The organism is Mycobacterium sp. ENV421, assembly GCF_002887815.1.
In the GTDB taxonomy this organism is placed as follows: domain Bacteria; phylum Actinomycetota; class Actinomycetes; order Mycobacteriales; family Mycobacteriaceae; genus Mycobacterium.
Genome location: NZ_PDHO01000008.1, coordinates 1 through 56243 on the forward strand (window position 1 = coordinate 1; position 56243 = coordinate 56243).

Annotated in this window: 57 protein-coding genes and 1 tRNA gene (1 of these 58 running past the window's edge); 33 read left to right on the forward strand and 25 right to left on the reverse strand. The window is 66.8% G+C overall.

What is annotated here, in order from left to right; translation table 11 throughout:
• Nucleotides 1–91: 91 nt before the first annotated feature.
• Nucleotides 92–685, reverse strand: a complete 594-nt coding sequence (locus CRM90_RS12065; RefSeq protein ID WP_102807204.1) for a CGNR zinc finger domain-containing protein — start codon at nt 683–685, stop codon at nt 92–94.
• 99 nt (nt 686–784) lie between these two features.
• On the opposite strand from CRM90_RS12065, the gene CRM90_RS12070 reads away from it, so the two are divergent.
• The gene (locus tag CRM90_RS12070; RefSeq protein ID WP_102807205.1) at nt 785–1354 is read left to right on the forward strand and encodes a TIGR03086 family metal-binding protein; all 570 of its coding nucleotides are present in this window, start codon (nt 785–787) and stop codon (nt 1352–1354) included.
• 18 nt (nt 1355–1372) lie between these two features.
• The gene (locus CRM90_RS12075; protein WP_233209293.1) at nt 1373–2239 is read left to right on the forward strand and encodes a pyridoxamine 5'-phosphate oxidase family protein; all 867 of its coding nucleotides are present in this window, start codon (nt 1373–1375) and stop codon (nt 2237–2239) included.
• Here the strand turns inward: CRM90_RS12075 and CRM90_RS12080 are convergent.
• From CRM90_RS12080 to CRM90_RS12095, 4 genes are read right to left on the reverse strand one after another with little or no spacing between them, the layout of a single operon-like run.
• Complete coding sequence (locus tag CRM90_RS12080) at nt 2236–2673, reverse strand: carboxymuconolactone decarboxylase family protein (protein ID WP_102807206.1); 438 nt, start codon at nt 2671–2673, stop codon at nt 2236–2238. The two genes, CRM90_RS12075 and CRM90_RS12080, sit on opposite strands and share 4 nt — an antisense overlap.
• Before the next feature lie 2 nt (nt 2674–2675).
• The gene (locus CRM90_RS12085; RefSeq protein WP_102807207.1) at nt 2676–3533 is read right to left on the reverse strand and encodes an NAD(P)-dependent oxidoreductase; all 858 of its coding nucleotides are present in this window, start codon (nt 3531–3533) and stop codon (nt 2676–2678) included.
• Entirely contained in the window at nt 3530–4282 is a 753-nt protein-coding gene (locus CRM90_RS12090) for an SDR family oxidoreductase (RefSeq protein ID WP_102807208.1), read from the reverse strand. Before CRM90_RS12090 ends, CRM90_RS12085 begins: the two co-directional genes overlap by 4 nt.
• A gap of 28 nt (nt 4283–4310) precedes the next feature.
• Nucleotides 4311–5777 (reverse strand): aldehyde dehydrogenase, encoded by a 1467-nt coding sequence (locus tag CRM90_RS12095; protein WP_102807209.1) that lies wholly within the window; start codon nt 5775–5777, stop codon nt 4311–4313.
• Nucleotides 5778–5951: 174 nt separating this feature from the next.
• Here CRM90_RS12095 and CRM90_RS12100 point away from each other — a divergent pair, with 174 nt between their 5' ends.
• The 10 genes from CRM90_RS12100 (at nt 5952) to CRM90_RS12145 (ending at nt 15387) form a co-directional block, all read left to right on the forward strand.
• Complete coding sequence (locus CRM90_RS12100; protein ID WP_102807210.1) at nt 5952–6545, forward strand: TetR family transcriptional regulator; 594 nt, start codon at nt 5952–5954, stop codon at nt 6543–6545.
• Nucleotides 6542–7756, forward strand: coding sequence for a cytochrome P450 (locus tag CRM90_RS12105; RefSeq protein WP_102807211.1), 1215 nt, complete (start codon nt 6542–6544; stop codon nt 7754–7756). The genes CRM90_RS12100 and CRM90_RS12105 overlap by 4 nt, the downstream gene beginning before the upstream one ends.
• 23 nt (nt 7757–7779) lie before the next feature.
• Complete coding sequence (locus tag CRM90_RS12110; RefSeq protein WP_102807212.1) at nt 7780–8604, forward strand: SDR family oxidoreductase; 825 nt, start codon at nt 7780–7782, stop codon at nt 8602–8604.
• Between the two features lie 2 nt (nt 8605–8606).
• On the forward strand, nt 8607–9959 hold the full coding sequence (gene cyp51, locus CRM90_RS12115; protein ID WP_199189883.1) for a lanosterol 14-alpha demethylase: 1353 nt from the start codon (nt 8607–8609) through the stop codon (nt 9957–9959).
• A 4-nt stretch (nt 9960–9963) separates the two neighbouring features.
• A complete protein-coding gene (gene fdx, locus CRM90_RS12120) occupies nt 9964–10167 on the forward strand; it encodes a ferredoxin Fdx (RefSeq protein ID WP_102807214.1) in 204 nt (67 codons plus the stop codon).
• An 11-nt stretch (nt 10168–10178) separates the two neighbouring features.
• Nucleotides 10179–10727 (forward strand): nuclear transport factor 2 family protein, encoded by a 549-nt coding sequence (locus CRM90_RS12125; protein WP_036341669.1) that lies wholly within the window; start codon nt 10179–10181, stop codon nt 10725–10727.
• A 171-nt stretch (nt 10728–10898) separates the two neighbouring features.
• A complete protein-coding gene (locus CRM90_RS12130) occupies nt 10899–12032 on the forward strand; it encodes an NDMA-dependent alcohol dehydrogenase (RefSeq protein ID WP_102807215.1) in 1134 nt (377 codons plus the stop codon).
• Between the two features lie 87 nt (nt 12033–12119).
• On the forward strand, nt 12120–14072 hold the full coding sequence (locus CRM90_RS12135; protein ID WP_102807216.1) for an oxidoreductase: 1953 nt from the start codon (nt 12120–12122) through the stop codon (nt 14070–14072).
• An 18-nt stretch (nt 14073–14090) separates the two neighbouring features.
• On the forward strand, nt 14091–14525 hold the full coding sequence (locus tag CRM90_RS12140; RefSeq protein ID WP_102807217.1) for a nuclear transport factor 2 family protein: 435 nt from the start codon (nt 14091–14093) through the stop codon (nt 14523–14525).
• Nucleotides 14518–15387 (forward strand): SDR family NAD(P)-dependent oxidoreductase, encoded by an 870-nt coding sequence (locus CRM90_RS12145; RefSeq protein WP_102807218.1) that lies wholly within the window; start codon nt 14518–14520, stop codon nt 15385–15387. Before CRM90_RS12140 ends, CRM90_RS12145 begins: the two co-directional genes overlap by 8 nt.
• 1 nt (nt 15388) lies before the next feature.
• Here CRM90_RS12145 and CRM90_RS12150 read toward each other — a convergent pair whose 3' ends face one another.
• A complete protein-coding gene (locus CRM90_RS12150) occupies nt 15389–17356 on the reverse strand; it encodes a glycosyltransferase family 39 protein (protein WP_102807219.1) in 1968 nt (655 codons plus the stop codon).
• 1 nt (nt 17357) lies between these two features.
• Nucleotides 17358–18578, reverse strand: a complete 1221-nt coding sequence (locus CRM90_RS12155; protein ID WP_102807220.1) for a bifunctional glycosyltransferase family 2/GtrA family protein — start codon at nt 18576–18578, stop codon at nt 17358–17360.
• Between the two features lie 109 nt (nt 18579–18687).
• On the opposite strand from CRM90_RS12155, the gene CRM90_RS12160 reads away from it, so the two are divergent.
• Nucleotides 18688–19092: an HIT family protein gene (locus CRM90_RS12160; protein WP_199189872.1), complete on the forward strand. Its 405-nt coding sequence runs from the start codon at nt 18688–18690 to the stop codon at nt 19090–19092.
• On the opposite strand, the gene CRM90_RS12165 is transcribed toward CRM90_RS12160, so the two are convergent.
• The gene (locus CRM90_RS12165; RefSeq protein WP_102807222.1) at nt 19089–20528 is read right to left on the reverse strand and encodes a sensor histidine kinase; all 1440 of its coding nucleotides are present in this window, start codon (nt 20526–20528) and stop codon (nt 19089–19091) included. The two genes, CRM90_RS12160 and CRM90_RS12165, sit on opposite strands and share 4 nt — an antisense overlap.
• Nucleotides 20529–20566: 38 nt before the next feature.
• Entirely contained in the window at nt 20567–21286 is a 720-nt protein-coding gene (locus tag CRM90_RS12170; protein WP_102807223.1) for a response regulator transcription factor, read from the reverse strand.
• 128 nt (nt 21287–21414) lie between these two features.
• On the opposite strand from CRM90_RS12170, the gene CRM90_RS12175 reads away from it, so the two are divergent.
• Nucleotides 21415–22161 (forward strand): hypothetical protein, encoded by a 747-nt coding sequence (locus tag CRM90_RS12175; RefSeq protein WP_102807224.1) that lies wholly within the window; start codon nt 21415–21417, stop codon nt 22159–22161.
• Between the two features lie 44 nt (nt 22162–22205).
• Nucleotides 22206–22277, forward strand: a tRNA-Thr gene (locus CRM90_RS12180).
• A gap of 106 nt (nt 22278–22383) precedes the next feature.
• Here CRM90_RS12180 and CRM90_RS12185 read toward each other — a convergent pair.
• The gene (locus CRM90_RS12185) at nt 22384–22788 is read right to left on the reverse strand and encodes an HNH endonuclease (protein ID WP_102807225.1); all 405 of its coding nucleotides are present in this window, start codon (nt 22786–22788) and stop codon (nt 22384–22386) included.
• 97 nt (nt 22789–22885) lie between these two features.
• On the opposite strand from CRM90_RS12185, the gene CRM90_RS12190 reads away from it, so the two are divergent.
• A complete protein-coding gene (locus tag CRM90_RS12190) occupies nt 22886–23290 on the forward strand; it encodes an HNH endonuclease (protein WP_102807226.1) in 405 nt (134 codons plus the stop codon).
• On the opposite strand, the gene CRM90_RS12195 is transcribed toward CRM90_RS12190, so the two are convergent.
• Nucleotides 23287–24378 (reverse strand): GGDEF domain-containing protein, encoded by a 1092-nt coding sequence (locus CRM90_RS12195; protein WP_036346322.1) that lies wholly within the window; start codon nt 24376–24378, stop codon nt 23287–23289. The genes CRM90_RS12190 and CRM90_RS12195 overlap by 4 nt on opposite strands.
• A gap of 129 nt (nt 24379–24507) precedes the next feature.
• Here CRM90_RS12195 and CRM90_RS12200 point away from each other — a divergent pair, with 129 nt between their 5' ends.
• Both CRM90_RS12200 and CRM90_RS12205 read left to right on the forward strand, forming a co-directional pair.
• Nucleotides 24508–25527, forward strand: a complete 1020-nt coding sequence (locus CRM90_RS12200) for a phosphotransferase family protein (protein WP_142391364.1) — start codon at nt 24508–24510, stop codon at nt 25525–25527.
• On the forward strand, nt 25524–26285 hold the full coding sequence (locus CRM90_RS12205; protein WP_102807228.1) for an SDR family NAD(P)-dependent oxidoreductase: 762 nt from the start codon (nt 25524–25526) through the stop codon (nt 26283–26285). Before CRM90_RS12200 ends, CRM90_RS12205 begins: the two co-directional genes overlap by 4 nt.
• On the opposite strand, the gene CRM90_RS12210 is transcribed toward CRM90_RS12205, so the two are convergent.
• Genes CRM90_RS12210 through CRM90_RS12220 form a run of 3 tightly spaced genes read right to left on the reverse strand, consistent with a single transcriptional unit; the run spans nt 26286 to nt 29163 of the window.
• On the reverse strand, nt 26286–26864 hold the full coding sequence (locus CRM90_RS12210) for a TetR/AcrR family transcriptional regulator (protein WP_102807229.1): 579 nt from the start codon (nt 26862–26864) through the stop codon (nt 26286–26288). It lies immediately after the preceding gene.
• Complete coding sequence (locus CRM90_RS12215; protein ID WP_102807230.1) at nt 26861–27871, reverse strand: zinc-dependent alcohol dehydrogenase family protein; 1011 nt, start codon at nt 27869–27871, stop codon at nt 26861–26863. The genes CRM90_RS12210 and CRM90_RS12215 overlap by 4 nt, the downstream gene beginning before the upstream one ends.
• Entirely contained in the window at nt 27868–29163 is a 1296-nt protein-coding gene (locus tag CRM90_RS12220; protein WP_102807231.1) for an acyl-CoA dehydrogenase family protein, read from the reverse strand. The genes CRM90_RS12215 and CRM90_RS12220 overlap by 4 nt, the downstream gene beginning before the upstream one ends.
• Before the next feature lie 78 nt (nt 29164–29241).
• On the opposite strand from CRM90_RS12220, the gene CRM90_RS12225 reads away from it, so the two are divergent.
• Entirely contained in the window at nt 29242–30237 is a 996-nt protein-coding gene (locus tag CRM90_RS12225; RefSeq protein ID WP_102807232.1) for an NADPH:quinone oxidoreductase family protein, read from the forward strand.
• A gap of 8 nt (nt 30238–30245) precedes the next feature.
• On the opposite strand, the gene CRM90_RS12230 is transcribed toward CRM90_RS12225, so the two are convergent.
• Nucleotides 30246–31040, reverse strand: coding sequence for a DUF2127 domain-containing protein (locus CRM90_RS12230; protein WP_102807233.1), 795 nt, complete (start codon nt 31038–31040; stop codon nt 30246–30248).
• A 221-nt stretch (nt 31041–31261) separates the two neighbouring features.
• Between CRM90_RS12230 and CRM90_RS12245 the strand changes: the two genes are divergently transcribed.
• A complete protein-coding gene (locus CRM90_RS12245; RefSeq protein ID WP_142391365.1) occupies nt 31262–33025 on the forward strand; it encodes a cadherin-like domain-containing protein in 1764 nt (587 codons plus the stop codon).
• A 12-nt stretch (nt 33026–33037) separates the two neighbouring features.
• Here the strand turns inward: CRM90_RS12245 and CRM90_RS12250 are convergent, their stop codons facing one another.
• On the reverse strand, nt 33038–33457 hold the full coding sequence (locus CRM90_RS12250) for a hypothetical protein (protein ID WP_102807237.1): 420 nt from the start codon (nt 33455–33457) through the stop codon (nt 33038–33040).
• Nucleotides 33458–33613: 156 nt separating this feature from the next.
• On the opposite strand from CRM90_RS12250, the gene CRM90_RS12255 reads away from it, so the two are divergent.
• Nucleotides 33614–35245 carry a S53 family peptidase gene (locus CRM90_RS12255; RefSeq protein ID WP_102807238.1) on the forward strand — a complete coding sequence of 544 codons (1632 nt, stop codon included), beginning with the start codon at nt 33614–33616 and terminating at the stop codon, nt 35243–35245.
• Complete coding sequence (locus tag CRM90_RS12260) at nt 35236–37131, forward strand: zinc ribbon domain-containing protein (RefSeq protein ID WP_102807239.1); 1896 nt, start codon at nt 35236–35238, stop codon at nt 37129–37131. The genes CRM90_RS12255 and CRM90_RS12260 overlap by 10 nt, the downstream gene beginning before the upstream one ends.
• A gap of 18 nt (nt 37132–37149) precedes the next feature.
• Here the strand turns inward: CRM90_RS12260 and CRM90_RS12265 are convergent, their stop codons facing one another.
• The 3 genes from CRM90_RS12265 to CRM90_RS12275 form a co-directional block, all read right to left on the reverse strand.
• Nucleotides 37150–37824: a GAP family protein gene (locus CRM90_RS12265; protein ID WP_102807240.1), complete on the reverse strand. Its 675-nt coding sequence runs from the start codon at nt 37822–37824 to the stop codon at nt 37150–37152.
• Nucleotides 37825–37906: 82 nt separating this feature from the next.
• Nucleotides 37907–39208, reverse strand: a complete 1302-nt coding sequence (locus tag CRM90_RS12270) for an ammonium transporter (protein WP_102807241.1) — start codon at nt 39206–39208, stop codon at nt 37907–37909.
• 123 nt (nt 39209–39331) lie between these two features.
• On the reverse strand, nt 39332–39832 hold the full coding sequence (locus CRM90_RS12275; RefSeq protein ID WP_102807242.1) for a DUF427 domain-containing protein: 501 nt from the start codon (nt 39830–39832) through the stop codon (nt 39332–39334).
• Nucleotides 39833–39849: 17 nt separating this feature from the next.
• Between CRM90_RS12275 and CRM90_RS12280 the strand changes: the two genes are divergently transcribed.
• Both CRM90_RS12280 and CRM90_RS12285 read left to right on the forward strand, forming a co-directional pair.
• On the forward strand, nt 39850–40275 hold the full coding sequence (locus CRM90_RS12280) for a YkvA family protein (RefSeq protein ID WP_142391366.1): 426 nt from the start codon (nt 39850–39852) through the stop codon (nt 40273–40275).
• Nucleotides 40276–40378: 103 nt separating this feature from the next.
• The gene (locus CRM90_RS12285; protein WP_102807243.1) at nt 40379–42697 is read left to right on the forward strand and encodes a xanthine dehydrogenase family protein molybdopterin-binding subunit; all 2319 of its coding nucleotides are present in this window, start codon (nt 40379–40381) and stop codon (nt 42695–42697) included.
• Here the strand turns inward: CRM90_RS12285 and CRM90_RS12290 are convergent.
• Nucleotides 42694–43188, reverse strand: coding sequence for a (2Fe-2S)-binding protein (locus tag CRM90_RS12290; RefSeq protein ID WP_102807244.1), 495 nt, complete (start codon nt 43186–43188; stop codon nt 42694–42696). The two genes, CRM90_RS12285 and CRM90_RS12290, sit on opposite strands and share 4 nt — an antisense overlap.
• Nucleotides 43181–44056, reverse strand: coding sequence for an FAD binding domain-containing protein (locus CRM90_RS12295; protein ID WP_102807245.1), 876 nt, complete (start codon nt 44054–44056; stop codon nt 43181–43183). The genes CRM90_RS12290 and CRM90_RS12295 overlap by 8 nt, the downstream gene beginning before the upstream one ends.
• A 140-nt stretch (nt 44057–44196) precedes the next feature.
• On the opposite strand from CRM90_RS12295, the gene CRM90_RS12300 reads away from it, so the two are divergent.
• Both CRM90_RS12300 and CRM90_RS12305 read left to right on the forward strand, forming a co-directional pair.
• Nucleotides 44197–45768, forward strand: a complete 1572-nt coding sequence (locus tag CRM90_RS12300) for an LCP family protein (RefSeq protein WP_102807246.1) — start codon at nt 44197–44199, stop codon at nt 45766–45768.
• Between the two features lie 22 nt (nt 45769–45790).
• On the forward strand, nt 45791–46690 hold the full coding sequence (locus CRM90_RS12305) for an NAD(P)-dependent oxidoreductase (RefSeq protein ID WP_102807247.1): 900 nt from the start codon (nt 45791–45793) through the stop codon (nt 46688–46690).
• On the opposite strand, the gene CRM90_RS12310 is transcribed toward CRM90_RS12305, so the two are convergent.
• A complete protein-coding gene (locus CRM90_RS12310; RefSeq protein WP_102807248.1) occupies nt 46673–47503 on the reverse strand; it encodes an SDR family oxidoreductase in 831 nt (276 codons plus the stop codon). The genes CRM90_RS12305 and CRM90_RS12310 overlap by 18 nt on opposite strands.
• A gap of 771 nt (nt 47504–48274) precedes the next feature.
• Between CRM90_RS12310 and CRM90_RS12320 the strand changes: the two genes are divergently transcribed.
• From CRM90_RS12320 to CRM90_RS12330, 4 genes are read left to right on the forward strand one after another with little or no spacing between them, the layout of a single operon-like run.
• Nucleotides 48275–48661, forward strand: coding sequence for an intersectin-EH binding protein Ibp1 (locus CRM90_RS12320; protein WP_102807250.1), 387 nt, complete (start codon nt 48275–48277; stop codon nt 48659–48661).
• A 27-nt stretch (nt 48662–48688) separates the two neighbouring features.
• Nucleotides 48689–49132 (forward strand): hypothetical protein, encoded by a 444-nt coding sequence (locus CRM90_RS12325; RefSeq protein WP_102807251.1) that lies wholly within the window; start codon nt 48689–48691, stop codon nt 49130–49132.
• A gap of 31 nt (nt 49133–49163) precedes the next feature.
• Nucleotides 49164–49328, forward strand: coding sequence for a hypothetical protein (locus CRM90_RS30700; protein WP_199189873.1), 165 nt, complete (start codon nt 49164–49166; stop codon nt 49326–49328).
• Between the two features lie 3 nt (nt 49329–49331).
• Nucleotides 49332–50792, forward strand: coding sequence for an alpha,alpha-trehalose-phosphate synthase (UDP-forming) (locus tag CRM90_RS12330; RefSeq protein WP_083118708.1), 1461 nt, complete (start codon nt 49332–49334; stop codon nt 50790–50792).
• 13 nt (nt 50793–50805) lie between these two features.
• On the opposite strand, the gene CRM90_RS12335 is transcribed toward CRM90_RS12330, so the two are convergent.
• Together CRM90_RS12335 and CRM90_RS12340 are read right to left on the reverse strand one after the other, a co-directional pair.
• Nucleotides 50806–51726, reverse strand: coding sequence for a 3-oxoacyl-ACP reductase (locus tag CRM90_RS12335; RefSeq protein ID WP_233209295.1), 921 nt, complete (start codon nt 51724–51726; stop codon nt 50806–50808).
• Between the two features lie 13 nt (nt 51727–51739).
• Nucleotides 51740–51931 (reverse strand): ferredoxin, encoded by a 192-nt coding sequence (locus CRM90_RS12340; RefSeq protein WP_102807380.1) that lies wholly within the window; start codon nt 51929–51931, stop codon nt 51740–51742.
• Nucleotides 51932–52106: 175 nt separating this feature from the next.
• Between CRM90_RS12340 and CRM90_RS12345 the strand changes: the two genes are divergently transcribed.
• The 3 genes from CRM90_RS12345 to fadD17 are packed head-to-tail and all read left to right on the forward strand — an operon-like array spanning nt 52107 to nt 55945.
• The gene (locus tag CRM90_RS12345; RefSeq protein ID WP_102807253.1) at nt 52107–53291 is read left to right on the forward strand and encodes an acyl-CoA dehydrogenase; all 1185 of its coding nucleotides are present in this window, start codon (nt 52107–52109) and stop codon (nt 53289–53291) included.
• 27 nt (nt 53292–53318) lie between these two features.
• Nucleotides 53319–54416, forward strand: a complete 1098-nt coding sequence (locus tag CRM90_RS12350) for an acyl-CoA dehydrogenase family protein (RefSeq protein ID WP_102807254.1) — start codon at nt 53319–53321, stop codon at nt 54414–54416.
• A gap of 8 nt (nt 54417–54424) precedes the next feature.
• Nucleotides 54425–55945: a long-chain-fatty-acid--CoA ligase FadD17 gene (fadD17, locus tag CRM90_RS12355; protein WP_102807381.1), complete on the forward strand. Its 1521-nt coding sequence runs from the start codon at nt 54425–54427 to the stop codon at nt 55943–55945.
• Here fadD17 and CRM90_RS12360 read toward each other — a convergent pair.
• On the reverse strand, nt 55942–56243 hold the 3' portion of the coding sequence (locus CRM90_RS12360; protein ID WP_102807255.1) for an acetolactate synthase large subunit. Its footprint extends 1255 nt past the window's final position; only the last 302 of its 1557 coding nucleotides appear in the window; the start codon falls outside the window, past its right edge; it ends in the stop codon at nt 55942–55944. The two genes, fadD17 and CRM90_RS12360, sit on opposite strands and share 4 nt — an antisense overlap.

Here is a 56243-nt window from a genome sequence, read left to right on the forward strand (position 1 = left end):
CTCTGCCTCGGCGGACTGCAGGTCAAGCTACCCACAACAACCTGAGGAGCCGCACACTAGTTCGACCCACCGACAAAAAACGAAGCAGCAGCTAGTCCGGGCGGTGGCGCTGATAGTGGCGAGCCACCCGCGTCCTGTTGGCGCAGATGTTCTGGGTGCAGAACTTGCGACGGGCGTCCGACGCAACGAAAAGCATGCTGCACGCCGGGTTTTGACATCTCCGCAGCCGGTCCTGGGCGGGGCCGGTGAGCACATCGATCAGGCTTTCCGCGGCTGCCGCGAGCGCGAGCAGGTAGGGACGATCGGCGGGGGCGTGGCGGGTGGCGATCGCCGCCCAGCCGGACGGGGTGTGCACCAGCGAGCGTGTCGAGGGCGCGCCGGCGGCAGCGGCATTGACACGGGCGACGGCCGCTTCGTCGGGGGCCACCTCCGCCAGTCGCGCATCCAGGATGTGCCGGATCGCCTGGCGCAGTTCAACCGTGGACTCGAGCGGCGGCGGCGGGCCGCCAGGCAACCGTTCCTGTTGCAGCTCCCACCACCGCCGATTGGCCTCCTCATCCGGGAGAAGGTCCACGGCAGGCTCGCCGACGGTGATGAGGGTGTCCGCCAGGTCAAGAGCCAGCGGCTCTCCGGCCACGATGAACCCCGCCGCCTGCGCCTTGTGCAGCAGAGACCCCGATTCCATCGCACTAATGCTAGCAGCGGCTTGACAGCGTTAGTGTCGGCGACATAGAAATACTAACGTCAATTGCTGTACATAACCGTTAGAAATGAGGAAGTGCCGATGGACCCGCTGGACGTACTGCGTAGCGCTGATCGCCGCCTGGTCGACCTGGTGACGACGCTCGACGCCACTGATCTGGGCCTACCCAGCCCCTGCACCGGCTGGGATGTCCGATCCCTGGTGAGCCACACCATCGCCTCGATCGATGCGTTTGCCGCCGCTGCGGACGGCGGCGACGGCCCCGGCGAAGAGGAGTTGTTCAGCGGCGCCGACATCCTCGGCTCCGACCCCCTGGCCGTGGCGCGACGTTCCATCGAGCGCTCTCAGCGAGCCTGGGCGGCGATCACCGACTGGCAGCAACCGGTCACATCGGTGCTCGGTGAGATGCCTGCCGCACAGGCGGTCGGAATCGTCACCTATTCGACGCTCATCCACAGCTGGGATCTGGCGGTCGCGCTCAACCGGGCGGTCGAGTTCGACGACGCTGAGGCAGCGCTCGCCGAAAACGTGGGATCGGCGCTCGTGCCTGCTCTGCGACCCCAGGAACTCTTCGGCCCCGCCGTACACACAGACGGCACGGCCACCCCGATCCAACGGGTCGTCGCCTTCGCCGGCCGTCACCCCCTCTGACGGGCATGAGGCGTACCTATGACGCATGAAGAACGGCCCGCCGCTGTGGGATTCCACAGCGGCGAGCTGGCCGTCCAGAAACGAGCCGGCGTTGGTGAACGGGCGGCGCACCTCGCGCCCATGGCGAGTCGGGGCCGCCTCGGCGCCGGCATAGCCGCGTTCCTGGCGTCGTCACGACTGGCCGTCCTCACGGCACGCGACACCGAAGGCCGGCTGTGGATTTCACCGGTATCGGGCGAACCCGGGTTCCTCAGCGCCGCCACACCGACAAGACTTCACATCGACAGCGAACTTCCTGACGCGGATCCACTGGCTACAGCACCGACCGATCAGCCGGTCGGTGTGCTCGTCATCGATTTTGTCGCACGGCGCCGATTTCGCATCAATGGCCAACTGACGCAACGGGATCCGGGCGGCATCGACATCGACGTTGATCAGGCCTACGGCAACTGCCCGAAGTACATCGACCCGTCCGCCCAGCCCACGGCAGACCCGCGCCAGCCCCATCGCACGAGGGTCTTCACGGGCACCGCGCTACGTTCCGAGGACCGCGAGCTCATCGAAAGGTCGGCGGCGTTCTTCCTCGGCACCACCCATCCCACATCGGGCAACGATGCATCACACCGCGGCGGACCCGCCGGCTTTGTGCGCGCGAAGGCCCACAGTTTGTGGTGGCCGGATTACCCCGGCAACAACATGTTCAACAGCTTCGGCAATCTGGCGGTGGACCCGAGCGCGGCGCTGTTGTTCGTCGACGCGGGCACCACCCTGCACTTGTCCGGTACCGCAGAGGTGGTGTGGGATGCCGAGCAATCCGACAACCACCTTCGGACCGGACGTCGGGTGATCTTCACCGCCCGACGCGTCATCGCCACGCTCGGCTAGTCGTCGAGCGTCGTCCCGCTGTGCATCTTGAGCGCGTCGTTGACGTTCGCCTTCTTGTCTTCGCCCTGACCGGCTTCGGCGGCTTTCTTGCGCTTGGACACAACTTTGGTGACAACGCCGTCCAACTTCGAGCCCAAGGGGAACCCCAGGTAGTGCGTCAGGAAGATCGCCATCTCCTTGAGCTCCTCAGGGGTGAGCTCCTCATTGTGCAAGGCGGCGTTGGCCTGAATCTCGGCCAGGTCGGAGATGCCGAGCGCGGTGACGACGGTCAGCGTCATGATCCGCTTGTCCCGCATGGACAATCCCGGCCGCGACCAGATGGTGCCGAAGAGATGATCGGCGGTGAGCGCGAAGTAGTCGCCCGGCGAGTCCGGCATCTCCCAGCCGTAGACCTCGTTCATCTTGTCCAGGCCCTTGCGGCGCAATTCGTCCATCGTCACTCCTTCGTGTTGGGCACACCGAGACCGGCGGCCAGGTCCCGTAACGCGATCTCGGCCAACGGCAATTCGACGCCGTTGGCCTCACCGAGGCCCAGCGCCAGCTTCAGATCCTTCTCGGCCAGCCCGCGGGTGTGGACGAACATGTTGTAGACGAAGTGGTCGGGCTGCAGCGGCTTGGTGTCGTCGCGGACCATGATCGCGCCGGGCCCGCCGCTCTGGGCGTCGCTGTGCCGTACCACCCGGCCCAACTTCTGCAAGTCGATTCCGGCCGCCTCGGCCAGCCGCGACGCCTCGCAGGCGGCGGCAAAACCGATGAAGGTCAACATGTTACGAGCCAACTTCATCCGGGTTCCGGCCCCCGGCTCGCCGGCGCGAACCACCATCGATGCCCACTTCTTGAACACCGGCTTGACCAGTTCGTACGCCTCGTCGTCGGCGCCGACCATCACGGCCAGCTCACCCTTGTCGGCGGCACCCGCTCCGCCGCTGACCGGGGCGTCGACGACGTGAATACCCTTGGGGCGCAGATGCTCGGCCAGCTCTGCGGCGGTGTCCGGCTCGATCGTGGAATGGATCGCGATCACGGTGCCCGGCTTGGCGTGCGCGGCGAGTTCACCGACGACGTCGCGGACCTGCTCGTCGTTGAGCACGGTCACTTCGATGACGTCGGCCGTGGCGACGTCGGCGACGCTGTCCGCCAGGGTGGCGCCGAGTTCGGCCAACGGGGTCATGGCCTCGGTCCGCACATCGAAGACGATGAGGCCGCCGGGCCACTCGACGAGCCGCTTGGCCATCGGCGCACCCTGATTGCCCAGCCCGATGTAGCCGACCTTCAGCTCGCTAGACGTCGTCATGAGCGGAAAATCTGTCCACCGTCGACGTTGAAGATCTGGCCGGTGATCCACTTCGCCTGATCGGACAGCAGGAACAGACACATCCCCACCAGGTCGTCGACTTCGCCCATGCGCGACAACGGAATTCCCTTGACGATGTCGGCGACCATCTCCTGCGGCGTGGTGGTGCGGTTGGCCTCGGTGTTGATCGGGCCCGGCGCGATCGCGTTGATCCGGATGTTCTGGCCACCGAGTTCGGTGGCCAGCTGCTGGGTGAGGCTGTTGACCCCGGCCTTGGCCAGCCCGTAGAAGTTCGAGTACAACCATGCCGCGGTGGACGATTGGTTGATGATCGCACCGCCGCCGCGCTTGGCCATCTTCTTGTACACCGCCCGGGTGCAGACCAGCGCGCCGTCGAGGTTCACGCTCATGAACTTCTTGTAGTAGTCCCAGTCGACGGTGATCAGGAAGTCCAGCTTCATCCCGCCGAAGATCGCGGCGTTGTTGACCAGGTAGTCGATGCCGCCGAATTCGGCGAGCGTCTGATCGGCCATCGCCTTGGCCGACACCGGATCGCTGACGTCCACCGGCAGCGCAAGCGCGGTGCCGCCCTCACCCAAGATCGCGTCGGCGACCTTCTGCGCGCCATCGGTGTTGATATCGGCGACCACCACGGCGGCGCCTTCCCGGGCGAGCGCCTCGGCGTACGCCTGGCCGATACCGCCGCCTGCGCCGGTGACGATGGCCACCTTGTCGTCGAACTGTCCCATCTGAGTTCCTCTCTAGTCTGTGGTGCGGTCAGACCGCTGTGGCAATGACTTTCAGCTCGAGGTATTCCTCGAAGCCGGCCAGACCCATTTCCCTGCCGACCCCGGATTGCTTGTAGCCGCCGAAGGGTACGTCCGCGGAATACCACACGCCGCCGTTGACGTTCACGGTGCCGACCCGCAGCCGGTCTGCGACGCCTTGCGCGCGCTCGGGATCACTGCTGAACACGCTGCCCGACAGGCCGTACGGCGAATCGTTGGCGATGTTGACCGCGTCGTCGTCACCGTCGTGGGCGATCACCGTCAGCACCGGGCCGAAGATTTCCTCCCGCGCCACTCGCGCCGAATTGTCGAGCCCCGCAATGACAGTCGGCGAGATGAAGTAGCCGGTATCGCGGTCGGCCGGGCGGCCTCCGCCGCAGGCGAACCGGCCGCCTTCGGTGATCGCGAGGTCGAGGTAGGACTGCACCCGGTCGCGTTGCCGCTCGGAAATGACCGGCCCGCAAATGGTTCCGGGGTTGGTCGGGTCGCCCGCCTTGATGCCGCCCATCGTCGCCGCGGCCGCCTCGACCGCTTCGTCGTAGCGGGCGCGTGGCACCACCAGACGAGTGGTGATCGCGCAGCCCTGTCCGGCGTGCATCGACGCGGTGAACGCCGCCATCGAGCACGCGCCGGCCAGGTCGGCGTCATCGAGCACCAGGAATGCGGACTTGCCGCCGAGCTCCAGGAAGACCTTCTTGATGGTCGCGGCGCCCGCGGCCATCACCGCCCGGCCGGTGTTCGTCGAACCGGTGAACGACACCATGTCGACGCGTGGGTCACTGGACAGCATGGCTCCAACCGCGTGGTCGTTGGAGGTGACGATGTTGACCACGCCCGGCGGGATATCGGTGTGCTCGGCGATCAGCTCACCGAGAACCGCTGCACACCAGGGGGTATCGGGCGCGGGCTTGAGCACGATGGTGTTGCCCGCCGCCAGCGCCGGGCCGAGCTTGGCGAGGTTGATCTGGTGCGGGAAGTTCCACGGCGTGATCGCACCGACCACGCCGACCGCCTCGCGGACGATGGTCCGCGCAGTCTTGATGCCCATCGGCGCCGCGATACCCAGATCCTGCCGCCACGAGTAGCTCTCGGCAGTGTCGGCCGAGAACGACAGGTCTTCGACCGGCCCCTCGAGTTGGGCGGCAGCGGTCAGCATGCGCGGGGCACCCACCTCCGCCATCGTCATCTCACGCAGTTCCTCGACGTGCTCCTTCATCGCGTCGCGCAGCTGGCGAATGCCACGTACCCGGAGTTCGGTGTTGGTGGACCACTCGGTGGTGTCGAAGGCACGGCGCGCGGCGTCGATGGCCCGGCTCATGTCCTCAGCACTGCCGTCGGCCGCGGTACCCAGGACCTCTTCGGTTGCCGGATTGATCGTCGGGTATCGGCCATTGCCGCCCGGCACCAGCTCCCCGTCAAGGAAGAGATCGCTGTTCCTGTCCGCCGCAATCGCCATCCCGATTCCCGTCTGCTTCGTTGGACACGTGTCCGAGATTTCGTCTTTCGCACCATAGCGGCAGACGCGGGCGCGGTGCAAGGGTCCGTCCTGCGGCCATGCAAAGATGCCTATGAACAGGTAATTAGTCACCCCCTCTTGCCTTGTCAGACTCCGTTCCGATAACTTGGACATGTGTCCAGCGATGCCGCCATGGCTGTCAGCCCCAACGGGGATGACGTGCCGCGCAATCGCCGCCAGGAAGAGACCTTCCGCAAGGTCCTGCGGGCCGGCCTGGAGATGCTGCGGGAGTCGTCCTACGCCGACCTCACCGTCCGCGCCGTCGCCGCACGCGCGAAGGTCGCGCCGGCCACCGCTTACACGTACTTCTCGTCGAAGAACCATCTGATCGCCGAGGTGTACCTCGACCGCGTTCTCGAGGTGCCCTACTTCACCGACGTCAACGACCCGCGCCTGCACCGCGTTCAGCAGTCGCTGCGCAGTCTTGCGCTGGTGATCGCCGACGAGCCGGAGTTCGCCGCAGCCTGCACCACCGCGGTGCTGAGCAACGATGCCGGGGTGGTGCGGGTCCGCGACCGGATCGGCGCCGAGATCCACAAGCGCATCAAGTCGGCGTTGGGACCGGACGCCGATCCGAAGATCGTGTCCGCACTGGAGATGACGTACTTCGGCGCGCTCGTGCACGCCGGCAGCGGCACCCTGAGCTACCGCGAGGTCGCCGACCGAATGGAATACGTCGTGAGTCTTATCTTGGGAGAGAACCAATGAGCGTGCAGAGTCCGGATATTCTGCTCGACCCGTACAACTACGACTTCCACGAAGATCCCTATCCGTACTACAAGCGGCTGCGCGACGAGGCTCCGCTGTACTACAACGAGGAACTGAAGTTCTGGGCGCTGTCCCGCCACTCCGACGTCCTCCAGGGATTCCGCAACAGTACGACACTGTCCAACAAGTACGGTGTCTCGCTGGACCCGGCCTCGCGCGGACCGCATGCCTCCAAGACCATGTCCTTCCTGGCGATGGACGACCCGGCTCACCTGCGGCTGCGGACCCTGGTCTCGAAAGGGTTCACGCCCAGGCGGATTCGCGAACTTGAGCCCCGCGTCACCGAGATCGCCACCAAGCATCTCGACGTCCTGATGGAGAAGGCCGCCGCCGGCGGGACGGTGGACTACGTCGACGAGTTCGCAGGCAAGCTGCCGATGGACGTCATCTCCGAACTGATGGGGGTGCCGGAGGCCGACCGCGTTCAGGTGCGGGCCTGGGCCGACGGCGTGATGCACCGCGACGAAGGTGTCACCGACGTGCCGCCGGAGGCGGTCGAGGCGTCACTGAACCTGATCGTCTACTACCAGGCGATGGTCGAAGAGCGCAGGAAGAACCCGAGCGAGGACCTCACGACGGCCCTGCTGGACGCCGAGATCGACGGTGATCGCCTCACTGACGACGAAGTGCTGGGCTTCATGTTCCTGATGGTGATCGCCGGCAACGAGACCACCACCAAACTTCTTGCCAATGCCGCATTTTGGGGTCACAAGAATCCCGACCAGCTGGCGGAAGTTTACACCGACCTGTCCCGGGTGCCGCTCTGGGTCGAGGAGACGCTGCGCTATGACACGTCCAGCCAGATCCTGGCCCGCACCGTCGCCGGTGAGCTGACGCTCTACGACACCGTCATCCCCGACGGGGACGTGGTCCTGCTGTTGCCGGGATCGGCCCACCGCGACGAGCGCGCCTTCGACAATCCCGACGACTACCTCATCGGCCGCGACATCGGCGCCAAGCTGCAGAGTTTCGGCAGCGGCGCGCACTTCTGCCTCGGTGCGCACCTGGCCCGGATGGAAGCGCGGGTTGCGTTGGAAGAGTTGTTCAAACGCATCCGCGGCTATGAGGTCGACGAAGCGAATTCGGTGCGGGTCCACTCCAGCAACGTCCGCGGTTTCGCCCATCTGCCCATCACAGTGCAGGCTCGCTAGAAGCACGCCCGAAAGGTTCCCGAATGCCCCGTTTCGACCCCCTCCCCGACCGCAGGCCCGCGCTGGTCGCCGGCGCGTCGTCCGGTATCGGTGAAGCCACCGCGATCAAGCTCGCCGCCAACGGCTTTCCCGTCGCTCTGGGTGCCCGTCGGGTGGACAAGTTGCAGGAGATCGTGGACAAGATCCGTGCCGACGGTGGCGAGGCCATCGCAGTGCACTTGGACGTCACCGACCCCGACTCGGTAAAGGCCGCGGTGGAGCAGACCACCGCCGAACTCGGCGAGATCGAGGTACTGGTGGCCGGTGCGGGTGACACATACTTCGGCAAGCTCGACTCGATCAGCATCGACGAGTTCGAGTCCCAGGTCCAGATCCATCTGGTCGGCGCCTACCGAGTCGCCTCCGCAGTCCTGCCGGGCATGCTCGAACGGCAGCGTGGCGACCTGATCTTCGTGGGATCTGATGTGTCGCTGCGGCCACGGCCCCACATGGGCGCCTACGGTGCGGCCAAGGCCGCCCTGGTTTCGATGGTGACCAACTACCAGATGGAACTGGAAGGCACCGGGGTGCGCGCCTCGATCGTCCATCCCGGCCCGACCAAGACCTCGATGGGCTGGAGCCTGCCGGCCGAACTCATCGGACCTGCACTGGAGGACTGGGCCAAGTGGGGACAGGCTCGACACGACTACTTCATGCGCGCCGCCGACCTCGCCCGCGCCATCACGTTCGTCGCCGAGACCCCCCGCGGCAGCTTTATCGCCAATATGGAGCTCCAGCCCGAAGCGCCGTTGGCCGACAACAAAGACCGCCAGAAGCTCACCCTCGGTGAAGAAGGGATGCCATCGTGACCATAACCAAAGAGGTACAACGTGTTTCGGGTGGCGAAGAAGAGCACGGCCACCTCGAGGAGTTCCGTACCGACCCGATCGGGCTGATGCAGCGCATCCGCGAGGAGTGTGGTGACCTCGGCTGGTTCCAGCTCGCCGACAAGCAGGTCATCCTGCTGACCGGCTCCGAGGCCAACGAGTTCTTCTTCCGCTCCCCCGACGCCGACCTCAACCAGGCCGAGGCCTACCCGTTCATGACGCCGATCTTTGGCGAGGGCGTGGTGTTCGACGCGGACCCGGAGCGTCGGGCCGAGATGCTGCACAACACCGCGCTGCGCGGTGAGCAGATGAAGGGCCATGCGGCGACCATCGAGAACGAAGTGCGCCGGATGATCGAAAACTGGGGCGACGAAGGCGAAATCGATCTGCTGGAGTTCTTCGCCGAGCTCACCATCTACACCTCGACCGCATGCCTGATCGGACTGAAGTTCCGCAACCAGCTCGACTCGCGATTCGCGAACTACTACCACCTGCTCGAGCGCGGCACCGACCCGCTCTGCTACGTCGACCCCTACCTTCCGATCGAGAGCTTCCGGATCCGCGACGAAGCCAGGGCCAGCCTGGTGGAGCTGGTGCAGGAGGTCATGACCGGCCGAATCGCCAACCCGCCCATCGACAAGAGCGATCGCGACCTGCTCGACGTCCTGGTGTCCATCAAGGACGAAGAGGGCAATCCGCGCTTCTCGGCCAACGAGGTCACCGGCATGTTCATCTCGCTGATGTTCGCCGGTCACCACACCAGCTCGGGCACCTCGTCGTGGACGCTGATCGAGCTGCTGCGCAACCCCGACTATTACGCCAAGGTGCAGCAGGAGCTCGACGACCTCTACGCAGACGGCCAGGAGGTGAGTTTCCATGCGCTGCGCCAGATCCCGAACATCGACAACGCGCTGAAGGAGACGCTGCGACTGCACCCGCCGCTGATCATCCTGATGCGGGTGGCCCAGGACGAGTTCGAGGTGCAGGGATATCCGATCCACAAGGGACAGATGGTGGCCGCCTCACCGGCGATCTCCAACCGCATTCCCGAGGACTTCCCCAACCCGGATGCCTTCGACCCGGATCGCTACGAGAAGCCCCGGCAGGAAGACATCGTCAACCGCTGGACCTGGATTCCCTTCGGCGCCGGGCGACACCGGTGCGTCGGTGCCGCATTCGCCCAGATGCAGATCAAGGCGATTTTCTCGGTTCTGTTGCGGGAGTATGAGTTCGAGATGGCACAGCCGCCGGAGAGCTATCAGAACGACCACTCCAAGATGGTGGTGCAGCTGGCCCGGCCGGCGAAGGTCCGCTACCGCAAGCGCGTGAAGGCGTAGTCCGATGGGCTGCTACCGCATCGAACTCGACGAGGACCTATGCCAGGGGCACGCCATGTGCGAACTGGAGGCGCCCGACGTCTTTCGGGTTCCCAAACGCGGTGCCGTCGAGATTCTCGACAGCGAACCCCCCGACGAGATGCGCGACGACGTTGAGCGCGCCGTAGAGATGTGTCCCACCCGAGCCCTATCCATCATCGAAAAATAGAAGGCGGAACAATGACTTCATCTTCCAAACGAGAAGCACTCGACGACTGGGTCCAGCGCTGGCTGCAGGCCAACAAGGACTCCGAGGCGGCCGGTGACTGGAAGAATCTGGCGGAGTTCTACACCGACGACGCGACCTACGGCTGGAACATCGGGCCCAAGGAAGACGTGATGTGTGTGGGCAAGGACGAAATCCGCGACGTCGCCCTGGGCATGGAGATGGAAGGCCTGGAGAACTGGGTCTACGAGTATCAGAAGGTCCTCGTCGACGAGAAGCAGAACGAGATCGTCGGGTTCTGGAAGCAGATCGCCAACAAGTCCGACGGCACCCGCGACGAGATCTACGGCATCGGCGGCAGCTGGTTCCGGCTGAACGACGACCTGTTGATCGAATGGCAGCGCGACTTCTTCGACTTCGGCCACGTGCAGAAGGCCTTCGTCAAGCTGATCTCGTCGGGCGACCTGACCCCCACCATGCAGAAGCGCATCGAGCGCAGCGTCGCCGGTGAGAAGCTGCCCGGTTACTACCCCCTCGGTGAGGCGCCGGTGCCGATCTGGTGAATACTCGACAGGCGTCAAGTAATCGGCCCCCGGCAGTGACGTGGAAAGTGACGGAGGTCATAATGGTCAGTAGGACAGGAACACGTTCTAATTCTTGCCTAGATTGACCATCCGGCACGGCCGGCCGCCCTGGAAAACCCCGGGGTCGGGTTTTGCGAGTGGAGGTTCGCTGTGAAGACAAAAGGTGCTCTCATCTGGGAGTTCAACCAACCGTGGTCGATCGAGGAAATCGAGATCGGCGATCCGGTCAAAGACGAAGTCAAAATCCAGATGGAAGCTTCTGGCATGTGCCACAGCGACCACCATCTGGTCACCGGCGACATCCCGATGGCCGGTTTCCCGGTTCTGGGCGGTCATGAGGGCGCCGGCATCGTCACCGAGGTAGGCCCGGGCGTCGAGCACCTGGCCCCCGGCGATCACGTGGTGCTCTCGTTCATCCCGTCGTGTGGTGAGTGTCCGGCCTGCCAGGAAGGGCTGCGCAACCTGTGCGACCTGGGCGCGGGCCTGCTGGCCGGCACCGCGGTGTCCGACGGCACCCACCGCATCCACGCCGTGAAGAACGGCCAGCCGGTCATCCCGATGACGCTGCTGGGCACGTTCAGCCCGTACATGGTCGTGCACAAGAGCTCGGTGGTGAAGATCGACCCGACCATCCCGTTCGAGGTGGCCTGCCTGGTCGGCTGCGGCGTGACCACCGGTTACGGCTCGGCCGTCCGCAGCGGTGACGTCCGTCCCGGCGACGACGTCGTGATCGTCGGCGTCGGCGGCGTCGGCACCGGCGCACTGCAGGGCGCGCTGAACGCCGGTGCGCGCAACATCTTCGCTGTCGACCCGGTCGAGTTCAAGCGTGACAACGCACTCAAGTTCGGTGCCACCCACGCCTACCCCGACATCTTCAGCGCGATGGCCGGCGTTGCCGAGGTCACCCAGGGACGGATGGCGCACAAGACCATCGTCACCGTGGGCGAGCTCAAGGGCGAGGACATCGACCACTACATGAACATCACCGCCAAGGGCGGCACCGTGGTGGCGACCGCCGTGGCAAACATGGCCGACAGCAATGTGACGCTGAACCTGGCGATGCTGACCCTGATGCAGAAGCGCTTGCAGGGCACCATCTTCGGCGGCGGCAACCCGCATTACGACATCCCGCAGCTGCTGTCGATGTACAAGGCCGGCCGGCTGAACCTCGACGACATGGTGACCAGGCAGTACCGCCTCGAGCAGGTCAACGAGGGCTACGCGGACATGCTCGGAGGCCGCAACATCCGCGGCGTCATCCGCTACACCGACGAGGACCGCTGACCTGCGCGTGTCCTTGATGGACCTTCCGGGCCGTGCCCGCCTTGCCCAAAGGCGCGGGCACGGCCCGGAATTCATGGTGCAGCGGCCATGAGCGGCTTCCCGAACCTGTTGCGTGAAGGCCGCATCGGCTCGATGACGGTGCGCAACAGGCTCGTGATGTCTCCGATGGAGACCATGTACGGCACGCCCGACGGTCTGCCGTCGCAGCGCACCCGCGACTACTTCGCCGCCCGCGCGAAAGGCGGCGTCGGGCTGATCACCGTGGGCGCCACCGGGATCGACCACCTACAGCCAGAGACTCCGGGCGGGCTCCACCTCGGCACCGACGAGGCGGTGAGCGCCCACCGCGCACTGGTCGAGGCCGTGCATGAGCACGGCGCGAAGATCCAGCCGCAGATCGTGCATGCCGGCCCCGGCGGGCTCGGGCCCGAGATGCACGGCGTCACGTCGCTGGGCCCGTCGGTGATCCCGTCCTACCTGACCGGGCGCCCCTCGGCCGAGGTGACCGAGGCCCAGCTGACCGGGATCATCGACCTGTTCAAAGCCGCCGTGCGCCGCGCGGCCGAGGCCGGCTACGACGGCATCGAACTCCACGCTGCCCACGGATACATGTTCCTGGGTTCTTTCCTTGCGCCCCAACGCAACCGGCGCACCGACGACTACCGCGGCGACTCCCCCGGCGGCCGCATTCGGATGGTGTTGCAGACCCTGGCCGCGATCCGATCCGAGATCGGCCACACCCTGCCGGTCACGCTGCGGATCTCGGGCTACGAGCGGGTGGCCGGCGGCCGCCCGAGCTACGAGACGGCCCAGATGGCACCGCAACTGGTGGCGGCCGGCGTCGACGCCTTCCACGTCAGCGGTGGGGTGATCGACCGCCTGGTCACCGGGATGGTCAACGCCGCCGACGACGGCGACGCACTCAACGTGGGCGCCGCGGCCGCGGTCAAGCAGGTGGTCGACGTACCGGTGATCGCGGTGGGGCGCATCCACGATCCCGCGCGCGCCGAGCAGATCCTCGCCGACGGGCACGCGGACTTCATCGCGATGGGCAGGCCGATGCTGGCAGATCCGGACCTGGCCGCCAAACTTCACGCCGGTCAGGCGGATCGGGTGCGCCGATGCATCTCGTGCGAGAACTGCATCGACGCCATGGAACAGCGGTTCTCGGTCGACTGCGCGGTGAACCCCCGCACCGGTAAGGAACGTGAGCTGGCGGTGCACCCGGTGGCGCAACCCAAGCACGTCGTAGTCGTCGGCGGCGGGCCGGGCGGCCTGGAAGCGGCCCGGGTCGCCGCCGAGCGGGGGCACCGTGTGACGTTGTTCGAGCGCAACGCCGAACTGGGTGGCGCTCTGGTGTGGGCGTCGATCGTGCATCCGGAGAACGAACCGTTCCTGAAGTATCTGCGCAGTGAGATCGCAGCCAGCACAGTGACACTCGAGATGTCACACCCGGTCGACGTCGACGAGGTCGCCGCGCTGGAGCCTGACGCGGTGATCGTCGCGACCGGCGCCGACATCGTGGTGCCCGACATCGACGGCGCACACAATCCCCGGGTGATCAACGGTCACGGCGTACGCGACCTGCTGGCACACCCCGCCGCGCTCCCAGCGGGTCGCCGAGTGGTGATCGTCGGCGGCAGCCTTGCCGCGATCCAGCTCGCCGAATATCTCTGCGCCCAAGACCGATTCGTCACCGTGCTGGAATCCGGACGCACCATCGCCGCCGAAGTGGGCCTCAAGCGCCGCACCGAACACATGGACCGGCTCGACCGCCTGGGAGTGCCGCTGCACGTGCGCGCCGACGTGCACCAGATCACCGACAACAGCGTGGTGTTCACCCCGCATGGCGGCACCCGCCGCGAACTCGCGGCCGACAGCGTGATCATCACCGGACGCCTCGAGGCGGACACCGCCCTGTTCGACGACCTCACCGATCGGTTGCCCGGCGCCAAGGTGCATGCCGTTGGCGACTGCACCGGTATGGGACTGATCCGTAAAGCCACCGACGATGGCGCTCGCGCCGCCTGCAGTATCTGACAACATAAGGAGAAATTGATGTCCACAACCACCGAACACACTCCCGCACTGGCCGCATCGCAAGCATCCTGGCGCGCCGTGATGTCGCACGACCGCGAGGGCTGGCTGGCCCTGATGGCCGACGATGTCGTGATCGAGGATCCGATCGGGCAGGCCATCACCAACCCCGACGGCAACGGCGTGCGCGGCAAGGCGGCGGTCGCCGACTTCTACGACGCCAACATCTCGGTCAACAACCTTCGCGTCACCTGCGAGGAGACATTCCCGTCGAGCTCTGCGAACGAGGTTGCGCACATCCTGGTGCTGCGCAGCCAATTCGAAGGCGGAATGACCAGCACGGTACGCGGCGTGTTCACCTACTCCGTCAACGACGCCGGCCTGATCACCAATATGCGCGGCTACTGGAACATGGACGGCATGCAGTTCGGCCAGGCGCCTGCCGAAGGTGAGTGACCGGCCGCTAGAAGGATTCGGCGCGGTCGTCGTCGGCGGCTCACGGGGTATCGGGGCCGCCGTCTCGGCGCTGCTGGCCGAATGCGGTGCGGGCGTTGTGGTCAACGGCCGCGACGCGGCGGCTGCTGAGGCGGCGGTCGCCACCATCAACGACGCCGGTGGCCGCGCCGTCGCACACGGCGGCTCGGCCGCGGACGAGGCGGTCGCCGAGGACTTGATCGCTCTGTGCGAGAGCGAATTCGGCGCTGTTGATGCCCTGGTGAACTGCGCGGGCGCACCCGAGCCCCCGGGCTCGTCGATACTCACGGTCACGGCTGCCGAGTTCCGCGAGCTCCTCGACATCCACGTCGGAACCACGTTCGCGACCTGCCGGGCGGCCGCCCCCAGGATGGTGGCCCGCGGCCGAGGCGCGATCGTCAACACCAGTTCCTTTGCCTTCCTTGGTGATTACGGCGGAACCGGCTACCCGGCAGGCAAAGGTGCGGTCAACGGCCTGACGATGGCGATCGCGGCCGAGCTGGCCGAGCACGGGGTACGCGCCAACGTGGTGTGCCCGGGTGCCAAGACCCGGCTGTCCAGTGGATCGGATTTCGAGGAACAGATCGAATCGTTGCGGCGACGCGGCATCCTCGACGACGTCAGCGCCCACGGTGCGCTCGACGCCGCGCCACCGGAATACGTCGCACCGATGTACGCCTACCTGGTCAGCGATCTCGCCAGTAAGATCACCGGCCAGATCTTCATCGCCGCAGGCGGTTTCGTGGGCAGGTTCGACAAGCCCTCCCCCGGGTTCATCAAGTACCGGGATCACCACGACTCGCCGCCGTGGACAATCAGCGAGATCGCGGCGATGTTGGCCTGACCTACGTCGTGAGGTCGTAGATCAGGACCCTGCCGACCCGCATCGGGGTGAAGTTGCGCTGAACCCATTGCTGGATCAGCGCATTGGTGTCCAGATGTCCCCACTTATCCTCGTGGACCGGGTTGGTGACGAGGAAGTAGTGGATTCGCTTGGACAGCGCCATCCGCAAGAACTCGTCGGGTGCCGGAGACGGATCGGTCCCGTTGAATCCACCGACCGGCATCACCGGGTGACCGCTGGCCAGCTGATAGCCGGCCGCACACATCGATCCGATGGTGGCGGCCACCCAGGTGTACCGCTGCGCATCCGCGTCGAGCAGACCGACCAGTTGCCGGTCGGGCACACCAGAGTCCAGCAAGCTGCAGCCGACCAGATGCGGTGCGGTGGTGGATGATCGCGGGGGCAGCAGGAATCCGGGCCCGGTGGCTGACGTGATCTCGGCGCGCTGGACCGGAGCGACACCCTTGGTCATCGCGGTCACGATGCGGGGAACCGGTCCCGTGATCGGCATTGCACCGGAATTTCCGTGCTCGACGGTCGTGACGCTGTAGGCGACGGGTCCGCCGAGAGCGACAAGTGCGCCTGCCGCGACGATCACCGGCATCGGGATGACGGCGATCATCAGCCCGGCCAGCACCAGGACGGCGGCGAGCGGGACGGCCCACCGCAACCACGGGTAGAAGCCGGGGACGTGCCGCAGCACGGCCACCGCGATGGCAGCTGTCAGCGCCACCGCGACCGCCAGCGCCGCTTTGACCCATAGGCGTTGCCGCTCTTGCCAACTCACCGCGATGCCGATGCCCGTCAGCGCGGCGATCGGCGGGGCAAGAGCCACGGTGTAGTACGGGTGAAAAATGCCGGCCATGTAGCTGAACACCCACGCCGTCACCAGCAACCAGAGAACCCACACCAGAATGGCGGCGCGGCGCAGATCTCGCCGCGCGGCCCGGCCCCGCCACACCAGCACGACGACCGCGAACACCAGTGCGGCGGGCAGTAGCCAGCTGATGCCACCGATCTGCTCCGGCTCGAACAACCTGCCGATGCCGGGCTGACCCCAGGGGTGCGGCGAAGTCCGGCCACCGGTATGTACCGGCGAGATGAAGCCGGGCGAGGCGAGGCTACCCGGCTCGTCGCCATTGAGCCGGCCGAAGCCGTTGTAGCGCAGGGTCAGTTCGAGGATCGAATTGGTCTGCGTCCCGCCGATCCACGGCCGTGCGCTCGCCGGCCACAGCTGCACCAGCAGCACCCACCACCCCGCCGCGGCCACCGCGGCGGCCAGCGCCGCCACGAGTTGGCCCAGCCTGGCGAGCAGCGATCGTGGACCGGCCACCAGATACGCGATCGCCAGAGCGGGCAGCACCAACGCCACCTCGAGCTGCTTCGTCAGATACCCGAGTCCCACACAGCATCCCGACACCAGCAGCCAGCGCAGCCGCCCGTCATCGATCGCCCGCAGCAGCGCCCACACCGCGGCGATCATCAACAGGACCAGAAGCGCGTCGGGATTGTTGTAGCGGAAGATCGTCACAGCCACCGGGGTCAACGCCAGGACCGTGCCGGCGATCAGTGCGGCTGCTTCACCGAACGGCCGGCGGACGGCATCCCAGAGCAGGGCCACGGAGACCACCCCGATGACCGCCTGGGGTGCCAGGATGCTCCACGAATTGAGACCGAACAGGCGGATGGACAGGGCCGGGATCCACAGCGACAGCGGCGGTTTGTCGACGGTGATCGAGTTGGCGGCGTCTGACGACCCGAACAGCAGCGCCTTCCATGACTGCGAGCCTGCCTGCTCGGCGGCGGAGTAGAACGCGTTGGCCCAGCCCGATCGGTCCAGGGCCCACAGATAGAGCACGGCAGTCGCGGCCAGCAACACGACTAGCGCCCAGCGCTGCGGGCGTATCCGGGTACGCCAGGTAATGGCTTGTGCGACGCCGACTTCCGGCGACTCGACGGTGATGGTCATATCAGCGGTTGGACGCGCCGAATACCCGTCGCAACGCCACGAATCGCACGAGGGTGGCGACCAGGTTGGCCACGACCAGAACTGACAGTTCGGCGCCCCTACCGACGGTCGGGTCGTAGCGGTGCAGCAGATACAGCGAGCCGCTGGTGATGGCCAGCCCGAAGGCGAAGATCAGCAGGCCGTGGACATGGTGACGGGCAACACCGGCTCGGCCGCGGATACCGAAGGTGAAGGCCCGGTTCGCGGCGGTGTTGGCCAGGGCGGTGAGCAGCAGAGCGGTCAGGTTGGCGGCCTGCGCGCCGAGTGCGGGATGCAGCGAAAGATACAGCAGCGCAAAGGCGATGGTGCTGGCGATGCCGATCAGCCCGAAGCGCACCATCTGGCCGACCATGCCGCGGGGTACGCCCGGCACCAGCGGCTCGCGGCCCAGCGCGGCCTGCAGGTCGCGCAGCGGCAGGGCGCCGGTGGTCAGCGCCCGGCCGACCCGCCAGCAGCCTTTGAGGTCTTCGATCGCGGTGGCAAGGATGTCGACGCGGGAGTCCGGGTCGTCGATCCAGTCGACCGGCACCTCGTGGATGCGCAGGCCGGCCTTCTCGGCCAGCACCAGCAGTTCGGTGTCGAAGAACCACCCGGTGTCGGCGACCAACGGCAGCAGCTGGCGGGCGACGTCGCCGCGCAACGCCTTGAAGCCGCACTGGGCGTCGGAGAACCGCGCGCCGAGCAAGCCGCGCAGCAGCAGGTTGTAGCCGCGGGAGACCACTTCTCGCTTGACGCCACGCACCACCCGCGACGAAGCGGCCAGCCGCGATCCGATCGCGATGTCGGAATGCCCGGACACCAGCGGCGCGACCAACGGCATGAGCGCCGAAAGATGAGTCGACAGGTCGACATCCATATAGGCGACGACGTCGGCCCGTGATGACGCCCACGCGGCAGCCAGTGCGCCGCCACGGCCCTTGGCGTCGAGGTGGATCACGTCGACGTCGGACAGTTCCTCGGCGAGCTCCCGCGCCACCGACAACGTGGCGTCGGTACTGGCGTTGTCGGCCACCAGGATTCGGGCCCGGTAGGGCACCTCGTCGATCAGGAATTGGTGGAGCCGTCGCACACAGGCCGCGACGTCGCGCTCCTCGTTGTACACCGGGATGACGATGTCGAGAACGTAGCGACCCCCGACGCCGATCGCAGCAGAGTGCTGCTCGGCCGGCAGGGTGTCGGTCATACCGATGATCGTCGCGGGCCAAGCTGCCGTGGCACTGGGCCGGATCTGAGGGGTTGCTGTGAGCCAGCTTCATGATCGGCCCCGGGCGGCTACTCATATGCTTGGGCACATGGCCTCCGTCTTCACCAAAATCATCAACCGCGAACTGCCGGGACGATTCGTCTACGAAGACGACGAGGTCGTCGCCTTCCTGACCATCGAGCCGATGACCCCCGGGCACACGCTGGTGGTTCCGAGGGCCGAGGTCGACAACTGGCAGGACGTCGAGCCGGCCGTGTTCAACAAGGTGATGGCGGTGTCCCAGCGGATCGGCAAGGCGGTGTGTGCGGCGTTCGGCGCCGAGCGGTCCGGGCTGATCATCGCCGGGCTCGAAGTGCCGCACCTGCACGTGCACGTGTTTCCCGCGCGCAACCTATCTGACTTCGGCTTCGCCAACGTCGACCGCAGTCCCTCCCCCGCGTCGCTCGACGACGCGCAGGCCAAGATCACGGCCGCGCTGGCCGACATCGGCTAGATCCCTGGGGCCACCGGGGTCGCGACGTCGGCGATGCGCGGCAGGCTGACCCGGAAACAACAGCCCTGGCCCGGCGCGGTCGACACCGTGACGCGGCCACCGTGGGCGTAGACCAGCGAGTCGACGATCGACAGCCCCAGTCCGGTGCCGCCACTGGCGCGGGCGCGGGAGGAGTCGGTGCGATAGAACCGCTCGAACACCCGCCGGGCGTCGTCCGGTGTCATGCCCGGGCCTTCGTCGGCGACTTCGAGGACAGCGTCGTCCGACGAAGTGCCCACCCGCACACTGATTCGGGCGGTCTCCGGGGTGTGCTGCAGGGCGTTGGCCACCAGATTGCCGAGCACCTGACGCAGCCGGGCTTCGTCGCCGATGACCTCGGGGGTACCGGGGCCGTCGAAGACCTCCATGGTGATGGTGCGCTTCGGGGCGATCGACTGGGCGTCGTGGACGGCGTCGGTGGCCAGGGTGAGCAGGTCGACGCGGCGCTGTTCGAGCGGACGCTGGGCGTCGAGGCGGGCCAGCAACAGCAGATCATCGACCAGTAGACCCATCCGGCGCGACTCGCTTTCGATGCGGGACATCAGCATCTCGACGTCACGGGCCGCGCCCTGCCGGTAGAGCTCGGCGAAGCCGCGGATGGTGGTCAGCGGAGTGCGTAATTCGTGGCTGGCGTCGGTGATGAAGCGCCGCATGCGTTCTTCGGAGGTGCGGGCCTGTTCGGCGGACTCCTCCGATGACGCCATCGCGGTCTGGATCTGGGCGAGCATGCCGTTGAGCGCCAACGACAACCGGCCGACCTCGGTGCGTGGATCACGTTCGGGCACACGGCGATCCAGCTGTCCGGCGGCGATCGCCGCGGCGGTCTTCTCGACTTCGACGAGCGGTCGGAGGCTGCGGTGCACCACCCAGTAGCCGGCGACGCCGAGGATGATCAGGACGGCCGTGCCGATCGCGAATTGCGACCAGGCCAGACTGCGGACGGTCGACTGGATGTCGGACATGTCGATGGCCACCGTGGTCAGCTCGCCGCCGGGCCCGCGCACCGACACCGCACGCCATTCAACCGGGGAGTGCTCCAGCGACCCGACGGTCACCGGCACCGGCCCCACGTCGTTGTCGTCGGGCAGGGCGGGCTCGGCGTCACGGTCGTTGACGGCCATCCAGATGTGGCCGTCGGCGTCGACGCCGCGGACGTAGAAGTTCGACGGCGGCCTGGCCGGGTTGGGCTCCTCGTCGGGTGGGGGCATCCGGCGAGGGGCCTGGGCCCAGCCCCGGGAGGCGTCCAGGAGGGTCTGGTCGGCGCGATTGATGAGATCGTGCTGCAGGGTGGAGGTGACGGCGATCCCGGAGGCCAGCAAGCCGCATCCCACGAGCAGCAGCATGGCGGCCACCAGGCCGACTCTCAGCGGCAAGGCTCGGTGGTAGGGCGTGGGCATCTCTCTATTGTTCGCGCCGAGCGGCGCGACGCGCCCGATTACCGCGGCTCCCGCAGCACGTATCCGACGCCGCGCAGGGTGTGCAGGAGGCGCTTTTCGCCGGTGTCGATCTTGCGGCGCAGGTAGGAGACGTAGGACTCGACGACGTTGACGTCACCGCCGAAGTCGTAGCGCCAGACGTGGTCGAGGATCTTGGGCTTGCTCAGCACGGTGCCGGCGTTGATCACGAAGTAGCGCAGCAGGGTGAACTCGGTCGGCGAGAGCGAGACCGGCTCACCGGCCTTCCACACCTCGTGGGTGTCCTCGTCGAGCTCGATGTCGGCGAAGCTCAGCCGCGAATTGCGCGGCTCCTCCACACCCTTGCCTGCACGGCGCAAGATCACCCGCAACCGGGCGACGACCTCTTCGAGGCTGAACGGCTTGGTGACGTAGTCGTCGCCGCCCAACGTGAGTCCGGCGATCTTGTCCTGCAGGCTGTCGCGCGCGGTCAGGAACAGCGCGGGCGCGTCGATGCCGTCGGCGCGCAGCCTGCGCAACACACCGAAGCCGTCCATGCCGGGCATCATGACGTCGAGGATCACGGCGTCTGGCCGGACCTCCCGAGCGCGGTCGAGGGCCGCCGGGCCGCTGGACGCGGTGTGGACCTCGAAGCCCTGGAACTTCAGGCTCACCGACAGGAGCTCCACGATGTTGGTCTCGTCGTCCACGACGAGGACACGTGCCTCGGGTTTGGTTTCGGGTGTAACAGGTGCGGCCATGCTGACAATTTCCTCTCACATTGGTGAACCCACGCTGCCTAGGCGCTGTGAGATTCCTGTGAGTTGGTTTTCCCGTCGGTTAGCCGATACCTCCGGTTACAAACTTTTTCCGCTCCTACACTTGCCAGATGGACCTGGCGAAGACGCTCGTTGGTATCGCGAGCGCACCGGTACGGGTGGGACTGGCCGCAGCCGAGGTCGGGCTCGATGTCGCCAGAGCGGGCGTTGACCTCACCAAACACGCGCTGGGCGAGGCGGGGGGCGCAGCGTCCCCGAGTTCGATGGCGCAAATGTTCGGCTTGGAGGACACCATTTCGCGGGCGAACAAACTCGCCCAATTGCTCGACGACGACGCCCCGCTGGGGCGGGCGCTGGCACCGGACGGCCCGCTGGACCGGCTGATGCGGCCGGGCGGTCTGATCGACCGGATGACCGCGCCGGACGGTGTTCTGGACCGGTTGACCGCCGAGGGCGGTGGACTGGACCGGTCGCTGGCGCCCGGCGGGCTGGTTGATCAGCTCCTCGACGAGGACGGCCTGATCGAGCGGATTCTCGGCGAGGAAGGTCTGGCCGACCGGCTGATGGCCGAGGGCGGCCTGGTGGAGAAGCTGACCGCGCGCAACGGCCCCCTGGAGCAGTTGGCCGATGTCGCCGACACCCTGAACCGGCTGGCGCCCGGACTGGAAGCGCTGGCACCGACGATCGAGACGCTGCGCGAGGCAGTCACCACGCTGAGCCTCGTGGTCAATCCGCTCAGCAATATCGCCGACCGGATCCCGATCCCCGGCCGGCGCCGCAGCTACACGCCGCCGCGCCCAGTCGGCACCGAGCGGGTGCGCAGCGAGCGGCTGGTCATCGACGACGACGAGCAGTGAGTTCGCTAGTCTGTTAAGCGGTTCCGCCCGTTCCGGTCGGCCAAGCCTCCTTAGCTCAGTGGTAGAGCAACATACTTGTAATATGTAGGTCATCGGTTCAATCCCGATAGGGGGCTCTCGAATTGAGAGCATACATGCTGGTAGCGCTCACTTTTGCACACTTCGATCATTCCCGACGCCAGGCCTGTTTGTGCCCTCGACAAGATTCACAGCAAACATTTGCTAGTACGACTGACCGTTGGCGTAGCGCTGTCGGCGGTAGTGGCGACCGCTACCGCGATTTTTAGCCTTGAATGTCGGCAGCTGGCTGTCACAGTTGGGACAGATGAGCCGCAGATTCTCGCGACGGTTGTTCGTCGCGTTCCCGTCGATGTGATCGATGATCAGCGCTAGGCTCGCGCCGTTCCAATGGCTCGCTATTGCGCAGATGGCGCAGCGCCCATCCTGCTGCGCGTAGAGGTAATCACGGACAAAATGACCTCTATAAGACATGCGGCCGGATGCGCCCGTTTCGAGCCAGACATCTAAGAGCGCCCGCCGGCGGTACGCCTGTTGACATGCGTTGCTGCAGTACACCTTCTGGCTGCCCTGAATATCGATTCCGCACCCGATGCACTTGACCGTCATGGACTGACGCTACGACTTGCCACCGACAGATTTTGCATTGGAATACGTCGCCTCATCCACGCCAGCGATTGTCGGTGACAGGTCGTAGATTCTGCCCATGAGGCAATGTCGCCAATGTGGCTCTACGCTCGCCAAGCGCAGCCAAAAAGTCTTCTGCAGCAACGCATGTCAGCAGCGCGCCCGGCAGGATGCCAGTACGAAACTCTGGCTCGAGTCCGGTGATGCGTGGCTCGACACCCGCCGTAACCACTACATACGGACCTACCTCAACGAGGCTCAGTCCGGCTGCTGCGCGATCTGCGGTGGCACCAACGTATGGCTGGGTCTGCACCTGGCCTTCGTGTTGGATCACATCGACGGCGATCCGACCAACAATCGGCGAGAAAACCTGCGACTGATATGTCCGAACTGCGACTCGCAGTTGCCGACGTACAAGGGCCGCAACCGGGGGAAGGGCCGCCATTACCGTCGGCAGCGGTACGCCGACGGCCAGACGTACTAGCCGTCGCCCGACGCCATGACGACCCGATTCCGCCCGCTCTGCTTGGCTTGGTAGAGCGCGCGATCCGCGGCCTGTAGGAGATCTTGCGGTGACGTGGTGTCCGCGTCGGTGGCCGCGACGCCGATGCTGATCGAGATCGGGCGCTTGGGCCACGGCGCACGCTGCACGGCCCGGCGGAACCGCTCGCCGAGCACGAACGCACCCTTGCAGGTGGTTTCGGGGAGCACGACCGCGAACTCCTCGCCGCCGTAGCGGAACAGCGAATCGGAGACCCGGAGTTCGGATTGCAGCAGACGGGCAACCCCACGCAGCACCTCGTCACCGGCCGGGTGTCCGTGGATGTCGTTGAATGCCTTGAACAGGTCGACGTCAATCATGATCAGTGACAAGGTGCTGCCGCGGGTTCGCGCCCGCATGCACTCCTCGTCGAGAGTCATGTCGAACGAGCGGCGGTTTTTCACTCCAGTCAACACATCGGTTACCGATTGAGACTCCAGGTGCACCCGCACCTTCTCGATGTCGCGCTGATACTCCTGCAGCAGTTCGACGTACTTCTCCTGGTCCAGCACCGCCTGCTCCAGAGTCTCGATGCTGCGGCGTAGCTCGAGCTGCACGATGATCTCGCGGGACAGAATTGCCAGCGCCTCCCGCTGTGTCTCGCTGAGGGTTCGCGGCTGGCGGTCGATCACACAAATGGTGCCCAGCGCCTCACCGGTCGGCGCCACCAGCGGTGCGCCGGCGTAGAAGCGGATGTGCGGATCGCCGGTCACCAAGGGGTTGGTCGCGAAGCGTTCGTCGGCGGTGGCATCCTCCACGGTCATCACGTCATCGGGCTTCATGATCGCGTGAGCGCAGAACGCCTGCGAACGCGGAGTTTCGCTGACCCCGAGACCGAAGTCGGCTTTGAACCATTGCCGATCCTTGTCCAACAACGAGATGAGCGCGATGGGCGTGCCGCAGATGGCCGACGCCAACTTGACGAAGTCGTCATAGGCCTGTTCCGGCAGCGAGTCCATGATGTTGTAGTCCGCAAGGACATTCAGTCGCTCGCGCTCATTGGCTGGTATCGGAAAAGCGGCCTCTGACATGTGCTCCCCCATCAGTCCTTGACACCAGTCACTGATATCTCACAGCTACCCCCGTCAGTAGGATCTTAACTCGATGGTGGAACGTGGTCGGTGACAACGCCACTACCCACGGTGTACAACGCTTAAGTGGTGACCGACTTCGATGTCCCGCGCTTCAGCGCGTGGCTGGCCGAGGTCACCGGCGAGTCGGCCGACGTGGCGGTGACGCCGATCCGCGGTGGCGGCAGTTGCGAGATGTTCCGCATCGACCGGCTCGGCGAAACCTGGGTGGTGCGCCGCGCCCCCCTCGCCACGGTGTCCGACACCGCGCACCAGGTGATCCGCGAAGCGCGCATCATGGAAATCCTAAAATCACAGGGCATTCCAGTGCCGACAGTCTTGGCCCGCTCCGAAGACCCCGCCATCATCGGCGCACCCTTCTTCGTGATGTCCTTCGTCGACGGTGACGTCATCCGCCGCGACGGCCTGCCCGCGGCGCTACGACAAGACCCGGGGTCGCAGGACAGGATCGGCGCGCAACTCGTCGACACCCTAACGCAGTTGCACGCTGTCGACTGGGCATCGACGCCACTGGCCGAGATGTCCCATCCGCTGGGCTTCCTCGACCGGCAGGTCGACCGCTGGCTCGGCCAGCTCGACAGCTATCGGATCCGCGACCTACCCGACGTCGACGACCTCGCAACCTGGTTGCGCGACCACGTGCCAACACACGGCGATTTGACCGTCATGCACGGTGATTACAAGGTGGACAACGTCATCTGGGCACCCACTGCCCCGCCGCGCATCGCCTGCGTCGTGGATTTCGAGATGACCACCGTCGGCGATCCACTCGTCGACCTCGCCTGGGCGATGATCTTCTGGCCCGAGGAGAGCAACCCCATCGCACTGGCCGCCCCCGGCACGCCGAACGGCATCCATCCCGACCACTGCCAAACACCGGAGCAGCTCGTGCAACGGTATGCCCAGTCGACCGGCCGCGACCTGTCCGACTTCACCTGGTATCAGGTGTTCAGCGCGTGGAAACTCGCCATCGTCTTGGAGGGCTCCTACGCCAAACATGTTCGTGGCCAATCCCGCAACCCGGTCCACGAGGTCTTCGGCGTGATCGCCGATCGCCTGATCACCCGCGCCAGGAGGTTCACCCGATGACAGATCCGCTCTTCGACGTCTCCGGCCGCGTCGTGCTGATCACCGGCGGCAGCCGCGGACTCGGCGCCGCCATGAGCATCGGCCTCGCCGCGCGCGGAGCCAAAGTCGTCATCGCCAGCCGCAAGCTCGCCTCCTGCGAGGCACTAGCCGATCGCATCAACAGCCAAGGCGGCGAGGCATTCCCGCTGCAGTGCCACGTCGGCGACTGGGAAAGCCTGCCTGCCGTCGTCGACGCCGCCACCGAACGCTGGGGCCGGCTGGACGGCCTGGTCAACAACGCCGGGATGAGTCCGCTGGCCCCGTCACTACTCGAAACGTCGGAGACGTTGTTCGACAAGGTGATCGGCGTCAACCTCAAAGGTCCGACCCACCTCACCGCCCTGGCCGCGAACGCCATGGCGAATACCGGCGGCGGATCGATCGTCAATATCAGTTCGCTCGCGTCGGTGAAACCGACCCCCGTCGCGCCGATCTACGGCGCCGCCAAAGCCGGTCTCAACGCGCTCACCACAGCGACGGCACTCGAATTCGCCTCCGCCGGTGTGCGGGTCAACTGCATCGTCTGCGGAACATTCGACACCGACGCCGCGTCGGGCTTCGTCCGCAACCCGGACACACTGCCCGACGTCGTCAAGCCGATTGCACTGGGGCGGGTCGGCCGACCCGAGGAGGTCGTCGGCGCCGTGATCTACCTGCTGTCCGACGCGTCGAGCTACACCACCGGATCATTGATGACGATCGACGGTGGCGTCGCCTAGTCAGCTGTCGCGGCGGATCCCCTCGATGAGGTAATCGATGTGCAGCGAGAACAACTCATCGATCTCACCGGCGGTCACGCCATCGGGATGGCTGCCGGCCAGCCGATTACGGCCAACCGGCACGTCGAGCGGCGGATGGTCCATCGCGACGAAGCCCACCGTCGCCCAGGTCAGCAGTCGACAGGCGCGGACCGCGTGCTCGCGCGGCATCCCGTCGCGACGCATGCATTTCAGCAGCGGCCGGGACGCCTCCAGATAGGCTGGTCGCTTCACCTGGAGGAAGAGCCTGCTGTCGGCGGCTTCGGTGAGCCGTTGCCGCAGTTGACCGGTCCAGCGCCGCGCATAGTCCGGCCATGGTTCATCACTGACCGGCTCCGGCGCCAGGTCAGCCAGAAAATGGTCGGCCACGGCAGCCAGCAGCGCGTTCTTGTTGCCGATGCGGGCATACACCGGCGGCGGCGTCACCCCGAGCCGGCCCGCCACACTGCGCATGCTGACCGCGTCGAGCCCTCCCTCGCGGAGGATGTCGACCGCGGCGGCCACGATTTGTTCACGGCGCAAGTCGATTTCGCCGGTCATGAGATCCTCAGCGCAATCTTGCCGACGTGTTCGCCGGCCTGCAACACGCGGACGGCGTCACCCACCTCTGTCCAGTCGAAGACATGACTGATGTGCGGCTTGATCCCGGCGGTGGTGATCAACTCACACAGTTCGACGAAGCTCAGCACGCTGCCGACGGTGATGCCGATGACCCGAATGTTGTTGAGCATCAACTCGGCAACCGGTACCGGCGCGGCATCGAACCCCGTGAGCACGCCGATCACCGCCACGGTGCCGCCCATCCGGGCAGCACGCACCGAGTGGGCCAGCGTCTCCGGCCCACCGAGGTCCACCACCAGATCCGCCCCGCGTCCCCCGGTGATTCGCTTGACCTCGTTCTCCCAGTCCGGCGTATCGCGGTAGTTGATGAGATGCGCCGCTCCCAGCGCAGATCCGATCTTGAGCTTCTCATCAGACGATGAGGTCACGATGACGTCCGCACCGAGCGCGTGCGCGAACTGGACGGCGAACAACGAGACACCTCCGGTGCCCTGCGTGACGACCACGTCGCCGGGACCGATTCCGGCCTCCAGCAACGCATTCCACGCGGTGACCCCCGCGCACGGCAGGGTCGCCGCTTCGATGTCACTCAAATGCGGTGGCGTCGCGACCAGCCCGTCGCTGGCCGCGATGCGGTACTGCTGCAACCAGCCGTCCCCGCTGTCGCCGGGCAGCTCGGCCTTGGCCTGCGGAGTGGGCGGCCCGTCGTGCCAACCCGGGTGGAAGGCGCTCATCACGCGGTCGCCCACCGAGAAGTCGGTGACATCGGGACCGATCGCCACGACCTCGCCCGCGCCGTCGCTCATCGGGACACGAGGCCACTCCCCCCAGATCAGCCCGGCCAGATTCACCATGTCGTGATAGTTGACGCTCGACGCGTTGACCTTCACCAGCACTTCACCCGCGCCGGGATCCGGCACCGGCCGCTGCTCCGGTTCCGGCGCCGCCCCTTGCGCCGTCATCACCATCGCCGTGTAGGTGCTCATGCGATTCCCGCTTCCTGCCTCAGCTGTTCCCACTTCTGTTGCGCCGCAGGCCGACGCGACGGCAGATGTTCGGTCGGCCACCCGTCGACAGGCTGATACTTCTTGAGCACATGCCGGGCCAGCACCGACTTGTGCAGCTCATCGGGGCCGTCGCCGATCGATCCGAACCGGGTGATCCGATACCACTGCTCGACGGGCAGATCACCGGAGTACCCCAGCGCTCCACAGACCTGAATCGTGCGGTCGAGCACCGCGAGCACGACCTTCGACACGTGCGCCTTAACCATCCCCAGATCGGCGCGCACCGCACCGGCCCCCAGCCGATCCATCTTCCAGGCGGTGTGGAACGTCAACAACCGCGCGGCCTGAATCTCAGTGTGCGACAACGCGATGAAGTCCTGGACCATCTGATGCTCACCGAGCAGACGCCCGTGCGACTGCCGCGACACGGCGCGCTCCCCCATGATGTCCAGTGCACGTTGCGCCTGTCCGAGCCAGCGCATGGCGTGGTGGATCCGGCCACCACCGAGGCGCTGCTGGGCCAGCAGGAAACCCGCACCCCGCGGCCCGATCAGATGATCCGCCGGTACCCGGCAGTCCCGGAGCACCACCTCGGCGTGGTTACCGCGCCGGCCGTACTCCGGGTCGGCGTGCGCCATTGTGGGAATCTCCCGGACGATCTCGAGGCCGGGCGTATCGGTCGGCACCACGAAAATCGATGCGTGCCGGTGCGGCCGCTTGTCGGCATCGGTCTCGGCCACCACCAGGATGATGTCGGCACACGACGCGTTGGTGGTGAACCACTTGTGGCCGTTGATGATCCAACTGTCACCGTCAGTCACGGCGGTGGTGGCGATGACGGTGGGGTCGGCGCCGGCCAGGAACGGCTCGGTCAGGGCGAAGGCGCTCGAGATCTCACCGCGCAGATTCGGGAACAGCCACCGTTGCTTCTGCGCCTCGTCGGCGCCGTGGGCGAGCAGTTCCATATTGCCGCTGTCCGGCGCCTGCACACCGAACAGTTCCATCGACATCATGCAGCGGCCGATGATCTCCGACATCAGGGCCAGTTTGAGTTGACCGCCGCCGGTCCCGCCGAGGGCGGGATCGAGGAACATTCCCCAGAGCCCCTGCGCTTTGACCCGGTCCTGCAGATGACGTTTGACCGCCTGCCATTCGTCGGCGGGCAGCTCGGAAAGGATCGGCTCCAGCGGGATCACCTCGGCATCGATGAACTCCCGCATCCACGCCAGCTGCTCGGCGAACTCGGGGTCGGTTTCGAAATCCCACGCCATGACAGCCCTTCCGCCGAGTCGGATCACAGTGTAATCATGGTGTGATCGTCGAGCGCAACGCCGCGGAGGTACCGACCGATGAGAGCGTGGCAGGTGCACGGCCCCGGCGAGCCCGAGGCCGTTTTGCGGTTGGTGGAGCGCGAGGTGCCCGACCCCGGGCCTGGTCAGGTGCGGGTCCGCGTCGCCGCGGCCGGAATCGGCCTGCCCGATGTCCTGATGTGCCGCGGCACCTATCCGCTCACCCCCGCCGTCCCCTTCACCCCCGGCCAGGAGATGGCGGGCACGGTCACCGCGGTCGGTCCCGGGATCGACATCCCGATCGGTACCCGGGTCATGGGAGTCAGCGACTTCATGAACGGCAACGGCTCGTTCGCCGAGGAAGCATTGGCGCCTGCGGCGTCGGTCGTCCCCGCGCCCGCGACGCTCGACGACTGCGCCGCCGCCGGCTTCTGGATCCCCAACGTCACCGCGTGGACCGGTCTGGTCGATCGCGGGCAGCTGCGAGCCGGGCAGCGCCTGGCAATCCTCGGTTCGGCCGGCGGCAGCGGCATCGCGGCCGTCCAACTCGGTAAGGCATTGGGAGCCACAGTGATTGCGGTGGCCGGTGACCAGAGTCGTGCCGAGTTCTGCCGGTCGTTCGGCGCGGACCACGTCGTGGTGGCCAGAGACGACGCCGCCGACGACGGCCGTCCCCTGGCCCAGGCTTTGCGGGAACTCACCGACTGGCGGGGCGTCGACATGATCTTCGACCCGGTCGGCGGGGCTCAGGGCAGCAACGCGATGGGCGCACTGGCCCGCGACGGCCGACACCTCGCCGTCGGTTTCGCCAGCGGCAGCTGGCCGACGGTCGACGTCCAGATGATGGCGGTCACCAACACCTCACTGGTGGGTGTTCTCGCCGCCCCGGAGTCGCGCGAACACACCGAGGACGTGCTGCGCGGCCTCACCGACCTCCTCGACCGCGGCGCCATCCACGACACCGTCGGCACGCGGTGGGCGTTCGCCGACGCTCCCGCAGCCCTCACGCACGTTGCCGACCGCAGCCAACCGGGCAAGTGCGTCCTTGCCGTGTGACCAGCGGGTCAGGCCAGGGCAGCCCGTTCGACATCGAGCAACTGCTCGCCGCGCCGTTCCTCGTCATAGGCCTCGCGGCCACCGCGCAGGCCGAACAGTCGCTTGGACACCAGCAGATAGATGACCGCGGCGACGTTGATGACGAACGCTCCCCCGCGGGTGAGCGTGACCCCTTTGACCAGGAGGTCGTAAACCTCCAACGGCAGGAAGATCGACGTCGCGACCACGGCGAAGTATTCGCCCCAGCGCGACAGCAGCCACAAACCGACACCCTCGATCAGCTCCAGCAGCGCGTAGACCAGCAGCGCGACGAACACCAGCATCAGCGTGCCGGGTGTGGTGGCCAGTGCCTTCTCCAACTCGTGCACGGCGGTCATCTGGTCGACTTTGATTCCCGACGCCCGCAGCAATGGCAGGTCGCGTTCGACGGCGGCTTGGATCGAGCCCTGCGCGCCACGGAACTGCCACACCGCCCACGCGGCAAGCGCGATCAGCAGCGCCCGAACCCACCGCTCCACTGCCAGCGCCCGCACGATGATCGCCTGCCGCAACGCGCCGCCGCGAAGGATCAGCGGGGCGTGGTCGGCGGGGCCGCGGCCATGGGGAGGTCCGATGACGAACTCCCCGCACCGCAGGCAACGCCACACTTCACCCAGCCCCGTCGTCCCGCTCAACCGCTCGGCGAGGGCGGCGTCGTCGGGTGCGTAGGTGACGTGCCCTTGCCGCGCGCAGGTGAACAGTTCCCAGCGGTTGATGCCGCGGGGTGACTTCTCAGCCCTGCGCTGTTCCTTCGATGTCGCCACCGATCCATCATGTCGCCTCACGATGTCAACTACCTGCGGCTGTCACGATCGGGGCGAACTTCGCGCGTAACCGCTCCACAAAGGCGCCGACTTAGCTTAAGATTCGCTGAGAAAGCAAACGGGTGCCCGGCCGCCTCGGCAGTTTGGCACCCACATCGGGGGGTTTGCCTGAAGTCCGCCGACTTCACCGGCAACAGACGACGCACGAAGGCGGTACTTCCATGGCAAATGTCCAGCGTGGCGCACGAGCTGGTGCAGCCGCCGTCGCATTGGGCCTGTCTCTGGTCTGGCCGACCGTCGCCATTGCCAGTGCGGACAGTCCCGACAGCGGTTCGTCCTCCACATCGGCCGGTCCGGCAAAGGCCAAGAGCGGGGTCGCAAAATCGGCTCGCACGGCCAAACCCAGCCAGAACAACACCGCGTCGTCATCGTCGAAGACGCCCTCCGCCGCCAGCAGTAGCAGCCGCAAGCCCACGTCAGCGGCGCGCGTCCACGCCGGCATCCCCGCCCCGACGAGCGTCGAGAAGCCCACGGCGCAGTCCAGCCGCACGGTCTACGACGCCACGTCCGCCGCGAGTGCCACGTCCGCCGCGAGCGCCGACGCCGAGAGCACCCCGGCGCAGACAACCGACAGCCAGCAGTCGGCCACCAGCTCCACCACCCAGGCGGTGACCGCCACGCCGACCCCGGCGAGCGGGAAGGCAACGACGATCACCGCCTTCCGGGTGCCCTCGGCCAGCGCGTCGCCCACCGATGTGTTGACCAGTCTGGTGGGCTCGGTTCAGGGGCTTTTCGAGGGCGCTGCTCTGTTGGTGCGCCGCACGTTCTTCAATGAGGCACCGACGGTCGCGCCCGTTCAGCTGACCGGTGAGACCACCGGGCCGATCACCGGGACCATCGATGCGACCGACCCCGAGGGCGATCATCTGGTCTATAAGGTGACCCAGCAAGGCCACTACGGGAATGTCGTGGTCAATTCGGACGGCAGCTACACCTACACCCCGACTGCGGACTTCACGGGCGTCGACTCGTTCGTCGTCTCGGCGACCGACACCGGTCCGCACATCAACCTGCTCAACTGGTTCCGAACCTCCAGCGCCTATGCGGCCGGGGCCATCTACCAGGAGCCGGCGAACGCCCACCGGATCACATACACCTTCACCTACGGCAACGGTTCGCAGTTCTGGTCCAGTGCCGCTCGTGCCGAGTTGGCGGCGACGGCCATCTACCTGTCGAGCTATTTCGAGCCTCAGTACGACGTCAACATCACCTATGCCGTCACCGGCCAGTACTCGCTGGCGGGTGGGACGCTGGCATCGGCAGGAAGCGACCTGATCAGTGACAATGCCGGCTTCTACGACACCGTGGTGGAGAACAAGATCCTCACCGGTGTGGACTCCAATGGGTCGGCCGCCGACGGAACGATCGACTGGAACTTCGGCTACGGCTGGGGCTACTTCTCGACGGTGCCCGGGGGAAGCTACGACTTCCAGTCCACGGCGATGCACGAGCTGCTGCACACCTACGGCTTCCTGTCGGTTGTCGACAGCGTCGCCTCCGGCAACAACGCTGGGCCGAATTGGACCACCTTCGACAGCCACATGGTCGACAAGAACGGGAACTCCGTGTTCAACGGCACGACGTTCAACACCGCCTACAACCCGAATCTGACCGGCGGCGTCAGCAACGGCATGTACTTCGGTGGCGCCAACGCGATGGCGGCCAACGGCGGAAACCCGGTACCGCTGTACAGCCCGAACCCGTGGGAGTCCGGCAGCTCAATGTCGCACCTGAACGACGACTACTACACCGGCGCCGATGAGAAACTGATGAACGCCTCATCGAACACCGGGCTGGGCGTCCGGACACTGAGCCCCATCGAGATCGGGATCATGAAGGATCTCGGCTACACGATGGTGTCGGCGTCCCCGACCGTGGCGGTGCTGTTCATCGGCCTGATGCTCGTCCGCCGCCGGCGGCAGTAGCACCGCGAACGGTCAGTTGCTGCCTGGGCAGGAGATCGTGAGATAGACGGTCGTGTTGGCAGGCGGGTGATCCCCCTGCAGGCCGTCGACACCGGTGATCTTGCACTCCGACAACGGGCGGTCACTGCCGCTTCCGGCGGAGAAGTTGTACTGGACGTTGTAGCCCTGACTCTGCAGCGCCAGCATGCCGTCCGCCGCGTTCTGGTTCTGGTTGAAAGCACGCGGCGGCATCTGGATGACTCCCTTCTCGGTGGGAGACGGGGCTGGTTTGCTCGTCGAGGCGCTACTCGAGGTGGTGGACGACGGGCTCTCCTTGGACGACTGGCCGCATCCCGCTGAAAGACCGGCAACGGCAACGATTGCCAGAAAGCCGCCGGCCAGCGTGAGCTGACGAGACATCGTGACCGACCGATTAATGCCGTGCTTGACCATGCCGCAAAACCTATCGGCCTGCGCGAAACCGTCAAACCCGATCAGCCCTTTCCTGAGGCCGCGTCAAGAGATGTTCGTCCGCGCGCAACCTTCCCGACATCACCACCCCGTCGCGCCGCCGCTGATAGTCTCCGACGAATCGGGGGTGCGGCGACGATGCCCATTGGGTCAATTCGGACACGAAGCGCCAGTCGGGCGAAGTGGATCTCGCTCGTAGCTGTCGCCGCGACCCTTGTCGCCCTTGCGTATTCGGTCACCCCGTCCGACCGGACCCCAGCACTGCCCGGCGCTATCAGCGGTCCGTATGCGTCGCTGCTGACGGCATCCACCGACCTGGGTCCATCCGGCGCCGCTGTGGTCCAGCTGATTGCCGGGCTTCGAGACGATTCCCGACCCGCGACGCTGATCAGCTGGGCTCAGCAGCACGGACTGTCGGTGCGCTGGCGCCCGGGCGATCACTGGGCCGCGGTGACCGGCGCGGCGTCCGCGGTCGGCCTCGCCTTCGATGTCGCCGTACACGACTTTCGCGGCCGGACCGGTCAGGTCTTCTACGCCTCGCCGCAGCAGCCGGCCGTTCCTACGCCCGTCGTCGGCGACGTGACCGAGCTCGGCCGGATCCTCGGATACGTCCCGCACAACGAATCGGTCCCGGTTATCGTGCCGCTGGATGTGCCCGATCAAGGGCTGGGACCGGCCGGGCTGCTCCGTACCTACAACGCCGCGCCGCTGCGCGAAAGCGGGTACACCGGTAAAGGTTCGACAGTTCTGGTGTTCGCCTTCGACGGGTTCGACCAAGAGGACCTCGACATGTTCGCGTCCGCCTTCGACTTGCCGAAGTTCACCCCAGAACTGATGGGCGACATGCCATCTCAGCGCAGCGGCGAGGCGACCATGGACCTGGAAGCCATCCATGCCGTGGCCCCCGACGCCAAGACGGTATTGGTCAACGCCCGGGGTACCGTGTCCGGTGACGCCACCTATCAGAAGATCGGCGCCTTGATGGAAGAGGCGGATCGACGTTATCCCGGTGCGATATGGAGCTTTTCGATCGGCTGGGGATGCGACAAGATCGCGACCGCCGCGGATCTGATCCCGGCCCGTTCTGCACTTCGTGCCGCGCTGCGACGCGGCACCACCGCGTTCAACGCCAGCGGCGACCTCGCCGGACTGGAGTGCAAGGGTGGCCACAACTGGTCCTCCCCACCGTCACCCGACGACGTCGGCCTGGATTCGGTGGCCTCTCTGCCGGAGATGACCGATGTCGGCGGTACCACGTTGTCCACCGACGCCGACGGGCGTTGGCTGGCCGAACAGTCGTGGTTCGCACCCGCTATCTCCCACGGCACGGGCGGTGGGGTGTCCAACTTGTTCGAGCGGCCGCCGTGGCAGGCGGGGCTACGCGTGGCGGCTCCGCCCGGACGCCGGCTCACCCCGGACATCGCGGCCGTCGCTGACCCGTACACCGGTGTGCGCATCGTCTTTCGACGCCAGCACGTCATGGGTGGCGGCACCTCGCTCGCCGCGCCGATCTGGGCCGGGATGACCGCGCTGATGAACGACTATCTTCGACGCAACGGCGGCGGCCCCATCGGAGAGCTCAATCCTCTGTTGTACGAGATTGCCCAGGGTGCAAGGCTTCCCGCATTCCGTGACGTCACTCTGGGCGGCAATGCCGTCGATGACGCAGGCCCCGGCTATGACCTCGTGACGGGACTGGGAACTCCGGACCTCGACCATCTGGCACGCGACATTCTGGCGCTGCAGAAATGCGGTGTCGGATGCGGCTGAGCATGGAATGCCCGGCGTGCGGCACCGAGGTTCCCGCCGGGGTGTACTGCGGAACCTGTGGCGCACACCTGAATCCGCAGCCGGGAGATGGCCCGCAGTGGCTGCGCCCGCGCGCGTTTTGCGCCGCGCCGGACGAGCACGTGTTGCGGCCGGCGATTGCCAGTTCGTTGTTTCCGCACCTGAGTCAATTCTCCCGCACACCATTCAATCTGGGGCTCGTCCTCATCGTCGTGGCGATGGCGGTCGCCATCCAGTCGGCTCTGCCCGGCGCCTTGGTGACCGTCTCGGCGCTCGGCCTGCCGCTGCTGTTCGCGATCTACCGGCACCAGTCCGGGATCTACCGCGACATTCCGCGCAGTTCGCTGGTGATCACCGTCGTGTTGGGGATTGCGATGGGCGTCGGCTGGGTCTTTCTGACCGGTGATCTGGTGATCCGGGAAACGGGGGCACCATTTGATGCCGGTATCGCCGGGCGCCGAGTGCTGCGCGACGGCCTCGGGGTCGCCGAGGGCGGGGCTCTGTTGATGATGATTCCCGCCGTTGTCGTGCGACTGGTGCGGCCGGGAGCGCGGGAATCGTTGAACGGCTTCGTGATAGGCGTTCTGTCGGCTCTGAGCTTCACCGCGGCGGCGACGTTCACCCGGCTTGCACCGCAATTCGCGGCTGCTACCGTCGCCAAGAACAGGCCGGTGGAGTGGCTGCTGGTGGAAGCCGGCATCCGCGGGCTGGCGATACCGCTCACCGCGGCCTGCGCCGGCGGATTGATCGGTGCCGCACTGTGGTTCAAGCGTCCGGCCGGTGCGGTCCGGTGGCGACGGTCTTTGGTGGTCGCCGCGTTGACGGTCTTCGGGACCATCGTGTTGGGGGTCTACGCGATCGTCGGCATCACCGACGTCGCCGGCCTTGCACAGGAGAAGATGCTCGCCCTGCACATCGCGATGGCGTTGGTCGCACTGCTCGCACTGCGCCTCGGTCTGCAACTCGCCCTGCTACACGAGCAGCCCGATCCGGTGCGTGGCGAGCCGCTGCTGTGTCTGCACTGCCGAAACGTGGTGCCCGAGATGGCGTTCTGTCCGTCCTGCGGTGCGGCAAACCACGCGTCATCGGCCAAGTCCCGAGCCGACCGGCGGGCGGTCATCCCGACGGCAGGAGCGCAGACCGACGCGGCAACCGAGCTCTGGCCGGGATACTCGGTGGATGCGCAGACATACACCTCACCACCGTTGTCTCGCACGTCGAGCGTCCGCGTACTGAGCTCGTGGCTGGTGGTGATCGTGGTGATCACCACGCCGCTGATCGCCCTGTCCGCAAGCATCTCCGAGCCGGCTGTCGTCTACAACTGCCCGCCGGATTGCGGTCGGCCGCCCACCGGAACGCCGGTCGCGGCGCTGCCCCGGTTCACCGCGCCCGACGGCGGGTTCTCGGTGTCCTACCCCGCACCTGGCTCGGCCTACGATCTCTCTTTCGCCGACGACGGCGTGACGGCGCGGTTCACCGGCGGGGACGGCGGCACGATGAAGCTGTGGGGCATCCCGGCCGGCGGAAAGTCGGCCAGAGAGGTCGCCGAGGCATTCCTGGCGGCGCGCTATCCGGACGCCCGGACGGCCTACGAGATCCCGAACGCGATGGTCGGCTACCAGTTCGGCTACGGCGAGGTCGCCGACATCTGGCCGCAGGACGGCGATGCCAGTTACCGGCATCTGCGGCTGGTAATCCTCGTCGCGGTCAAGCACGACCTGGCGCTGATCGCCGGTGCCATCGGTCCCTACCGCCAGTTCGGCCCGACGTTCGGCCCCGGCCGGCCGGCGAGCGCCAACCTGGAATTGGCAATGGACTTGGACAAATACGTCAACAGCTTCTCCTGGCAGGGCGATCCGGCACGCTGACCGATGAGCGTCCGACGGTCAGCGGCCGAATATTCCGGTGATCAGCAGCACCGCACCGATGACCACCAGCGCGACCGCACTGATCTCGGCTTGGCGGCGCTGAATCCACGCCCGCAACCGCTCCAGCGATCGGTCGAATCGCGTGGCCGCCACCGCGTGGGCCAGCACCGGCAGAAGTGTTCCCGAACCCGCCACCACCACGAAGTACCCCACCGCGACAACCTGAGCGGCAGGCCCGAGCGTGGCCGCGTCGATCGCCAAACCCGCTGCGGCACAAGCGACGATGATCTTCGGGTTGAGAACTCCGAACGCCACGCCGATCGCCGCGGTGCGGGCCGGGGACCATCTGCCGATGGCGTCGAGCCAGTGCGACGATCGCACGGCTTTCTTTCGCCGCAACCACAGCCACCCGCCGGTCACGATCAGCGCGACGCCGCCGACCAGCCGCAGACGCAACTGCCAGACCGATGACGTCTCGGCCGAGCCGCCCACGAGCCTGGGGACATTCAGGAAAAGCACCGTCAACACCGTCAGCCCGGTCACCCAGCCGGCCGCGAACGACAGTCCCGCGGCGCGGGGCCGCGCGGAATACAGCACCAGCAGCAAGGCCGGCAGTATCGAGATCGGCGAGAGTGCCACCACCAACGCCAGCGGAATCAGCTCGGCGGACACCGCAGCCCAGTCACCCGACACCCATCACCTCCGGTCAGCAGCGCCAAGTTACGCAGTCCGGGCCGCCGGCGACAGCCTTGCGCGCAGCGTAATTCGAGGGCGGTCAGTCCTCGTCGGCGGCGTCGGATCGCGGCCTCGGGTCGCCGAACAGCGGGCGCCGCAGCGGCTGATGCCCGTGCACACCCTCGGCGTAGGCGGTTTCGGCGTGCTGGGTGAAGTCCACCCCCGCGGTCTCGTCCTCAGGGCTGAGCCGGAAGCCCATCGTCCGATCGATGAGTTTGGCGAGCGCGAACGACATGATGAACGCGTACGCCGCCACCACGACCATCGCGACCGCCTGCTTACCCAATTGAGCCAGTCCGCCGCCATAGAAAAGGCCCTGCGGCCCGCCGGTCATCACCGCGGTGGCCAGGAAGCCGATCAGCAGCACGCCGACCACGCCGCCGACGAAGTGCACACCGACCACGTCGAGCGAGTCGTCATAGCCGAACCGGAATTTCAGGCCGATCGCGAACGAACACACGACGCCCGCCGCCACCCCGACGATCGCGGCTCCGAGGGTGTTCACGGTGCCGCACGAGGGTGTGATCGCGACTAGCCCCGCGACGACCCCGGAGGCCGCGCCGAACGTCGTCGGCCGCCCGTCGCGAATCTGCTCGACCGACAACCAGCCGAGCATGCCCAGGCAGCCGGCCACCAAAGTGTTGAGGAAGATGGCCGCCGCCGTGCCGTTGGCAGCGAGCGCGGATCCGGCGTTGAAGCCGAACCAGCCGAACCACAGCAGTCCGACGCCCAGCAGAACGAAGGGCAGGTTGTGCGGGCGCATCGCGTCGACCTTGAACCCGATGCGCGGACCCAACACCAGGGCCAGGGCCAGCGCGGAGGACCCGGAGACGATCTCGACGACCAGGCCGCCGGCGTAGTCGAGTACCCCGAGCTTGAAAAGCCAGCCGCCGGGGGCCCAGACCCAGTGCGCGACAACGGCATACACCACGATGGACCAGACCGGCACGAAGATCATCCACGCGGCGAACTTGGCCCGGTCGGCGATCGCGCCGCTGATCAGCGCGGCGGTGATGATCGCGAAGCTGAGCTGGAATGTGGAGAAGAGCAGTTCGGGAACCTGGCCGTGCACAGTGCCGGGGCCGATTCCGGCCATCCCGATGTGCGATAGGTCGCCGATCACCCCGCCGAGGCTGGTTCCGGAAAACGCGAGCGTGTAGCCGAACAGCAACCAGGCCACGGTGACCAGCGGAATGGCGATGAAGCTCATCATGATCATGTTGAGCACACCGGTGGTGCGGACCATGCCGCCGTAAAAGATGGCCAGTCCCGGTGTCATCAACAGGACGAGCGCTGTGCTGGCCAGCAGCCACGCGGTGGCGGCAGGATCGATCGCTTGCAAAGTCCGGCTCCTTCGACGGTCCCGACGAGAATGTCGGCGCGAAGTTTCGACGGTGCGGCGATCATGTTTCGGGCGTGTTTCGCGCGGGCAAAGCGACGCGACCGAGGACTGACGAAGCGCCCCTCACCACCCCATCGAGCCGGGGATTCCCTTGAACGGACCGACCACCCGGCTGGTGATCCAGCCGCCGTAGAACCCGCCCGGTTGGGGCACGACCGTCTCACCGTCGACGGTGCACCGGTCGACCAAGCTGGCCATCACCGCGACGGCACCGGCGATCTCGGCGAACGGAGGCGTCGGCCGGGGGTAGGTCCACGCCGCCCTGGACGCCACCGCGTCGCCGGCCACCAGGTCGTAGTAGCGCGCCTGCCCTTTCCATTCGCACATCGATGCTCCCGGCGCGTCGCGCAGGACACCGTCGGAGAAAGCCTCCCGCGGTAGGTAGTAGGTCGGCGGATGACTGGTCTCGAGCACTCGCCAGCTGCGGGTGGTGGTTGCGATCACGCGGCCGCCGAGTTCAACGGTGATCGTGCCCGCGAACGGCTCCAGGCGCGGCGGACGCGGGTAATCCCACACTGATTCCTGGCCCGGGCCTGCCTGCTCCGGTGTCGGCCACTCGTTCATGCTTCGACGATACGAAGATGGACGGCGTGATGGGTGACTGGTGGCTGATTCCGGTCTCGCTCGCCACCGCCCTGGTCGTGGCGTGGCTGGTCCTGGCGATCACGCTGTGGGTCAGCAAACCCGACCAGGTCGGCATCACCGACCTGCTGCGCCTGCTGCCCGACACGGTGCGGTTGCTCAAGCGGCTGGCCGCCGACCGGCAGCTGCCGCGCCGCATCCGCGTCGTTCTCGCCGGCGTGCTGATATTTCTGGCCTCGCCCATCGACCTGATTCCCGACTTCATCCCGGTGCTCGGCTACGCCGACGACGTGATCATCACGGCCCTCGCGCTGCGCTGGGTCACCCGCACCGCGGCGCCGGAGGCGCTGGCGAGGCACTGGCCGGGGACGCCCGACGGACTGGCCGCGCTGCGCCGGTTGTGCCGGTTGCCCGAGCCGGTTTGACCAACCCTCGGTGACGATGGCCTTCTCCTTCGGTACGCTCTGCTGAGCGACTGCTTAGCGCTGTCGTGATCCGGCTCGCCGACGACGCATTGGAGCGAACGCCATGGCCGCACCAGCCACCCGCTACGCGGGAACCCGTGTCCCGCGGGTCGAGGACACTCGACTGCTCACCGGGCACGGCACCTATGTCGATGACGTCGTCCGGCCCGGCATGCTGCATGCCTGCTTCGTGCGCAGCCCGTTCGCGCACGCCCGGATCAACCGCATCGACACCTCGGCGGCCGTGGCCATGCCCGGTGTGCATGCGGTCCTCACCGCGGCCGATCTGAACGGCGACGTCCACGAGGCGTGGCACGCGGTGGCGGGCAAGGACGTCGCGGACACCCCGCGCCCGCCGCTGGCCGAGGGTGAGGTGAAGTTCGTCGGAGACCCCATTGCGATCGTGATCGCCGAGAACCGCTACCTCGCCGAGGACGCCCTCGAACTGATCGACGTGGACTACGACCCGCTGCCCGCGATCGCCGATTTCACCAGGGCCGTGGGCCACGAGGCGGTGGTCCACGAGGCCTACCCCGACAACGTCGCCGGTGGCCTGGCCGGAGCGCCGCCCGACGAAGAGGCGTTCGCCGCGGCCGCCTATGTCGCCGACGAACGGATCTATCAGCAGACCCACGTGCCGGTGCCGATCGAGACCCGCGGGCTGGTCGTCGAATGGGTCGCCGCGACACAGGAACTCACCTTGTGGGCCTCCACCCAGACGCCGCACGAATTGCGCGCCTTCGCCGCGCGGCTGCTCGGCATCCCGGCCCAGGGCGTGCGGGTGATCGCCCGGGACACCGGCGGCGGTTTCGGCCAGAAGGTCGTTCCGATGCGCGAAGACATGTGCATCCTGCTGGCCGCGCGCAAGGTCTCGGCACCGCTGAAGTGGATCGAGGACCGCCGCGAGAACCTGATGTCGGCCGGGCAGGCCCGTCACGTCGACGGCCGGGCGCGAATGGCATTCGACGCCGACGGTGCGATCACCGCCGTCGACATCGACTTCATCCAGGACATCGGCGCCTACCCCACCCCGTACCCGGTGCTGACGACCGCCGCGATCGGAATGTTCTTCCCCGGCCCCTACCGGGTGCCCAAGTCGAGCTTCAACTACAAGACGGTGTTCACCAACACCAGCGGTCTGGCCGCCTACCGCGGACCCTGGCAGTACGAAACCCTCACGCGGGAAATACTTCTCGACATAGCAGCCCGCAAGATGGGCATCGATCCGGTCGAGCTGCGCCGCAAGAATCTGCTCCGCCGCGACGAGATGCCGTTCTTCAACCCCAACGGCATGCCGTACGACCACGTCGCGCCGATGGAAACCTTCGAACAGGCCGTCAAGATCCTCGACCATGAAGGCTTCCGCAAGGAGCAGGCCGAGGCGCTGGCGCAGGGACGCTACCTCGGGCTCGGATTCTCGGCCTACATCGAGCCGACCGGGGCCGCGACAGGACACCTGGCCACCGAGGGCTGCACCATCCGGATGGAGCCGACCGGCAAGATCAATGTGTACGTGAACGGCGGCTCGAGCGGCAACAGCATCGAGACCACCGTCGTGCAACTGACCGCCGACGCGCTCGGCGCCGACATCGCCGACGTGTCGACGATTCAGGGCGACACCGCGGTGACGCCGTACGGCGCAGGCACCCAGGGCAGCCGCAGCGGACCGATGACCGCCGGCGCGGTCAACGACGCGGGCACGATCCTGCGTGGCCAGCTGGTGGCGATGGCGGCCCACGTGCTCGGCGTGCCGGAGGACGATATCGAGCTGGCCAACTCGAAGGCCACCTCCCGCGAAGATTCCTCCAAGAGTGTGTCTTTCGCGGATCTGGCCTATCGGTCCTACTACGAGCCCCAACAGCTCGCGCCGGGGATGGCGGCCACGCTGGAGGCCACCGCGCGATTCACCTCGCAGACGATGATCCACTGGGCCAACGCCACTCACGCCTGCACGTGCGAGGTGGACGTCACCACCGGCCGGGTCACGCTGACCCGCTACATCGTCAGCGAGGACGTCGGCCCGATGATCAACCCCAACATCGTCGAGGGGCAGATCGCCGGCGGCACCGTGCAGGGCATCGGCGGCGCATTGTTGGAGAACCTCGTGTATGACGACGAGGGAAATCCGTTGTCCACCACGTTCGTCGACTACCTGCTGCCCACCGCGACCGAGGTACCGCCGATCGAGTACGGGCACGTCGAGGTGCCCAGCCCGGGCGTCGGCGGCTACAAGGGATGCGGCGAGGGCGGCGCCATCGGCTCGACGCCCGCGGTGATCAACGCGATCAATGACGCACTGGCCCCGCTCGGGGTGACGGTCACGACATTGCCTGCCACGCCGTCACAGATCGTCGCCCTGATCGAGGCGGCCGCGACCGATTAGGTTGCGGCCGCGCCGGTTTCGACACCGCTTTCCGCGGCTTGGTGCACCGCGTTGACGATGCCCTGATAGCCGGTGCAGCGACAGAAGTTGCCCGACAGGCCCTCGCGGATCTCCTCGTCGGTGGGATGCGGGTTGTCGCGCAGCAGCGCGGTGATCGACATGACGAATCCCGGTGTGCAGAAGCCACATTGCAGCCCGTGACAGTCACGCAGGGCAGCCTGTACGGGCGACAGCTCACCGTCGGCCGAAGCCTCTCCTTCGACGGTGGACACCTCGGCATCCTCGGCCTGCACCGCGAACACCAGGCACGACCGCACCGCGGCCCCGTCGAGCAGCACCGTGCAGGCGCCGCATGAGCCGTGCTCACATCCCAGGTGCGTTCCGGTCAGGCCGCACCGCTCACGCAGGAAGTCGGCCAGGGTCAGCCGCGGCTCGACGGTCGCCTCATAGGGAGTCCCGTTGACGGACAACCGGATCGGACGTTCATGCATCGAAGGCCTCCTTGACCGCTGCCCGCCAGGCTTGCGCGGCCATGGCCGCGCCGATTTTTCGCCGGTAGTCGGCCGAACCCTGCAGGTCGGCCGGGATGTCGTCGAGTCCGGTCATCGCGAGCTCACCGATCTCCTCGGCGGTGACGTCGCCGACCGGGCGGCCTGCGATGGCCGACTCGGCGGCTGACGCTCGCCTCGGTGTGGCGGACAGTCCCAGCAGTCCGATGGCGCTGCGCCGAACCTTGTCGTCGTGGTCGAGTTCGACGGCGGCCACGGCACCGGCGATCGCGAAATCGCCATGCCGACGGGCGAATTCCTCGACCGCGAAGCCGCACCGGCCGGACCAGACCGGGAAGCGCAGACCCACCAGCACCTCGTCGGCTGCCATCGCGGTCTCCCACACCCCGGCGAAGAACTCGCCGGCCGGGATCTCACGCCGCCCGGATACCGACACCGCCTCGATCGTGGCGTCGAGCGCCAGGGCGACGGCGCCGTATTCGGCCGCCGGGTCGGCATGCGCGATCGACCCGCCGATGGTGCCCCGGCTGCGAATCTGGAAGTGCCCGATCAGCGGCGTGGCCCTGGTCAACAACGGCACGCTGGTGCGCACCCGTTCGTCGGCGCCGACCACCGCGTGGGTGGTGCCACCGCCGATCCACACGGAGTCGCCGTCGGCCCTGATGCCCTTCATCTCGTCGAGGCGCGAGATGTCGATCAGGTTGTCGAAGAACGCCAGGCGCATCGACAGCATCGGAACCAGGCTCTGTCCGCCCCCGAGGAGCTTGGCGTCGTCACCGAATTCGCTGAGCATCTGAGTCGCGGCGGCGACGCTGTCGGGCCGGTGATAGTCGAAGGGCGCCGGCTTCATCGGCGGCCGCCGCAGGTGGTCATGCTGAGCATGTGCTCAGCATAGCGGGCGGCGCAAGGCCTGGACGGATCCGTCCGGGTCCCGCTGGGCCACCCGGCCTAGCTGGGGCCTCACCAGCAATTGCCCGCATACTGTCGGTCATGGATCCGTCGCCGCCCTCACGTGCGGCCGCCGCGGGCAACCGCCGTGGCCGTCACCGAGAGCGGTCCAACACCGGCCGCCGGCGGGCGCTGCGCACCATCGTCCAGACCGTGGCCGGACTGGTCTCGGTGGTCGTGGTGACGCTCACCGGGCTGGCGTACTCCCAAGCACACGGACTGCTCAGCGGAATCACGGTGTCGCAGGCGCTCGGCTCCGACGAGCCGCGGTCCAGCGGTGGCGCGATGAACATCCTGCTGATCGGGCTGGACTCCCGGAAAGATCAAGACGGAAACGAACTGCCCGATGAGGTGCTCGACAAGCTGCACGCCGGCGACTCGGACTCGGGCGGCTACAACACCAACACCCTGATCCTGGTGCACATCAGCGCCGACGACCATGTCGTCGCGTTCTCGATACCGCGCGACGACTACGTCGCCGTCAGCGGGATCAAGGGCTACAGCCACATCAAGATCAAAGAGGCCTACGGGCTGACGAAGTTCCAGACCGAGCAGAAGTTGGTCGACGAGGGCATCGGCGACCGCAAAGAACTCGAGCGCGCGGGACGAGAGGCCGGCCGCAAAGCGACGATCCGTGCCGTCCGCAACCTGACCGGACAGCCCATCGACTACTTCGCCGAAGTCAACCTCGCGAGCTTCTATCACCTGGCGGACAGTCTGGGCGGCGTGGATGTCTGCCTCAACCATGCCGTACACGACGACTACTCGGGCGCCGATTTCCCGGCCGGCCCGCAGCGACTCAATGCCGAGCAGGCGCTGGCGTTCGTGCGGCAGCGGCACGGCCTGGAGAACGGGGACCTCGACCGCACCCATCGTCAACAGGCCTTCCTCCTGTCGGTCTCGCGCGAGCTGCAGCAGTCGGGCTCGTTCACCGATCTGGACAAGTTCAAGCGCCTGATGGATGTCGCCCGCCAGGACATCGTGTTGTCGCAGGGGTGGGGTGAGGACCAGTTCCGCAGGATGGCCGCGCTTGCCGGCGGCGACGTCGAGTTCCGAACCCTGCCGGTGGTGCGCTACGACACCATCAACGGCCAGGACGTCAACATCGTCGACCCGGCCAAGATCCGCGCCGAGATCGCCAGAGCGATCGGCGGCGACTCGGCGTCGGTGACCACTACCGCTGCGCCTCAACCACTTCCGCCGCCGAATCCGCACACCGTCGTCAGCGTGGTCAACGCGAGCGACACCTCGGGGCTGGCCTCGCAGGCGGCAAGCCTGCTCGGCAGGCACGAGTTCACGATCAGCGAGGTCCGAGACCGCGAGTCAGGCGAGCCGATCGACACGGTGATCACCTACGGAGCCGGGGCGCAGACCGATGCCCAGTCGGTGGCCACGCTGCTGGGCGTGGACAACGCCCCGCAGGCCACCGGCTCGGTGGCCGCCGACCACATCCGGGTGGTTCTCGGCCAGGGCTACGACCTACCGCCGGAGCAGCCGCAGACCGAGGACACCGTGGCGACCTCGACGGCCCGCAGCTGGTCGGAGATGACGGTCACGCCCACTCCGGACCAGGGCGCTCCGATCGACGGTGGCAAGGTGCCCTGCGTGAATTGAGGCTCGTGCCGAGTCCACTAACTTGGGTGCTATGCGCATCGGAGTCATCGGGCTGGGAAACATGGGCGCGGGCATGGCCGCGAATCTCATCAAGGCCGGCCACGACGTGACCGTCTACAACCGATCCCGGGCGAAGGTGGACGAGTTGGCGGCGGTCGGGGCCCGACCCGCCGACAGCGTGTCCGACGCGTGCCGCGGCGAGGTCGTTCTGACGATGCTCGCCAATGACGACGCGGTGACGGCGGTGACGTTCGGCGACGGCGGGATCATCGGTTCGGCCGGACCGGACACCGTCCACATCTCCTCCAGCACGATCAGCGTCGCGCTGTCGAAACGCCTCGCTGAAGCGCACGCCGCCGCCGGCCAGGAGTTCGTGTCGGCACCCGTGTTCGGCCGTCCGGAAGCCGCCGCGGCGGCGGCGCTGTTCGTCGTCACCGCGGGGCCGTCCGACACCGTGGGCGCGATGACGCCTGTCTTCGACGCGATCGGCCAGCGCACGTTCGTGGTGTCAGAGGATCCGTCGGCCGCCAACCTGGTGAAGCTGAGTGGCAATTTCCTGATCGGCTCGGTGATCGAGTCCCTCGGGGAGGCAATGGCGCTGGTGGACCGCGGCGGGGTCGACAAGCATCAGTATCTGGACATCCTGACGTCGACGCTGTTCTCGGCGCCGGTGTACAAGACCTACGGCGGGCTCATCGCCGGCGAGCAGTTCGAGCCGGCCGGATTCGCCGCACCGTTGGGGCACAAGGACATTGGTTTGGTCCTTGCCGCGGCGGAGGAGCTGCGGGTGCCGTTGCCGATCGCCAGCCTGCTGCGCGACCGGTTCCTGCGGCTGCTTGCCGCCGGTGGCGACCACCTGGATTGGTCTGCGGTCGGCAGCCTTGCGGCGCGCGACGCGGCGGCCTCAGACCACTCCGCGTAGCCCGTCGGCGCCGAACGCCGGCTCGAGCATCGCCGAGTAGTCCGGCCCGCGGCGCAGGTTCTGCCCGCCGTCGACGCCGATGATCTGTCCGGTGATCCACTGCGCGGCATCGCTGAGCAGGAACAGTGTCGCGTTCGCAACGTCGTCGACCTCACCGGGGCGCGGCAGCGGTGTGCATTCGGCGTAGTCCCCGCTGATCTCGGGGGAGTCGAGAACCATCTGCACCAGTTCGGTGCGGATCAGGCCCGGCCGGATGCCGTTGACACGCACCCAGGACGCGCCGAGTTCGTCGGCGGCCAGCTGGATCAGGTGGTCCAGACCCGACTTGGTGACGCCGTACGGGCCGAACCACCGGTGGGTGTTGCTGGACGCGATCGAGGAGATGCCGACGAAGGATCCACCGCCGCCACGTACCATCTGCCGGGCCGAATGCTTGAGCACGTACATCGAACCGTTGATGTTGAGGTCGACCGTGGCGCGCCAGGCTTCGGAGTCCATCTGGGTGATGGGACCGATGGTCTGCGACCCGCCTGCGCAGTGCACCGCACCGTGCAGTCGGCCGTTCCACGCCGTGGCGGCGTCGACCACCGCGGCGATCTGGTCCTCGTTGGTGACGTCGGCGGGCTCGTAGCGGACGCTGCCGTTCGGCGCGGCGGCGTTGATCTCCTCGGCGGTCGCGGCCAGCCGATCGGCACCGCGGCCAACGATCATGACGTTGGCGCCGGCCTTGGCCAGCCCCTCCGCCACACCCTTGCCGATACCGCTGCCACCACCGGTGACCAGGTACGTCCGATCCTCGAACGAGAGCTGCACGCCGACTCCTCACGCAAAACTGAAACAGGTTCTACGTATAGAACCACGGCGTCACGTCGTGGCATAGGGCCCGTCCCACCACCGCTTCCAGCGAACATCCACACGTAGTCAGTCCACCGCACCGCGGGATACGACGAGCCGGCCGAAATCCGCGCTCACCACATGCCGGGGAAGTAATTCGGTTTCATTCCCCGGGTCTGCGGCATTGTGGCACCCACATTTTGGCCGACCGCCGTTGTGCGTCGTGATCAGCGCTTCAGTCAACGGAGAATGTCACCGTCTTGAATATTGACCCCGGTGTAACGGCCCGGCGAGAGGTTCCGATAAAACGGCCGAACAACTGCGGGACTCCGATGCCAGCCATACACTGCCTCCACGGTCACGCAGCAAACCGAGCAGAAGGCACAATCATGGCTAACTTGAAGAATGCGACACGGCGCTTGGCTCTCGCGGGCGGCTTCGCGCTCGCGGTGGCGGCGGGCCCCGCACTGGCCGCCGTCGCCGTTCCGGCCATCGCCCCGATCGCCGAGTGTCCCCCCGGCCAGGCCGTCAATCCGGCGACCGGCGGTTGCGAAATGCAGCCCACCACGGGTCCCCAGGGCGGCCTGCCGCAGGTCCAGGGAATCCCTTGCACAGGCGCAAACACCGGTCAATGCATAGGATTGCAGGAAGAGCAGCAGGCTCCTGTGGTTCAACCTCGCTCGACCGTCAGTCCGTAAAAACGGAGGGCCGACTTCGGAACTCCGTCAACTTCTCAAGAAAGCGTGAAGTATGGCGATTTCCTCCTCAGTCGGCCGCCGCATCCTCCTCGCCGGCGGGTTCAGCCTCACCATCGCGGCTGCGCCCGCGGTTGCGTTCCTCGCTGCGCCGTCGGGCGCGCCGATGGGTCCGGTGATGGCATGCCCTGCCGGCGAGTCCGAGGATCTCTACACCGATCAGTGCATTCCGGAGTTGGTGCCCAACCAGCCGGGCGGCAATTACCCCACGCCGTCCAGCGGCGGCGGTAACGTGACCTACTCGACGCCGGGCGATTCCAGCAGCCTCCCCGAAGTTCAGGGGATTCCGTGCACCGGCGCCAACACCGGACAGTGCATCGGTCTGCAGGAGAACCAGGTTCCGGCTGTGTCTCCGCACTCGAGCATTTCGTCTAGCCCCTAGTCAGGGAGCAGATCAGAGAGGGCAACGATGCCGATCCACTTCACCTGGGTGACAAAGCTGCTCACCGCGGGCGTGTTCACGCTCGCGGTGGCCACAGCTCCGCTGGCGCAGGCAGAAGGCGAGGGTGGGATTCCCGAGCCGCAGCCGGTGCCGGTGCCTCAGCCGGTGGATACCCAGCCGGGCGGGTCGGCGGGTTGCCAATCGGGTGAGTCGCTGGACCCGTCGACCGGGAACTGCACACCCACCATGACCGCGGTGGCCACCACCAACGGCGATCAGGCGTTCGACGACCTACAGCCGCGGACCACCCAAGACGTGACGTCGACCTCCGACACCGGCATCGGAGCCGACCTGGTTCCCAACATCAACGGCACCCCGTGCACCGGATATTGGGAGTCGGCGGCGTGCTACGAGACCAGCCAGGACGAAGTCGCCGTCCAGCCCAGATCCACCATTTCCTCGAGCCCGTAGCGGCTCAAAGCCCCTTCGCTAAGGTTGAGCAATGCCTGCAAAAACAAATTCCACGGATATCGACGATGTCGAGCCGCTGGCCGACAGCACGGCGCGCCAGGCCCGTCGCGTCGTCGCGGCCTATGCGAATGACGCCGACGAGTGCCGGGTCTTCCTGTCGATGCTCGGCATTGGGCCCTCAAAGCTCGAGGCGTAACCGGTGTCCGGGGGCAAGGACGCCGCCCGCTCCGGAGATTCTGATTTCGTGGTGGTCGCCAACCGGCTGCCGATCGACATGGAGCGGCTGCCCGACGGCAGCGTGACGTGGAAGCGCAGCCCGGGTGGTCTGGTCACCGCGCTGGAGCCATTGTTGCGTCGCCAGCGCGGTGCGTGGATCGGCTGGCCGGGCATTGTCGACGGTCCCGAGGAACCCATCGTCGAGGACGACATGCAGCTCGTCCCGGTGCGACTGTCCGCCGAGGACGTCGCCGAGTACTACGAGGGTTTCTCCAACGCCACCCTGTGGCCGCTCTATCACGATGTGATCGTCAAGCCGATCTACCACCGGGAGTGGTGGGATCGCTATGTCGAGGTCAACCGGCGCTTCGCCGAGGCGACGTCGCGGGCCGCCGCCGAAGGTGCCACGGTGTGGGTTCAGGACTACCAGCTTCAACTGGTGCCCAAGATGCTGCGGACGCTGCGCCCCGATCTGACCATCGGGTTCTTCCTGCACATTCCGTTCCCGCCGGTGGAACTGTTCATGCAGATGCCGTGGCGCACCGAGATCATCGAAGGTCTGCTGGGCGCCGATCTTGTCGGTTTCCATCTGCCCGGTGGCGCGCAGAACTTCCTGTTTCTGTCGCGAAGGCTGGTCGGCGCCAACACCTCTCGCGCATCGGTTGGTGTACGGTCCCGATTCGGCGAAGTGCAGTTGGGCTTCCGCACGGTGAAGGTCGGCGCCTTTCCCATCTCGATCGATTCCGCCGAGTTGGACAGCAAGGCCCGTAACCGCGACGTTCGTAAGCGGGCGAAGGAGCTGCGGGCCGAACTCGGCAACCCGCGCAAGATCCTGCTGGGCGTGGATCGGCTCGACTACACCAAGGGCATCGACGTTCGGCTCAGGGCGTTTTCGGAGTTGCTTGCCGAGGGACGCGCGAAGCGGGACGACACCGTCTTGGTGCAGCTCGCCACTCCCAGCCGCGAGCGGGTCGAGAGTTATCGGGTGCTGCGCAACGAGATCGAGCAGCAGGTCGGCCACATCAACGGTGAATACGGTGAAGTCGGTCATCCGGTCGTGCACTACATCCACCGGCCGGTACCGCGTGAGGAATTGATCGCGTTCTTCGTGGCGTCCGACGTCATGTTGGTGACGCCGCTTCGCGACGGCATGAACCTGGTCGCCAAGGAGTACGTCGCCTGCCGCAGTGATCTCGGCGGCGCCCTGGTCTTGAGTGAATTCACCGGCGCCGCAGCGGAACTCCGACAGGCCTACCTGACCAACCCGCACGACCTCGAGGGCGTCAAGGACACCATCGAAGCCGCGCTCAACCAGACCGCCGAGGAGGGCAGGCGGCGGATGCGGGCGCTACGGCGGCAGGTGCTGGCCCACGACGTCGATCGCTGGGCGCGATCCTTCCTCGATGCACTCGCCGGTAAGCCCGTCACCGGTGAGGCCGAGTAGCCCCCTAGGCAGATCAGTCGCGGAGCAGGCCCATCACACCGAACGTCCGCTCCGGATCGCGGTCGGCAAAGTAGGCGCCCATCGAGGCGCCCAGTGTCGCCGGATCCCACGCGGCGCCGTCCGCATCGAACTGATGCTCGGTGGTCGGTGCGGCCACCAACGCGACCGACGGCCCGTAGACGACGAACACCTGCCCGTTGACCTTGTCCGAGGCCGGCGAGGCCAAGAAGCGCACGAGTGTCACCACATGTTCGGGCGACAACGGATCGACCTCACCCTCGGCCAGATCGGGAGCCTCGCCGAACACGTCGGCGGTCATCGCGGTGCGCGCCCGGGGAGCGATAGCGTTGGCCCGCACACCGTAGCGGCCGAGTGCGCGGGACGCCGTCAGCGTGAGTGCGGTGATGCCCGCCTTGGCGGCACCGTAGTTGGCCTGGCCGATCGGTCCCGACAGCCCGGCTTCCGACGTGGTGTTGATGATCCGGCCGTAGACCGATCCCCCGTTGTCCTTGGCCTGATTGCGCCAGTACGTCGCGGCGTTGCGGGTCAGCAGGAAGTGTCCGCGCAGGTGCACCGCGATGACCGCGTCCCAGTCCTCGTCGGACATGTTGAACAGCATGCGGTCCCGGGTGATGCCGGCGTTGTTCACGACGATGCTCAGCCCACCGAGCGAGTCGGCGCAGGAGACCAGCTCATCGGCCGTCGAGCGCTGGCTGATGTCGCCGGCCACCGCGACGCCCTTGGAGCCGGCGGCACTGATCTCATCGAGAACGTCGGATTGATCGAGCGCCTTGGCCATGTCATTGACGACGACCGTCGCACCGGAGCGGGCCAGCCCGATGGCCTCGGCGCGCCCGAGGCCCGAGGCGGCACCGGTCACCACGGCGACGCGTCCGGTCAGATCGGTGGCGTCGCCGGTCACTTCTGCAGTCAACTTACTAATACCTCTAGTCTTTGCGGGTCAGTGCTGCCCGAGGGCATTCGGCGATGGACTGCTCGGCCAGCGCCTCCTGGTCGGCGGGAATCGGATCCTTGGTCACCATCACGTAGTCCTCGTCGTCCAGTTCGAACAGGTCCGGCGCGATTCCCACACAGACGGCGTTACCTTCACAACGATCACGGTCGACTTCGACTCGCATGACAACCTCCTTGGCTGACAGACCCCGACGGCCGGGCGTTCGCAGCACCACGATACGACCAGATCGATCCACATCCCGGCCTAACGGGCGCTGGACCACAAGACTAGAACGTGTTACAACCAGGAGTGTCGGCGGGTCGTCGACAGCTTGCAACTTTCAGCGGAGGATCGAGTCGATGCGGATCAGTTACACCCCCGAACAAGAGGAGCTGCGCCGCGAGCTGCGCTCGTACTTCGGCAAGCTGATGACGCCGGACCGCCTGGAAGCACTCACCTCGACCTCGGGCGGCGAGATCGGCACCGGCAACATCTATCGCGAGACCGTTTCCCAGATGGGTAAAGACGGCTGGCTCACGCTGAACTGGCCCGAGGAGTACGGCGGGCAGAACCGCGACCCGATGGACTCCCTTATCTTCACCGACGAGGCGGCCATCGCCGGCGCGCCGGTGCCGTTCCTGACGATCAACAGCGTCGCGCCGACGATCATGGCGTTCGGCACCGAGGAGCAGAAGAAGTTCTACCTGCCCAAGATCGCCTCTGGTGACCTGCACTTCGCGATCGGCTACTCCGAGCCCGGCGCGGGCACCGACCTCGCGGCGTTGCGCACCACCGCGGTGCAGGACGGCGACGACTACGTGGTCAACGGTCAGAAGATGTGGACCAGCCTGATCCAGTACGCCGACTACGTCTGGCTGGCGGTGCGCACCAATCCCGAGGCGAAGAAGCACCGCGGCATCTCGGTGCTGATCGTGCCGACCACCGCCGACGGTTTCTCCTGGACTCCGGTGCACACGATGGCCGGCGTCGGCACCAGCGCCACCTACTACCAGGATGTCCGCGTGCCGGTCAGCAGCCGGGTGGGCGAGGAGAACGGCGGCTGGAAGCTGGTCACCAACCAGCTCAACCACGAACGGGTCGCACTGGTGTCGGCCCAGCCGATCTTCCTGGCGCTCAACCAGGTTCGGGAGTGGGCGCAGAACACCAAGGATGCCCACGGCAATCGCCTGATCGACTCCGAATGGGTGCAGCTCAACCTCGCGCGCGTGCTGGCCAAGGGCGAGTACCTCAAGCTGATCAACTGGGAACTGGCCTCCGCCAAGAGCGGGACGCTGAGCCCTGCCGATGCCTCTGCGGCCAAGGTCTTCGGCACCGAACTGGCCACCGAGGCCTACCGGTTGCTGATGGAGATCCTCGGGCCCTCAGCCACCCTGCGCCAGGATTCGCCCGGCGCCCTCCTCCGCGGCCGGATCGAGCGGATGCACCGCGCGGCCCTGATCCTCACCTTCGGTGGCGGCACCAATGAGATCCAGCGCGACATCATCGGCATGGTCGCCCTGGGCCTGCCCCGAGTCAACCGCTGACCCGACCCGAGACGACTTAGGACCAACATGGACTTCACCAGAACAGAAGCGGCACAGGATCTTTCGGGTCTCGTCGGCACCATCGTCGACGCCGTCTGCACTCCTCAGCACCAGCGTGAGCTGGACGGCCTCGAGCAGCGCTTCGACACCGAACTGTGGCGCAAGCTCATCGACGCGGACATCCTGTCCACCGCCGCACCGGAATCGGTGGGCGGCGCCGGGTTCGGCGTCCTGGAGCAGACGGCGATCCTGGCGGCGCTGGGCCGCCAGCTGGCCGCGGTGCCCTACCTGGAGTCGGTCGTCCTCGGCGCGGGAGCGCTGGGCCGGGTCGGCACACCGGAGCTGCGCGAGCAGTGGGCAGCCCCGGCGGTCGCCGGCGAGAAGATCCTGACCGTCGCCCTCGACGGGGAATTCGGTCAGGGCCCGGTGCAGGCCGCCGCCTCCGGTGGCGCGTTCCGCCTGACCGGCACCCGCACCCAGGTCCCATTCGGTCCGGTCGCGGACGCATTCCTGGTTCCCGCTGAAACCGATTCCGGCACAAAGATATTCCTGGTGGCAAAGGACGACGCCGGAGTATCCGTGACGCCGCTGCTGACCACCGGACTGAACAGCGCAGGCGAGCTCGACCTCGCCGGCGTCGAGGTCGGCGCCGACCGGATCGTCGGTGACGCCGAGGTGCTGGCGTGGTTGTCCACCCACAAGACGTTGGGGTACACCGCCTTCCAGCTCGGCGTGCTGGAGCGGGCGCTCGAGTTGACGGCCGAGTACGCCCGCACCCGCGAGCAGTTCGACCGGCCGATCGGCAGCTTCCAGGCGGTCTCCGCCCGGCTTGCCGACGACTACATCGACATCAAGGGCCTTGGCCTGGCGCTGGTGCAGGCCTCCTGGCGGCTGTCTGAGGACCTGCCCGCCGACCCCGAAGTCGCCACCGCCGCGTTCTGGGCTGCCGAGGCGGGACACCGCGTCGCCCACACCACCGTGCACGTCCACGGTGGTGTCGGGATCGATGTCGACCACCAGGTGCACCGATACTTCCTCACTGCCAAGCAGATCGAGTTCGCACTGGGCGGCGCCACCGCGCAGCTGCGGCAGATCGGCCGTGAGCTGGCCGACACGCCGGCTTGACCGGATCGGTGAACCAGCCGACCGTCACCGACCTGCTGGCGCGGCTGGCTGACGTCGACGATCGCGGCATCCACGCCGACGATGGCTCGTATTCGACCTGGCGCCAACACATTCAGGATGCCGCCGATCTGGCGGCGGCACTCACAGCGCGGCTCGATCCGGCCAAGCCACCGCACGTCGGCGTGCTGCTGGGCAACACGCCGTTCTTTTCGTCGCTGCTGGTGGCGGCCGCGATGGCCGGACTGGTTCCGGTCGGGCTGAACCCGACCCGCCGCGGCGAGGCGCTGGCGCGTGACATCGCGACCGCCGACTGTCAGCTGGTGCTCGCCGATGGTGAGCTCGACACTTACGGCGCCGGTTTCGCCCCGGCGGGTATGGCCGTCATCGACGTCGGTTCGCCGGAGTGGGCCGATGAGCTCGCACGGTTCCGCGGATCTCCGATCTCGTTCGCGCCCAGCACATCCGACGACCTGTTCATGCTGATCTTCACCTCGGGCACCAGCGGCGACCCGAAGGCGGTGCGGTGCACCCACGAGAAGGTGGCCGTCCCGGGTGTGATGCTGTCCGAAAGATTCGGCCTCGGACCCGCTGACACCTGCTACCTGTCGATGCCGTTGTTCCACTCCAATGCGGTGATGGCGGGCTGGGCCGTCGCGGTGGCGGCAGGGGCGTCGATTGCCTTGCGCCGCAAGTTCTCCGCCTCCCAGTTCATCCCGGATGCGCGCCGGTTCAACGCCACCTACGCCAATTACGTGGGCAAGCCGATGTCCTACATCCTGGCCACTCCGGCTCGCCCGGACGATGCCGACAACCCGCTGCGGGTCGTCTACGGCAACGAAGCCGCGCCGCGCGACATCGACCGGTTCGCCGAGCGTTTCGGCGTGACAGTGGTCGACGGTTTCGGATCCACCGAGGGCGGCGTCAACATCGCCCGCACCCCGGACACCCCCGAGGGTGCGCTGGGGCCGTTACCCGACGGTCTCGAGATCGTCGACGTCGAGACCGGCGAGCCATGCCCGCCGGGGGTCATCGGCGAGCTGGTGAACCTCACCGGGCCGGGTAACTTCCGCGGCTACTACAACGCCCCGGACGCCGAGTCGGAGCGGATGACCGGCGGGGTCTACCACAGCGGCGATCTGGCCTACCGCGACGACGCCGGCTACGTGCACTTCGCCGGCCGGCTGGGCGACTGGATGCGGGTCGACGGTGAGAACCTGGGCACCGCACCGATCGAGCGGGTGCTGATGCGCTATCCCGACGTGACCGAGGCGGCGGTCTATGCCATCCCCGACCCCGCGGTCGGTGACCGGGTGATGGCCGCGCTGGTCATGCCCGAGGGCGCGACGTTCGACGTGACCGACTTCCGGAAGTTCCTGACCGCCCAAAGCGACCTCGGGCCCAAACAGTGGCCGGCGTTCGTGCGGGTCAGCACGTCGTTGCCGCGCACCGAGACGTTCAAGATCATCAAGCGCAAACTGTCCGCCGAGGCACTGGAGTGTGCCGACCCGGTGTTCGAAATCCGCCACTAGCCGGTGATCGACGGCATGACCGCTTCGATGAGGTGCGGTCCCGGCTCGTCGAAGGCCCACCGCAGCGCGTCGGCAAGCTCCTCGGCGGTGCCCACCCGGCGGGCCGGAACACCCATGCCTTTGGAAATGCGAACGAAATCGATTGTGGGACTGGTCAAGTCCAGGAGTGACTCGGCTTTCGGGCCCGGCCGCTCCCCCACTGCCTCTGCTCCCACCCGCTGCAGTTCGATGCGCAGGATGTCGTAGGCACGGTTGGCGTAGACGACCGTGGTGACGTCGAGCTGTTCGCGGGCTTGGG

Coding starts and splice junctions, on each gene's coding strand:
- CRM90_RS12250 (WP_102807237.1), bottom strand. CDS start 33,457: ATGGTCAAGCACGGCATTAATCGGTCGGTCACGATGTCTCGTCAGCTC.
- CRM90_RS12300 (WP_102807246.1), top strand. CDS start 44,197: ATGGATCCGTCGCCGCCCTCACGTGCGGCCGCCGCGGGCAACCGCCGT.
- CRM90_RS12350 (WP_102807254.1), top strand. CDS start 53,319: ATGGACTTCACCAGAACAGAAGCGGCACAGGATCTTTCGGGTCTCGTC.
- CRM90_RS12065 (WP_102807204.1), bottom strand. CDS start 685: ATGGAATCGGGGTCTCTGCTGCACAAGGCGCAGGCGGCGGGGTTCATC.
- CRM90_RS12295 (WP_102807245.1), bottom strand. CDS start 44,056: ATGAAGCCGGCGCCCTTCGACTATCACCGGCCCGACAGCGTCGCCGCC.
- CRM90_RS12345 (WP_102807253.1), top strand. CDS start 52,107: ATGCGGATCAGTTACACCCCCGAACAAGAGGAGCTGCGCCGCGAGCTG.
- fdx (WP_102807214.1), top strand. CDS start 9,964: ATGGGCTGCTACCGCATCGAACTCGACGAGGACCTATGCCAGGGGCAC.
- CRM90_RS12140 (WP_102807217.1), top strand. CDS start 14,091: ATGTCCACAACCACCGAACACACTCCCGCACTGGCCGCATCGCAAGCA.
- CRM90_RS12095 (WP_102807209.1), bottom strand. CDS start 5,777: ATGGCGATTGCGGCGGACAGGAACAGCGATCTCTTCCTTGACGGGGAG.
- CRM90_RS12220 (WP_102807231.1), bottom strand. CDS start 29,163: ATGGCGTGGGATTTCGAAACCGACCCCGAGTTCGCCGAGCAGCTGGCG.
- CRM90_RS12080 (WP_102807206.1), bottom strand. CDS start 2,673: ATGGACGAATTGCGCCGCAAGGGCCTGGACAAGATGAACGAGGTCTAC.
- CRM90_RS12275 (WP_102807242.1), bottom strand. CDS start 39,832: ATGAACGAGTGGCCGACACCGGAGCAGGCAGGCCCGGGCCAGGAATCA.
- CRM90_RS12255 (WP_102807238.1), top strand. CDS start 33,614: ATGCCCATTGGGTCAATTCGGACACGAAGCGCCAGTCGGGCGAAGTGG.
- CRM90_RS12290 (WP_102807244.1), bottom strand. CDS start 43,188: ATGCATGAACGTCCGATCCGGTTGTCCGTCAACGGGACTCCCTATGAG.
- CRM90_RS12260 (WP_102807239.1), top strand. CDS start 35,236: ATGCGGCTGAGCATGGAATGCCCGGCGTGCGGCACCGAGGTTCCCGCC.
- CRM90_RS12165 (WP_102807222.1), bottom strand. CDS start 20,528: ATGCCCACGCCCTACCACCGAGCCTTGCCGCTGAGAGTCGGCCTGGTG.
- CRM90_RS12205 (WP_102807228.1), top strand. CDS start 25,524: ATGACAGATCCGCTCTTCGACGTCTCCGGCCGCGTCGTGCTGATCACC.
- CRM90_RS12070 (WP_102807205.1), top strand. CDS start 785: ATGGACCCGCTGGACGTACTGCGTAGCGCTGATCGCCGCCTGGTCGAC.
- CRM90_RS12225 (WP_102807232.1), top strand. CDS start 29,242: ATGAGAGCGTGGCAGGTGCACGGCCCCGGCGAGCCCGAGGCCGTTTTG.
- CRM90_RS12110 (WP_102807212.1), top strand. CDS start 7,780: ATGCCCCGTTTCGACCCCCTCCCCGACCGCAGGCCCGCGCTGGTCGCC.
- CRM90_RS12155 (WP_102807220.1), bottom strand. CDS start 18,578: ATGACCGACACCCTGCCGGCCGAGCAGCACTCTGCTGCGATCGGCGTC.
- CRM90_RS12075 (WP_233209293.1), top strand. CDS start 1,373: ATGACGCATGAAGAACGGCCCGCCGCTGTGGGATTCCACAGCGGCGAG.
- CRM90_RS12340 (WP_102807380.1), bottom strand. CDS start 51,931: ATGCGAGTCGAAGTCGACCGTGATCGTTGTGAAGGTAACGCCGTCTGT.
- CRM90_RS12190 (WP_102807226.1), top strand. CDS start 22,886: ATGAGGCAATGTCGCCAATGTGGCTCTACGCTCGCCAAGCGCAGCCAA.
- CRM90_RS12320 (WP_102807250.1), top strand. CDS start 48,275: ATGGCGATTTCCTCCTCAGTCGGCCGCCGCATCCTCCTCGCCGGCGGG.
- CRM90_RS12160 (WP_199189872.1), top strand. CDS start 18,688: ATGGCCTCCGTCTTCACCAAAATCATCAACCGCGAACTGCCGGGACGA.
- CRM90_RS12325 (WP_102807251.1), top strand. CDS start 48,689: ATGCCGATCCACTTCACCTGGGTGACAAAGCTGCTCACCGCGGGCGTG.
- CRM90_RS12170 (WP_102807223.1), bottom strand. CDS start 21,286: ATGGCCGCACCTGTTACACCCGAAACCAAACCCGAGGCACGTGTCCTC.
- CRM90_RS12245 (WP_142391365.1), top strand. CDS start 31,262: ATGGCAAATGTCCAGCGTGGCGCACGAGCTGGTGCAGCCGCCGTCGCA.
- CRM90_RS30700 (WP_199189873.1), top strand. CDS start 49,164: ATGCCTGCAAAAACAAATTCCACGGATATCGACGATGTCGAGCCGCTG.
- CRM90_RS12150 (WP_102807219.1), bottom strand. CDS start 17,356: ATGACCATCACCGTCGAGTCGCCGGAAGTCGGCGTCGCACAAGCCATT.
- CRM90_RS12195 (WP_036346322.1), bottom strand. CDS start 24,378: ATGTCAGAGGCCGCTTTTCCGATACCAGCCAATGAGCGCGAGCGACTG.
- CRM90_RS12215 (WP_102807230.1), bottom strand. CDS start 27,871: ATGAGCACCTACACGGCGATGGTGATGACGGCGCAAGGGGCGGCGCCG.
- CRM90_RS12105 (WP_102807211.1), top strand. CDS start 6,542: ATGAGCGTGCAGAGTCCGGATATTCTGCTCGACCCGTACAACTACGAC.
- CRM90_RS12125 (WP_036341669.1), top strand. CDS start 10,179: ATGACTTCATCTTCCAAACGAGAAGCACTCGACGACTGGGTCCAGCGC.
- CRM90_RS12280 (WP_142391366.1), top strand. CDS start 39,850: ATGGACGGCGTGATGGGTGACTGGTGGCTGATTCCGGTCTCGCTCGCC.
- CRM90_RS12285 (WP_102807243.1), top strand. CDS start 40,379: ATGGCCGCACCAGCCACCCGCTACGCGGGAACCCGTGTCCCGCGGGTC.
- CRM90_RS12135 (WP_102807216.1), top strand. CDS start 12,120: ATGAGCGGCTTCCCGAACCTGTTGCGTGAAGGCCGCATCGGCTCGATG.
- CRM90_RS12210 (WP_102807229.1), bottom strand. CDS start 26,864: ATGACCGGCGAAATCGACTTGCGCCGTGAACAAATCGTGGCCGCCGCG.
- CRM90_RS12175 (WP_102807224.1), top strand. CDS start 21,415: ATGGACCTGGCGAAGACGCTCGTTGGTATCGCGAGCGCACCGGTACGG.
- CRM90_RS12090 (WP_102807208.1), bottom strand. CDS start 4,282: ATGGGACAGTTCGACGACAAGGTGGCCATCGTCACCGGCGCAGGCGGC.
- CRM90_RS12185 (WP_102807225.1), bottom strand. CDS start 22,788: ATGACGGTCAAGTGCATCGGGTGCGGAATCGATATTCAGGGCAGCCAG.
- CRM90_RS12085 (WP_102807207.1), bottom strand. CDS start 3,533: ATGACGACGTCTAGCGAGCTGAAGGTCGGCTACATCGGGCTGGGCAAT.